Origin of the sequence: Lelliottia sp. CFBP8978 (assembly GCF_034046055.2) — a bacterium.
Classification (GTDB): Bacteria; Pseudomonadota; Gammaproteobacteria; order Enterobacterales; family Enterobacteriaceae; genus Enterobacter.
The window spans coordinates 3,046,135-3,103,687 of the sequence record NZ_CM188253.1 but is presented as its reverse complement, the minus strand read 5'-3'; the positions used below and the strand labels follow the sequence as shown (position 1 = coordinate 3,103,687).

The 57,553-nt window shown below is 54.2% G+C and carries 49 protein-coding genes, 6 tRNA genes and 4 other RNA genes (2 of these 59 running past the window's edge); 32 read left to right on the top strand and 27 right to left on the bottom strand.

Going from position 1 to position 57,553, the window contains the following annotated elements; translation table 11 throughout:
* The 5 genes from bamC to ypfH all read left to right on the top strand — a co-directional run.
* Window positions 1–698, top strand: partial view of an outer membrane protein assembly factor BamC gene (gene bamC, locus SOM82_RS14620; RefSeq protein ID WP_320459668.1) — the 3' portion only. The gene continues 337 nt to the left of window position 1, outside the view; only the last 698 of its 1,035 coding nucleotides appear in the window; its start codon lies beyond the left edge, outside the window; the stop codon is at window positions 696–698.
* 109 nt (window positions 699–807) lie between these two features.
* On the top strand, window positions 808–1,521 hold the full coding sequence (gene purC / locus SOM82_RS14615; RefSeq protein ID WP_154128383.1) for a phosphoribosylaminoimidazolesuccinocarboxamide synthase: 714 nt from the start codon (window positions 808–810) through the stop codon (window positions 1,519–1,521).
* Between the two features lie 177 nt (window positions 1,522–1,698).
* Complete coding sequence (ypfJ, locus tag SOM82_RS14610) at window positions 1,699–2,568, top strand: KPN_02809 family neutral zinc metallopeptidase (protein WP_154128385.1); 870 nt, start codon at window positions 1,699–1,701, stop codon at window positions 2,566–2,568.
* Between the two features lie 26 nt (window positions 2,569–2,594).
* Entirely contained in the window at window positions 2,595–4,595 is a 2,001-nt protein-coding gene (locus SOM82_RS14605; RefSeq protein WP_320459669.1) for a tRNA(Met) cytidine acetyltransferase TmcA, read from the top strand.
* A gap of 73 nt (window positions 4,596–4,668) precedes the next feature.
* Complete coding sequence (ypfH, locus tag SOM82_RS14600) at window positions 4,669–5,364, top strand: esterase (RefSeq protein WP_320459670.1); 696 nt, start codon at window positions 4,669–4,671, stop codon at window positions 5,362–5,364.
* 39 nt (window positions 5,365–5,403) lie between these two features.
* On the opposite strand, the gene SOM82_RS14595 is transcribed toward ypfH, so the two are convergent.
* Genes SOM82_RS14595 through SOM82_RS14585 form a run of 3 tightly spaced genes read right to left on the bottom strand, consistent with a single transcriptional unit; the run spans window position 5,404 to window position 7,112 of the window.
* Window positions 5,404–5,601, bottom strand: coding sequence for a YpfN family protein (locus SOM82_RS14595; protein ID WP_154128391.1), 198 nt, complete (start codon window positions 5,599–5,601; stop codon window positions 5,404–5,406).
* 25 nt (window positions 5,602–5,626) lie between these two features.
* Window positions 5,627–6,754: a succinyl-diaminopimelate desuccinylase gene (gene dapE, locus SOM82_RS14590; protein WP_154128392.1), complete on the bottom strand. Its 1,128-nt coding sequence runs from the start codon at window positions 6,752–6,754 to the stop codon at window positions 5,627–5,629.
* A 10-nt stretch (window positions 6,755–6,764) separates the two neighbouring features.
* Entirely contained in the window at window positions 6,765–7,112 is a 348-nt protein-coding gene (locus SOM82_RS14585) for an ArsC family reductase (RefSeq protein WP_320459671.1), read from the bottom strand.
* A 388-nt stretch (window positions 7,113–7,500) separates the two neighbouring features.
* On the opposite strand from SOM82_RS14585, the gene ypfM reads away from it, so the two are divergent.
* Window positions 7,501–7,560, top strand: coding sequence for a protein YpfM (gene ypfM / locus SOM82_RS14580; RefSeq protein WP_100780840.1), 60 nt, complete (start codon window positions 7,501–7,503; stop codon window positions 7,558–7,560).
* A gap of 104 nt (window positions 7,561–7,664) precedes the next feature.
* Here ypfM and acrD read toward each other — a convergent pair whose 3' ends face one another.
* Together acrD and narQ are read right to left on the bottom strand one after the other, a co-directional pair.
* Entirely contained in the window at window positions 7,665–10,778 is a 3,114-nt protein-coding gene (gene acrD, locus SOM82_RS14575) for a multidrug efflux RND transporter permease AcrD (RefSeq protein ID WP_154128396.1), read from the bottom strand.
* A gap of 201 nt (window positions 10,779–10,979) precedes the next feature.
* Window positions 10,980–12,674 carry a nitrate/nitrite two-component system sensor histidine kinase NarQ gene (gene narQ, locus SOM82_RS14570; protein WP_320459672.1) on the bottom strand — a complete coding sequence of 565 codons (1,695 nt, stop codon included), beginning with the start codon at window positions 12,672–12,674 and terminating at the stop codon, window positions 10,980–10,982.
* 178 nt (window positions 12,675–12,852) lie between these two features.
* Here narQ and aegA point away from each other — a divergent pair, with 178 nt between their 5' ends.
* The 3 genes from aegA to SOM82_RS14555 all read left to right on the top strand — a co-directional run bounded on the left by aegA (window position 12,853) and on the right by SOM82_RS14555 (window position 16,644).
* Window positions 12,853–14,829, top strand: a complete 1,977-nt coding sequence (aegA, locus tag SOM82_RS14565; RefSeq protein ID WP_320459673.1) for a formate-dependent uric acid utilization protein AegA — start codon at window positions 12,853–12,855, stop codon at window positions 14,827–14,829.
* Between the two features lie 66 nt (window positions 14,830–14,895).
* Window positions 14,896–15,471: a GDP-mannose pyrophosphatase NudK gene (gene nudK / locus SOM82_RS14560; protein WP_154128402.1), complete on the top strand. Its 576-nt coding sequence runs from the start codon at window positions 14,896–14,898 to the stop codon at window positions 15,469–15,471.
* Between the two features lie 129 nt (window positions 15,472–15,600).
* On the top strand, window positions 15,601–16,644 hold the full coding sequence (locus SOM82_RS14555; protein WP_154128404.1) for a DUF1176 domain-containing protein: 1,044 nt from the start codon (window positions 15,601–15,603) through the stop codon (window positions 16,642–16,644).
* Here SOM82_RS14555 and tkt read toward each other — a convergent pair.
* Both tkt and tal read right to left on the bottom strand, forming a co-directional pair.
* Window positions 16,641–18,629: a transketolase gene (gene tkt / locus SOM82_RS14550; protein ID WP_320459674.1), complete on the bottom strand. Its 1,989-nt coding sequence runs from the start codon at window positions 18,627–18,629 to the stop codon at window positions 16,641–16,643. The two genes, SOM82_RS14555 and tkt, sit on opposite strands and share 4 nt — an antisense overlap.
* Before the next feature lie 19 nt (window positions 18,630–18,648).
* Window positions 18,649–19,599 carry a transaldolase gene (tal, locus tag SOM82_RS14545; RefSeq protein WP_320459675.1) on the bottom strand — a complete coding sequence of 317 codons (951 nt, stop codon included), beginning with the start codon at window positions 19,597–19,599 and terminating at the stop codon, window positions 18,649–18,651.
* A 291-nt stretch (window positions 19,600–19,890) separates the two neighbouring features.
* Here tal and maeB point away from each other — a divergent pair, with 291 nt between their 5' ends.
* Window positions 19,891–22,170: an NADP-dependent oxaloacetate-decarboxylating malate dehydrogenase gene (gene maeB / locus SOM82_RS14540; protein WP_320459676.1), complete on the top strand. Its 2,280-nt coding sequence runs from the start codon at window positions 19,891–19,893 to the stop codon at window positions 22,168–22,170.
* Window positions 22,171–22,486: 316 nt separating this feature from the next.
* Here maeB and hemF read toward each other — a convergent pair whose 3' ends face one another.
* Complete coding sequence (gene hemF, locus SOM82_RS14535; RefSeq protein WP_320459677.1) at window positions 22,487–23,386, bottom strand: oxygen-dependent coproporphyrinogen oxidase; 900 nt, start codon at window positions 23,384–23,386, stop codon at window positions 22,487–22,489.
* Complete coding sequence (gene amiA / locus SOM82_RS14530; RefSeq protein WP_154128413.1) at window positions 23,383–24,258, bottom strand: N-acetylmuramoyl-L-alanine amidase AmiA; 876 nt, start codon at window positions 24,256–24,258, stop codon at window positions 23,383–23,385. The genes hemF and amiA overlap by 4 nt, the downstream gene beginning before the upstream one ends.
* A gap of 212 nt (window positions 24,259–24,470) precedes the next feature.
* On the opposite strand from amiA, the gene SOM82_RS14525 reads away from it, so the two are divergent.
* From SOM82_RS14525 to pdxK, 13 genes are all read left to right on the top strand, one after another.
* Complete coding sequence (locus tag SOM82_RS14525; protein WP_048974882.1) at window positions 24,471–24,896, top strand: GNAT family acetyltransferase; 426 nt, start codon at window positions 24,471–24,473, stop codon at window positions 24,894–24,896.
* Window positions 24,883–25,332, top strand: a complete 450-nt coding sequence (locus SOM82_RS14520) for a DUF2919 domain-containing protein (protein WP_320459678.1) — start codon at window positions 24,883–24,885, stop codon at window positions 25,330–25,332. Before SOM82_RS14525 ends, SOM82_RS14520 begins: the two co-directional genes overlap by 14 nt.
* A 61-nt stretch (window positions 25,333–25,393) precedes the next feature.
* Window positions 25,394–25,978, top strand: a complete 585-nt coding sequence (locus SOM82_RS14515) for an RpoE-regulated lipoprotein (protein ID WP_154128416.1) — start codon at window positions 25,394–25,396, stop codon at window positions 25,976–25,978.
* A 92-nt stretch (window positions 25,979–26,070) separates the two neighbouring features.
* A complete protein-coding gene (locus tag SOM82_RS14510) occupies window positions 26,071–26,970 on the top strand; it encodes a Dyp-type peroxidase (protein ID WP_320459679.1) in 900 nt (299 codons plus the stop codon).
* Window positions 26,971–27,276: 306 nt separating this feature from the next.
* Window positions 27,277–28,293 carry a sulfate ABC transporter substrate-binding protein gene (locus tag SOM82_RS14505; RefSeq protein ID WP_154128420.1) on the top strand — a complete coding sequence of 339 codons (1,017 nt, stop codon included), beginning with the start codon at window positions 27,277–27,279 and terminating at the stop codon, window positions 28,291–28,293.
* Entirely contained in the window at window positions 28,293–29,126 is an 834-nt protein-coding gene (gene cysT, locus SOM82_RS14500; RefSeq protein ID WP_154128422.1) for a sulfate/thiosulfate ABC transporter permease CysT, read from the top strand. Before SOM82_RS14505 ends, cysT begins: the two co-directional genes overlap by 1 nt.
* Complete coding sequence (cysW, locus tag SOM82_RS14495; protein WP_154128424.1) at window positions 29,126–30,001, top strand: sulfate/thiosulfate ABC transporter permease CysW; 876 nt, start codon at window positions 29,126–29,128, stop codon at window positions 29,999–30,001. Before cysT ends, cysW begins: the two co-directional genes overlap by 1 nt.
* Window positions 29,991–31,094: a sulfate/thiosulfate ABC transporter ATP-binding protein CysA gene (cysA, locus tag SOM82_RS14490; protein ID WP_320459680.1), complete on the top strand. Its 1,104-nt coding sequence runs from the start codon at window positions 29,991–29,993 to the stop codon at window positions 31,092–31,094. Before cysW ends, cysA begins: the two co-directional genes overlap by 11 nt.
* Window positions 31,095–31,334: 240 nt before the next feature.
* Window positions 31,335–32,189 (top strand): helix-turn-helix domain-containing protein, encoded by an 855-nt coding sequence (locus SOM82_RS14485; protein ID WP_320459681.1) that lies wholly within the window; start codon window positions 31,335–31,337, stop codon window positions 32,187–32,189.
* Window positions 32,190–32,345: 156 nt separating this feature from the next.
* Window positions 32,346–33,650 (top strand): MFS transporter, encoded by a 1,305-nt coding sequence (locus SOM82_RS14480; protein WP_320459682.1) that lies wholly within the window; start codon window positions 32,346–32,348, stop codon window positions 33,648–33,650.
* 27 nt (window positions 33,651–33,677) lie between these two features.
* Entirely contained in the window at window positions 33,678–36,359 is a 2,682-nt protein-coding gene (locus tag SOM82_RS14475) for an alpha-L-rhamnosidase (protein WP_320459683.1), read from the top strand.
* Window positions 36,360–36,429: 70 nt separating this feature from the next.
* Window positions 36,430–37,341, top strand: coding sequence for a cysteine synthase CysM (cysM, locus tag SOM82_RS14470; protein ID WP_320459684.1), 912 nt, complete (start codon window positions 36,430–36,432; stop codon window positions 37,339–37,341).
* A gap of 5 nt (window positions 37,342–37,346) precedes the next feature.
* Window positions 37,347–38,183 (top strand): pyridoxine/pyridoxal/pyridoxamine kinase, encoded by an 837-nt coding sequence (pdxK, locus tag SOM82_RS14465; protein WP_320459685.1) that lies wholly within the window; start codon window positions 37,347–37,349, stop codon window positions 38,181–38,183.
* Between the two features lie 44 nt (window positions 38,184–38,227).
* On the opposite strand, the gene crr is transcribed toward pdxK, so the two are convergent.
* The 5 genes from crr to cysZ form a co-directional block, all read right to left on the bottom strand.
* Complete coding sequence (crr, locus tag SOM82_RS14460; protein ID WP_049841435.1) at window positions 38,228–38,737, bottom strand: PTS glucose transporter subunit IIA; 510 nt, start codon at window positions 38,735–38,737, stop codon at window positions 38,228–38,230.
* Between the two features lie 40 nt (window positions 38,738–38,777).
* A complete protein-coding gene (ptsI, locus tag SOM82_RS14455) occupies window positions 38,778–40,505 on the bottom strand; it encodes a phosphoenolpyruvate-protein phosphotransferase PtsI (RefSeq protein ID WP_154128430.1) in 1,728 nt (575 codons plus the stop codon).
* Window positions 40,506–40,548: 43 nt separating this feature from the next.
* Complete coding sequence (ptsH, locus tag SOM82_RS14450) at window positions 40,549–40,806, bottom strand: phosphocarrier protein Hpr (protein WP_000487600.1); 258 nt, start codon at window positions 40,804–40,806, stop codon at window positions 40,549–40,551.
* A 317-nt stretch (window positions 40,807–41,123) separates the two neighbouring features.
* Complete coding sequence (cysK, locus tag SOM82_RS14445; protein ID WP_320459686.1) at window positions 41,124–42,095, bottom strand: cysteine synthase A; 972 nt, start codon at window positions 42,093–42,095, stop codon at window positions 41,124–41,126.
* Between the two features lie 162 nt (window positions 42,096–42,257).
* Complete coding sequence (cysZ, locus tag SOM82_RS14440; RefSeq protein ID WP_320459687.1) at window positions 42,258–43,019, bottom strand: sulfate transporter CysZ; 762 nt, start codon at window positions 43,017–43,019, stop codon at window positions 42,258–42,260.
* A gap of 230 nt (window positions 43,020–43,249) precedes the next feature.
* On the opposite strand from cysZ, the gene zipA reads away from it, so the two are divergent.
* The 3 genes from zipA to SOM82_RS14425 all read left to right on the top strand — a co-directional run bounded on the left by zipA (window position 43,250) and on the right by SOM82_RS14425 (window position 46,552).
* Complete coding sequence (gene zipA / locus SOM82_RS14435) at window positions 43,250–44,251, top strand: cell division protein ZipA (protein WP_320459688.1); 1,002 nt, start codon at window positions 43,250–43,252, stop codon at window positions 44,249–44,251.
* Between the two features lie 68 nt (window positions 44,252–44,319).
* Window positions 44,320–46,335: an NAD-dependent DNA ligase LigA gene (gene ligA / locus SOM82_RS14430; RefSeq protein WP_320459689.1), complete on the top strand. Its 2,016-nt coding sequence runs from the start codon at window positions 44,320–44,322 to the stop codon at window positions 46,333–46,335.
* A 1-nt stretch (window position 46,336) separates the two neighbouring features.
* Window positions 46,337–46,552: a DUF3820 family protein gene (locus SOM82_RS14425; protein ID WP_320459690.1), complete on the top strand. Its 216-nt coding sequence runs from the start codon at window positions 46,337–46,339 to the stop codon at window positions 46,550–46,552.
* Here the strand turns inward: SOM82_RS14425 and SOM82_RS14420 are convergent.
* The gene (locus SOM82_RS14420) at window positions 46,549–47,544 is read right to left on the bottom strand and encodes a bile acid:sodium symporter family protein (protein ID WP_154128439.1); all 996 of its coding nucleotides are present in this window, start codon (window positions 47,542–47,544) and stop codon (window positions 46,549–46,551) included. The two genes, SOM82_RS14425 and SOM82_RS14420, sit on opposite strands and share 4 nt — an antisense overlap.
* An 89-nt stretch (window positions 47,545–47,633) precedes the next feature.
* On the opposite strand from SOM82_RS14420, the gene SOM82_RS14415 reads away from it, so the two are divergent.
* Entirely contained in the window at window positions 47,634–48,569 is a 936-nt protein-coding gene (locus SOM82_RS14415) for a LysR family transcriptional regulator (protein ID WP_154128440.1), read from the top strand.
* Here SOM82_RS14415 and SOM82_RS14410 read toward each other — a convergent pair.
* From SOM82_RS14410 to SOM82_RS14370, 9 genes are all read right to left on the bottom strand, one after another.
* Window positions 48,566–48,910 (bottom strand): FlxA-like family protein, encoded by a 345-nt coding sequence (locus tag SOM82_RS14410; RefSeq protein WP_320459691.1) that lies wholly within the window; start codon window positions 48,908–48,910, stop codon window positions 48,566–48,568. The two genes, SOM82_RS14415 and SOM82_RS14410, sit on opposite strands and share 4 nt — an antisense overlap.
* 207 nt (window positions 48,911–49,117) lie before the next feature.
* Window positions 49,118–49,245, bottom strand: a non-coding RNA gene (locus SOM82_RS14405) — RtT sRNA.
* Window positions 49,246–49,274: 29 nt separating this feature from the next.
* Window positions 49,275–49,407: non-coding RNA, RtT sRNA (locus SOM82_RS14400), on the bottom strand.
* A 24-nt stretch (window positions 49,408–49,431) separates the two neighbouring features.
* A non-coding RNA gene (locus SOM82_RS14395) (RtT sRNA) lies at window positions 49,432–49,559 on the bottom strand.
* A 29-nt stretch (window positions 49,560–49,588) separates the two neighbouring features.
* Window positions 49,589–49,712, bottom strand: a non-coding RNA gene (locus SOM82_RS14390) — RtT sRNA.
* 33 nt (window positions 49,713–49,745) lie between these two features.
* A tRNA-Lys gene (locus SOM82_RS14385) sits at window positions 49,746–49,821 on the bottom strand.
* Between the two features lie 3 nt (window positions 49,822–49,824).
* A tRNA-Val gene (locus SOM82_RS14380) sits at window positions 49,825–49,900 on the bottom strand.
* A gap of 35 nt (window positions 49,901–49,935) precedes the next feature.
* Window positions 49,936–50,011 (bottom strand) — tRNA-Val (locus SOM82_RS14375).
* Window positions 50,012–50,054: 43 nt separating this feature from the next.
* Window positions 50,055–50,130: transfer RNA gene (locus tag SOM82_RS14370), tRNA-Val, on the bottom strand.
* 258 nt (window positions 50,131–50,388) lie between these two features.
* Here SOM82_RS14370 and gltX point away from each other — a divergent pair.
* Window positions 50,389–51,804, top strand: coding sequence for a glutamate--tRNA ligase (gene gltX, locus SOM82_RS14365; protein WP_320459692.1), 1,416 nt, complete (start codon window positions 50,389–50,391; stop codon window positions 51,802–51,804).
* Window positions 51,805–51,851: 47 nt separating this feature from the next.
* On the opposite strand, the gene SOM82_RS14360 is transcribed toward gltX, so the two are convergent.
* Both SOM82_RS14360 and SOM82_RS14355 read right to left on the bottom strand, forming a co-directional pair.
* The gene (locus SOM82_RS14360; RefSeq protein WP_154127502.1) at window positions 51,852–52,247 is read right to left on the bottom strand and encodes a YfeC-like transcriptional regulator; all 396 of its coding nucleotides are present in this window, start codon (window positions 52,245–52,247) and stop codon (window positions 51,852–51,854) included.
* Between the two features lies 1 nt (window position 52,248).
* Complete coding sequence (locus SOM82_RS14355; RefSeq protein ID WP_154127501.1) at window positions 52,249–52,611, bottom strand: YfeC-like transcriptional regulator; 363 nt, start codon at window positions 52,609–52,611, stop codon at window positions 52,249–52,251.
* 216 nt (window positions 52,612–52,827) lie between these two features.
* Here SOM82_RS14355 and SOM82_RS14350 point away from each other — a divergent pair.
* From SOM82_RS14350 to SOM82_RS14340, 3 genes are all read left to right on the top strand, one after another.
* A tRNA-Ala gene (locus SOM82_RS14350) sits at window positions 52,828–52,903 on the top strand.
* A 39-nt stretch (window positions 52,904–52,942) separates the two neighbouring features.
* A tRNA-Ala gene (locus SOM82_RS14345) sits at window positions 52,943–53,018 on the top strand.
* Between the two features lie 209 nt (window positions 53,019–53,227).
* Entirely contained in the window at window positions 53,228–55,423 is a 2,196-nt protein-coding gene (locus SOM82_RS14340) for an EAL domain-containing protein (protein ID WP_320459693.1), read from the top strand.
* Between the two features lie 38 nt (window positions 55,424–55,461).
* Here SOM82_RS14340 and nupC read toward each other — a convergent pair whose 3' ends face one another.
* Window positions 55,462–56,649 (bottom strand): nucleoside permease NupC, encoded by a 1,188-nt coding sequence (nupC, locus tag SOM82_RS14335; protein ID WP_010433166.1) that lies wholly within the window; start codon window positions 56,647–56,649, stop codon window positions 55,462–55,464.
* 351 nt (window positions 56,650–57,000) lie between these two features.
* Between nupC and SOM82_RS14330 the strand changes: the two genes are divergently transcribed.
* Window positions 57,001–57,553, top strand: partial view of an Nramp family divalent metal transporter gene (locus SOM82_RS14330; RefSeq protein WP_320459694.1) — the 5' end (the start) only. Its footprint extends 686 nt past the window's final position; 553 of the gene's 1,239 nt are visible here — the first part of the coding sequence; its start codon is at window positions 57,001–57,003; its stop codon lies off the right edge, out of view.

Genomic DNA, 57,553 nt, shown 5'->3' with positions numbered 1-57,553 from the left:
ACAGCACGCTGTGGCCACAGGTGGTGAGCGTGATTCAGTCGAAGAATTATACGATTGATAAACGTGACGACGCAGGTCAAACCCTGACCACCGACTGGATCGAATGGAACCGTCTGGATGAAGATCAGCAGTATCGTGGTCGTTATCAAGTCTCTGTGAAACCTCAGGGTTATCAGCAGGCCGTTATGGTCAAACTGCTAAACCTGGAGCAGGCAGGCAAGCCTGTAGCAGATGCCGCTTCTCTGCAGCGTTACAGCACTGAAATGCTGAATGCGATCGCTTCGGGTCTCGATAAAAACGCGACCGCCGCAGCGAACGCCGCGCAGAGCAACAATGGCGTCACGTTTGACGTGCAGAGCGCCGCCGATGACACCGGTTTGCCGATGCTGGTTGTGCGCGCACCGTTCCAGCAAACCTGGCAACGTCTGCCGACTGTGTTGGAGAAAGCAGGCATGAAAGTCACCGACAGCACCCGTTCTACGGGCAGCATGGCGGTGACCTACAAGCCGCTTTCTGACAGCGCGTGGCAAGCTCTGGGCGCCAGCGACCCGGGTCTGGCCTCCGGTGATTACAAACTTCAGGTCGGTGACCTCGATAACCGCAGCAGCTTGCAGTTTATCGATCCGAAAGGTCACACGCTGACTCAGTCGCAAAACGATGCGCTGGTCGCTGTCTTCCAGGCAGCATTCAGCAAATAAAAAAGAGGGCTGGTGAATCCAGCCCTCTTTATTTTAGTGCCACGCAAACGTGTGCGTGGCATAATATCCCGAGATTTTTGTACATATCATCACACCAGGAGTAATGAAGATGCAGAAGCAAGCTGAGTTGTATCGTGGCAAAGCGAAGACCGTATACAGCACGGAAAACCCGGATCTGTTGGTGCTCGAGTTCCGCAATGATACGTCAGCAGGGGATGGCGCACGCATTGAGCAGTTTGACCGTAAAGGCATGGTGAACAACAAATTTAACCATTTCATTATGAGCAAGCTGGAAGAAGCGGGTATCCCGACTCAGATGGAAGCGTTGCTGTCCGATACGGAATGTCTGGTGAAAAAACTGGATATGGTTCCGGTTGAATGCGTGGTCCGTAACCGTGCCGCAGGCTCCCTGGTGAAGCGTCTTGGTATTGAAGAAGGCATTGAACTGAACCCACCGTTGTTTGATCTGTTCCTGAAAAATGACGAAATGCACGATCCGATGGTGAACGAATCTTACTGCGAAACCTTCGGATGGGTAAGCAAAGAGAACCTCGCGCGCATGCAGGAGTTAACCTTCAAAGCTAACGATGTCCTGAAAAAACTGTTTGATGATGCCGGCTTAATCCTGGTCGATTTCAAGCTGGAATTTGGTCTGTATAAAGGCGAAGTCGTGCTGGGTGATGAGTTCTCGCCGGACGGTAGCCGTCTGTGGGACAAAGAGACGCTGGATAAAATGGACAAAGACCGTTTCCGTCAGAGCCTCGGTGGCCTGATTGAAGCCTATGAAGCCGTTGCGCATCGCCTGGGCGTTAAGCTCGACTAACGACTGCCCAAAAGCCAGGGGAGAAAAACGTCCCCTGGTGTTTTTATCGACAACATCATCGCGCTCGCCAGCAAAAAAACAGCCTGAATGATGAAGTGTATGCTTGTTTCTTATGGTAATCCTGCCCCTGACCGCCTACGATCTCTCTATTACTGATGGGATTGATTAGAGGTGTTTATGCGCTGGCAAGGGCGTCGCGAAAGTGACAATGTAGAAGACAGGCGCAGCCGTGGCGGTATGGGGCCGTCCATGGGCGGTGGCGGTATGCGGCTTCCCGGCGGTAAAGGCGGCATTGTTCTGCTGATTATCGTGCTGGTTGCTGGGTATTACGGGGTCGATCTTACGGGCTTAATGACCGGTGAACCTGTGCCACAACAGCAACAATCTCAGCGCTCCATTAGCCCTAATGAAGATGAAGCGGCGAAATTCACCTCCGTGATTCTGGCGACCACAGAAGACTCCTGGGGTCAGCAGTTTGAAAAAATGGGACGCACGTATCAGCCACCAAAACTGGTGATGTATCGCGGCGCAACCCGCACCGGATGCGGCACCGGACAATCGGTGATGGGGCCTTTCTACTGTCCGGCGGACAGTACCGTCTATATCGATCTCTCTTTCTATGACGACATGAAACGTAAACTGGGTGCGGACGGTGATTTCGCCCAGGGCTATGTGATTGCTCATGAAGTCGGCCACCACGTGCAGAAACTGCTCGGTATCGAGCCAAAAGTCCGTCAGCTCCAGCAAAATGCCAGCCAGACAGAAGTGAACCGTCTCTCTGTGCGAATGGAACTGCAGGCAGACTGCTTTGCGGGTGTATGGGGTAATAGCATGCAGCAGCAAGGTGTTCTGGAATCTGGCGATCTCGAAGAGGCACTAAACGCGGCGCAGGCTATTGGTGATGACCGCCTGCAACAGCAGAGTCAGGGGCGCGTAATCCCGGACAGCTTTACCCATGGCACCTCCGAAGAGCGCTACAGCTGGTTTAAACGCGGGTTTGCCAGCGGCGACCCGGCGCAGTGCAATACCTTTGGTAAAGCTATGTGATGGTGCGCGTCAGGGACGAAACGGATATGCAGTTTGACTCTCTTATCGCGCAGTTGCAGCGGGAAGGCCATCGTCGATTACTGGTCATAAGCGGTGAAGGCGACTGGTCTCTGGCGCAAGCCTTGTCGCTGCGCGAGTCGCTTTCCGGCGACTGGCTGTGGGTAGGCAATGATGCCCCGACAGAGCCGTTCTGCGCGCCGCAGGCGCTGAAAAATCTTCTCGGGCGTGAGTATCTCCACGCCATCTTCGATGCCCGTAGCGGCTTTGACGTCTCGGCATTTGCGGCGCTCAGCGGCACGTTACGCGCGGGTAGCCTGCTGGTATTACTCACGCCTCCCTTCGCCATCTGGCCTGAAAAAACCGACAGTGATTCGCTTCGCTGGAGCGAAAGCGATACCCCCATCGCGACGCCGCATTTTGTTCACCATTTTTGTCGGGTGGTGAGCAGCGCTCCCGATGCGTTGATCTGGCATGAACACCAGCCCTTACCTGATTTCCCCTTGCCTTCGGCATCCGACTGGCAGCCTGCCAGCGGCAAGCCGCAGCGCGAACAGGCTGACATTCTGGCGGCACTAACCGAGATGGAAACCGGTGTAGCGGTGGTGACGGCACCACGCGGGCGGGGGAAATCCGCGCTCGCAGGGATGCTATTAAGCCGCATTTCGGGGCGGGCTATCGTCACTGCGCCTGCAAAAGGGGCAACAGACGTCATCGCCCGCTTCGCGGAAAATGACTATCACTTTATGGCACCGGATGCGTTGCTTGCCTCAGACCAGCAGGCCGACTGGCTGGTGGTTGATGAAGCCGCCGCCATTCCCGGCCCGCTGCTGGAACAGCTGGTTTCGCGTTTTCCGCGCGTATTACTCACAACGACAGTGCAGGGTTACGAAGGCACCGGACGCGGCTTTTTGCTCAAATTCTGCGCGCGTTTAAGCTGCCTGCACTCTTTCTCACTCTCGGCCCCTATTCGCTGGGCGGCGGGCTGCCCCCTTGAGCGCGTGATAGCGGATGCGTTGTTATTTGATGACGACGTCGTCGACGCGATACCCGGCGGCGCACCAGAGATCATCTCCCTTGAACAAAACGCCTGGGAGAGCCAGCCGCAGCTTGCCGCTGATATCTACCGGCTATTGTGCTCAGCGCACTACCGCACCTCACCCCTGGATTTGCGCCGGATGATGGACGCACCGGGCCAGCATTTTGCCGTGGCTTGCGCCGGGAAAGCGCTGGCAGGGGCGCTGTGGCTGATAGACGAGGGCGGGTTAAGTCCGGCGTTGAGTCAGGCCGTGTGGGCAGGTTACCGACGCCCGCGCGGCAATCTGGTGGCGCAATCTCTTGCCGCACACGGCGGATCACCGCTTGCGGCTACGCTTGTCGGGCGGCGCGTCACCCGCGTAGCGGTGCATCCGGCGCGTCAGCGCGAGGGCATCGGCCAGGCGTTAACGGGCAGCGCAGGTGCGCACCGACAGCAGGATTATCTCTCCGTGAGCTTTGGCTACACCCATGAGCTGTGGCGGTTCTGGCAGCGCTGCGGCTTTGTGCTGGTGCGCATCGGCAGTCATCGTGAGGCCAGCAGTGGCTGCTTCACGGCGATGGCGCTACGGCCCATCAGCGAGGCGGGGCAGGCGCTGTGTGCACAGGAACATCAGCGATTGTGCCGCGATGCGCGCGTGATTGCCCAGTGGAACGGTGAAAAGATCCCCGTCGACGATCGCTGGGAGTCTACCCTTAATGATGATGACTGGCTGGAGCTAAGCGGTTTCGCCTTTGCCCATCGTCCTCTCTCGACGTCTGCAGCAGCGCTTACGCGCTTACTGCTGGCGGTCGCTTTACCGCTGAAGACCCTGCGCGGCAGGCTGGAAGAGGGCAAAGAGGACGCGCAACTGTGCGCTGAACTGGCGCTTCACGGACGCAAGGCGCTGCTGGCCCGACAGCGTACAGAGACTGCGCAAGCCCTTGACTGGCTGGATAATAGCCGCTGTCAGCAGCTCAAAGATGACATTTTGCAATGGCAATTTTTTCAATGACTTCTTCAGTAAAGTGGCATGGTGATTACCCCCGAGAGGCGTAAAATCCTGACCATCAATTAAGGAGACCGCCATGAAACATGACCATTTCGTTGTTCAAAGCCCAGACCAACCCGCGCAACAACTTCTGCTGCTGTTTCACGGTGTGGGTGATAATCCGGTGAATATGGGCGAGATCGGCAGCTGGTTTGCCCCGATGTTCCCGGATGCGCTGATTGTGAGCGTCGGGGGTGTAGAGCCGTGCGGCCCGAACGGACGCCAGTGGTTCTCCGTACAGGGCGTGACGGAAGAGAATCGTCAGGCGCGTGTCGATGCCATCATGCCAACCTTCATTGAAACGGTTCGCTACTGGCAAAAACAGAGCGGTGTTGGGGCCAACGCCACGGCGCTGATTGGTTTTTCTCAGGGGGCGATTATGTCTCTGGAGAGCGTAAAAGCGCAGCCAGGGCTGGCGTCCCGCGTCATCGCCTTCAACGGACGTTTCGCCACGTTACCGCAGAGCGCAACGACCTTAACCACCGTCCATTTGATCCACGGCGGCGAAGACAGGGTAATTGAGCTTGCACACGCGGTGGCCGCTCAGGAAGCGCTGATGCGTGAAGGAGGGGATGTCACGCTCGACATCGTTGAACAGTTGGGACATGCCATTGACGATCGCAGCATTCAGCTTGCTCTGGATCACCTGCGTTTTACCGTACCGAAGCACTACTTCGACGAAGCGCTCAGTGCCGGGAAGCCGAACGATGATGACATCGTGGAATTTATGTAATTGATCTCCCTCTCTCCGGCTGGAGAGAGGGAAAAAAGATTACTTCTTCTGGTCTTTCTTCGGCCAGTCTTCATCATCGTCCCACTTATCGTTGAAGTCACGATGAGGGGGAAGCTCGGGTTTATTGGCGAGGAATTTCTTATGGTCAACCCGCTTAAGATCTTTGATGACGTTAAGCAGGACACCCACCAGAAACACTAACACCAGAATCCACCAATATTTTGCCAGCCAGTCCATTCGCTTTTCCTTTTCAGAGCAGTCGTCAGGCGACGAGTTGCTCCATGATACGTTGATACATACGAGCCAGTAGCTGCAGATCAGCCGCGTTCACGCATTCATTGATTTTATGAATGGTGGCGTTTACCGGCCCCAGTTCGACGACCTGCGCGCCCATCCGGGCAATAAAACGTCCGTCTGAAGTGCCACCCGTCGTCAGGAGTTGTGGTTTGATCTCATTATAGTGCGCGATAGCATTAACCACCGCATCAACCAGTTTGCCGCGTTGGGTGAGGAACGGTTGACCAGAGAGCCACCAGTCTACGGTGTAACGCAATTCGTATTTTTCCAGCAGAGCGATAACCCGCGCTTTGATCATTTCGTCGGTCAGTTCCGTACTAAAGCGGAAGTTAAACTGCACGAAGAAATCGCCCGGAATGACGTTATTGCTGCCTGTCCCTGCCTGCACGTTGGCAATCTGCATGCTGGTCGGCGGGAAAAATTCGTTACCTTTATCCCACTCGATCCCGACCAGTTCGTTGAGCATCGGGGCAGCGCGATGAACAGGGTTATCCGCCAGATGCGGGTAGGCCACGTGTCCCTGAACGCCGTGAAGGGTCAGATTGCAGGTCAGCGAGCCACGACGGCCATTTTTCACCACGTCACCGACGACTTCGGTGCTTGACGGTTCGCCCACCAGGCAATAATCCAGACGCTCGCGGCGCTCCATTAACGCTTCAACGACTTTCACCGTGCCATTTTTAGCGCTGGCTTCTTCGTCAGAAGTGATCAGGAATGCGAGACGATTTTTATGATTAGGATGCTGCGCCACAAAACGTTCAGCGGCGACGACCATGGCCGCCAGCGAGCCTTTCATGTCAGCCGCGCCACGGCCAAACAGCATGCCATCGCGGATCGTGGGTTCAAACGGGGGATTGATCCAGCGGTCGGCATCGCCTGCCGGAACCACATCGGTATGTCCGGCAAAGGCCAGCGTTTCGCCCTGGCCGCGCCATGCCCAGAAGTTCTGAGTATCGCCAAAATCCATACGCTCAACGGTAAAGCCAATTGCGCGCAGGCGTTCAATCATTAATGCCTGACAACCTGCGTCGTCCGGGCTCAGGGAAGGGCGGCGAATAAGCTGCTGAGTCAGCTCAATGACCGGGCATGACATAGACTACACCTCAAATATAAGTCTGATAACTGGATTCACTAAAACCCAGCAGCATAGGCTGACCGGGCGCGCAGAGCAATGGGCGTTTGATAATTGCAGGCATTTCAAGCATTAATTTAGCCGCGCTCCGGGCGTCAGTGATGCTGCTGCGAACGGATTCATCCAGTTTACGCCATGTGGTTCCCCGGGTATTCAACAAGGCTTCCCAGCCCAGTTCGGCGATGGCGGTATGCAGAAAATCGGCATCCAGCCCATCGGCACGGTAGTCATGAAAGCGGTAATCGACGTTGTGGGCCTCCAGGAAGCGGCGGGCTTTTTTGATGGTGTCGCAGTTTTTAATGCCGTACATCACAATCATGATGAATCCTTTTGTCTTTATGAGTGCAAAATACTCAATTTTTTCGATGTTATAATAGAAAAGATAAAATGATCTGTTCAACAAATAACGGTTTCAACGCTGCCGTTAAATTGAAGCTACATCTGTAAGCTGAATATTCTTTCATCTTATACGCATAAATGTCCAGCACCACGCAATTTCGTTTAAGAACAGCCAGTAATAAGAATCTCACCCGCTTGCATGGTTGTATCTAAATATTGCTATTGGTCACATAAAATTTACGGGGACAGAGCCATATTTGTCTGAAGGCCCGCGGAACGGGGAGGTGGCAATCAAAGCGATTGATTAAATTATCTTCACAATGGCGATATATTCTCTTAGAATACGCATAATAATAAGAGAGGTTGTTATGATTGAACGTGAACTGGGGAACTGGAAAGATTTTATCGAAGATATGCTTCGTAAATGACATTCAGGAAGAACTGCAAGAGCACTTAATTTAGTTAATAAAATGATGTGATAAATCACACAATAAAAAGGCGGCCACCGGAGCCGCCTTTTTTATTGTGATGGTTATTCTGCTCTTTCCTTTAGCGGGAAGCGTTGACGTACCAGCACAAAGAACAGTGGAACGAAGTAGATCGCCAGAATTGTGGCTGAAATCATCCCGCCCATCACCCCAGTACCTACCGCATGCTGGCTGCTGGAGCCTGCACCGGAGCTGGTTGCCATTGGCAGGACGCCAAACACAAACGCCAGCGATGTCATCAGGATCGGGCGCAAGCGTTGTCGACAGGCGTGCAGCGTCGACGACAGCAGGTCATTGCCCTTCGAATTCATCTCATTGGCAAATTCGACGATCAAAATTGCGTTTTTCGCCGATAGCCCTATCACCGTCAGCAGCCCGACCTGGAAGTACACATCGTTCTCCAGCCCTCGCATCCACGTCGCCAGCAGTGCGCCGATCACCCCAAGCGGCACGACCAGCATGACGGAGAACGGCACGGACCAGCTTTCATAGAGTGCGGCGAGACACAGGAACACCACCAGCAGCGACAGCGCATAGAGCGCCGGGGCCTGAGCGCCTGATAAACGCTCCTGGTAGGACATTGCGGTCCACTCCAGGCCAAAGCCGGATGGCAACTGTTGAACCAGTTGTTCCATGATATCCATCGCGGTTCCGGTACTCACGCCCGGCGCAGCCTCACCCACGATCTCCAGAGCCGAATAGCCGTTATAGCGTTCAAGGCGCGGAGAACCGCTTTGCCAGTGCGAGGTGGCGAAGGCGGAGAACGGTACCATTCCCCCGGCATTGTTGCGCACATACCAGAGATTGATATCGTTCGGCAGCATGCGGTAAGGCGCGGCCGCCTGCACATAGACCTTTTTCACGCGGCCCCGATCCATAAAGTCGTTAACGTAGCTCGATCCCCATGCCGTTTGCAGCGTGTCGTTAATATCATCAATGGCGACGCCAAGTGCCTGCGCTTTACGCTGGTCGATATCAATTTGCAGCTGTGGGCTATCGTCAAGACCGTTGTGACGCACGCGGGTCAACGACGGGTTTTTCCCCGCCAGATCGAGCAACTGGTCGCGCGCGGCCATCAGCGCGTCATGCCCGACGCCGGCGTGATCCTGCAGTTCCATATCAAAGCCCGCCGAACTGCCCAGCCCGCTAATCGCTGCCGGGCTGCTGGCAAAGACACGCGCTTCTTTGATGCGGCTAAATGCTTTGGTTGCCCGCTCGATGATGGCGAAAGAGGAGCCGGTCTGGCTATCGCGGTCATCCCAGTTTTTCAGGCGGATGAACATACGCGCGACGTTTTGTCCGTTACCCCCGGGGCCGGACCCGACGGTAGAAAACACCGATACGATGTTATCTTTCTCTTTGGTGAAAAAGTAGGATTCCACCTTCTCAACGACCTTCAGCGTCTGCTGCTGGGTCGAGCCGCTCGGCAACTGCACCGAGGTAATAAACATGCCCCGATCTTCGAGCGGCAGAAACGAGGTGGGCAGGCGCAGGAATAAAAAGACCATACCGCCGAGCAACAGGATATAGATCACAATCCAGCGCAGGCTGCGGTGCAAAATTTTACCCACCCCCGCTTCGTAACGCGCCGCATTACGGTTGAACATCCGGTTAAACCAGCCGAAGAACCCTTTCTGACCGTGTTGCTCGCCCTTGTGTAACGGTTTGAGCAGCGTCGAACAGAGGGCAGGGGTCAGGATCATCGCCACCAGTACAGACAGTACCATCGCAGAGACAATGGTGATGGAGAACTGACGGTAAATCGCCCCCGTTGTACCGCCAAAGAAGGCCATCGGCACGAATACGGCAGAGAGCACCATTGCGATACCGACCAGCGCCCCCTGAATTTGGCCCATTGATTTACGCGTTGCTTCCCGCGGCGAAAGGCCTTCTTCGCTCATGATGCGCTCGACGTTCTCCACCACCACGATCGCATCATCCACCAGCAGACCTATCGCCAGCACCATCGCGAACATGGTCAGGGTGTTGATGCTATAACCGAAAGCGTAGAGCACGGCAAAGGTGCCGAGCAACACGACCGGAACGGCGATAGTCGGGATCAGCGTGGCGCGGAAGTTTTGCAGGAACAGATACATCACGAGGAACACCAGCGCGATGGCTTCGAGCAGCGTTTTCACCACATCTTCAATGGAGGCTTTAACGAAGGAGGTGGTTTCGTAGGCGACTTTGTACTCAAGTCCATGCGGGAAATACTGCGACAGCTCGTCCAGCCTGTCGATCACCAGTTTGGCGGTCGCCATTTCGTTCGCACCGGAGGCCAGTTTCACCCCCAGACCTGACGCCGGGTTACCGTTAAACCGGCTCAAGTTATCGTATTTCTCCGCGCCCATTTCTACGGTCGCCACGTCACCGAGACGCACCTCGGAACCGTCCTGATTCACGCGCAGGGTAATATCGCGAAATTGCTGGGGCGTCTGGAGCAGCGACTGCGAGTTAATCGTGGCGTTCAGCGCCTGTTTATCAACGGAAGGCGTGCCCCCAAGCTGACCCACGGCGATTTGCGCGTTCTGAGATTTGATAGCATCAGTCACATCCGTGGCGGTCATCTGCACGCTGTTTAGCTTTGCCGGGTCCAGCCAGATGCGCATTGAATATTGCGAGCCATAGGCGTCGATATCGCCGACGCCGTTGATACGGCTTAGCGGGTCCTGAATATTACTGGCGACGTAGTCCGAAATATCCTGTTTATCCATTGAGCCATCGGTTGAGACAAAGGCAATGGTCAGAATGTTGGAGTCACCCGTTTTTCGCACCGTCACGCCCTGATTTTGCACCGCCTGCGGGAGCTTACGCATCGCGGATTGCAGCTGGTTCTGCACCTGCTGCACGGCTTCATCAGGATCGGAACCGGCGGTAAAGCTCAGGGTGACGGTGGCCTGGCCTGTCGCGCTGCTCTGCGACGACATATACATCAGGTTATCCAGCCCGGTCATGTTCTGTTCAATCACCTGGGTGACGGTATTTTCCAGCGTTTGTGCCGACGCCCCCGGATAGTTCGCGGTAATACGAACATTCGGTGGAGCCAGATCGGGGTACTGCTCAACAGGGAGTGACAGAATGGCGAGAGTGCCTGTCAGACATAAAATAATTGCCAACACCCAGGCAAAAATGGGGCGATCGATGAAGAAATTCGCCATGAAAATAAGACCTCGTTTTGCTGCGCATCATTATTGTACATTGCTCGCCTAACTCTAGCGGCAAGGGGGATGCCAAACGTGGAGAAAAAAAGGAGATAGTGTAAATTATCATGCGGATTTACCGCGCTGACTTCCCTTCCCGCCGTGTCGATTATGACCTGGTTGCCCGGCAGTGGACGGCCAAACGCCGCCCGTTTACCGTTATTTACCGTCAACAGGCTCAGGGGTACGGAAGCGAATACAGACCTGAGTGCCGCCGTTTTGCGGCTGCGAAAAGCCTAATGTCCCGCCCAGGCGCCCGGCGCGCTCACGCATAATATTGAGTCCGTAGTGGCCAGCGGGTTCGCTGGCATCGCCGATGCCGATGCCATTGTCTCGGACATATACCGTATGCTCGCCGTCCGGGGCGGTGACGCAGCTCACCGTTATCTCGGTCGCCTGAGCGTGTTTAATCGCATTCAGCACCGCTTCCCGAACGATTTGCAGCAGGTGGACCTGCTTTTGCGCATCGAGTGCCAGCGACGAGAGCCGACAATCCAGGCTAAGCCGGGCGCTGGTCTGGTTCTGCAATCCGTCCAGCGCCTCCTGTAATGCAGCCGGAAGATTCGAATGATTCAGGGTCAAACGGAAGGTGGTCAACAGCTCGCGCAGCTGACGCCAGGCGTTATTCAGCTCGCGAGAGAAATCAGAAATGATGGTTTGCGCCGGAAGGTTATCTTCCGGTACCGCGCGTTTTAGCAGCGTAAGCTGGATCCGCAGATAAGAAAGTACCTGCGCCAGCGAGTCGTGCAATTCGCGGGCAATGGTGGCGCGCTCCTCCATAAGCAGCAGCTGCTGGTAGTGTTTTTGCGCCTGATTAAAATAGAGCCCGCGCCCGAGCATGGTCGCGACGCTAGTCATTAACGGTCCGGACACGGCGGTGTTTTCAATTTGCCAGCGCAGCTCGCCATAACGCGTCTCCTGCATAATGAGCGGCAGCGTAAACGTTTCGTGCGTTTCTACTTTCTTCCCTTCACAAAGTTGCCAGTTATCACTGGCCTTCAGCTCCAGATAGCTCATTCCGGTATATTCCTGAACAATCTGCAGAATATGGCGAAAACAGTGGGCATCAATTTGGCTGGTATTCAGTGCCTGAGAACACTTGAACAGCATCTCGAGCTGCTGATGGGCTTCGTTCAGGTGGTGAGTTTTTTCCTCAACCGTGATCTCAAGCGAGCGATAGTGTTTATGCAGCTCGGCGGACATATGGTTAAAGGTGCGCGAGAGCAGTCCTAACTCATTTGGCAGGTCGGTGTCCTGAGCATGGATGGCAAAATTCCCTTGCTCCATTTGCAGGCTGGCGCTCACCAGATGGTTGAGCGGGGCGACAACCTGCCGCCGTATCCGGCGCATCGTCAGAAACACCAGCAGTAAAATCCCCATGCCACCCGCCAGCGACATGGCGACCACCAGCTGCATTTTGTGTTCTGCATAGTGCTGCAGCGCGAGAACAAAAGTATCAATACGCTCCACATAGTGCTGGATATGGTCCTGATACCAGACCTTATCTCCGGCTTCCAGATGCGTATCCATCTCCTGCCACGCAATGGCCAACTGCTGATAACCCGTTTTGACTGACTCCGGAACATACCAGCGGTCCAGTTCCTGCAGAACGGGGGAGTTCAGGGTGTTCTGCCAGTGCTGACGATGTTCGGAGAAAGCGGGGTTATTGCGCTCCAGATCGTAACCCAGACGATAGCTCTGCATGCGCAAAGAGCCTGCAATATTAATAGCTTCGGCATCGCGCAGGCTGCTGGCAAGCGTCATCAGCGCAGTGCCGCTACTCAGCACGGAGAGCAAAATAATGGAGATAAAAGCCCGAACCAGGCTTCCTGAAACAGGGCGTTTAACAGTCACAACAAGGATTCCTGAAAGTTGCTGGAACGCAATTTCACCTGCGGCGCAATAAATTGATCTTTCACAGGTTAGTCGTAAATAGTCCCTGGTTTTGGGCATTTGAACATTGCCTGCGACCGTCGGGGTATACAATATTCATATAAAAAGTAAGGTTAATGCTACCAGAACAGGTCTTTTTATGAATCGTTTTATTATGGCTGATAGCCTGCAATGTATTGGGTGTCACGCCTGCGAAGTGGCCTGCGTGATGGCCCACAATGATGAGCAACACGTCCTGAACTCGCGTCAGTTTGTCCCTCGTATTACGGTGCTGAAAGAGGGGGAACGACGCAGCGCAGTCACCTGCCATCACTGTGAAAATGCCCCCTGTGCCCGGAGCTGTCCAAACGGCGCAATCGCCCGTAGCAACGACAGCGTACAGGTGAATCAGCAAAAATGCATCGGTTGCAAAGCCTGCGTCGTCGCATGTCCCTTTGGGACGATGGAGATTATCGTCACGCCGATGGAGGACGGTCACGCGAAAGCCTCAGCGCATAAATGTGATTTGTGCCGCGACAGGCCGCAAGGACCGGCGTGCGTGGAGAACTGCCCGGCAGATGCCCTGACGCTTATCACTCCCGGCGTGCTGGATCGGTTGGCAAAAGCGAGACGTCAGCGGGCGGCGAGCCTGGAAGCGCAGCCGTGGCACAGCGCGGCGATAGTGGGTGAACCGCAACAGACGAAACGCCAGCAATTGCAGACCCAGCCCCCGCGCGGCGAGCCGGATAAGCTCAGCCCGGCGGTCAGAAAGCAGCATTTCGACGAAATTTATCTGCCCTTCAGCGCCGAACAGGCGCAGCGTGAGGCCGCGCGCTGCCTGACGTGCGGTGAGCATTCCATCTGCGAGTGGACCTGCCCGCTGCATAATCACATTCCACAGTGGATTGCGCGCGCGAAAGCCGGAGACATCGAGGCTGCGGTCGCGCTGTCTCATCAGACCAACTGTTTACCGGAAATTACCGGGCGGGTCTGTCCGCAGGATCGTTTGTGCGAAGGGGCCTGTACGCTGCGTGATGAATCCGGCTCGGTGACGATTGGCAACATTGAACGCTACATTACCGATCGGGCGCTGGCTAACGGCTGGCGGCCCGACGTGACCGGCGTCGCTCCGGTTGATAAGCGTATCGCGATTATTGGCGCGGGTCCGGCGGGACTGGCGTGCGCCGATGTGCTCGTCCGGCACGGTGTCAGTGTGACGGTCTATGACCGACATCCGGAGATTGGCGGTTTACTGACCTTTGGTATTCCGGCCTTCAAGCTGGAGAAATCTCTGCTGGCGCGCCGCAGGGAGATCTTCACGGCGATGGGGATTCGCTTTGAGCTGAATTGCGAAATTGGCAAAGATCTGCCGATGGCGTCGTTGCTGCACGACTACGACGCGGTATTTATTGGTGTAGGAACCTATCGATCCATGAAGGCGGGCATCCCTCATGAAGACGCGCCGGGTGTTTACGACGCACTCCCCTTCCTGATGGCAAATACCCGTCACCTGATGGGACTTGCGCCAGCGGAAGCGGAACCCTATCTCGACACTGCGGGCCTGAATGTGGTGGTTCTGGGTGGCGGTGATACCGCGATGGATTGCGTGCGCACCGCCTTGCGCCAGCGGGCAGCAAAAGTCACCTGCGCGTATCGCCGGGATGAAGCCAATATGCCGGGTTCGAAAAAAGAGGTGAAAAACGCCAGAGACGAGGGGGCAGACTTTGAATTCAACGTTCAGCCGGTTGAGCTGGTTCTGGATGATGCCGGACGCGTGAGCGGCATTCGCTTATTGCGCACCCAGCTCGGCGAGGCCGATGCGCAGGGGCGGCGACGTCCGGTTCCGGTTGAGGGCAGCGAATTTGTGATGCCAGCCGATGTTGTCATTATGGCGTTTGGTTTCAATCCGCACGGAATGCCCTGGCTGCAGGCGCAGGGGGTGAACATGGACGATCGTGGGCGCATCGTCGCCAGCGTGGAGAGCCGCTATCGCTACCAGACCAGCCATCCGCAGATTTTTGCTGGTGGCGATGCGGTACGTGGCGCGGATCTGGTGGTGACCGCGATGGCGGAGGGGCGTCATGCCGCGCAGGGTATGATGGACTGGCTGGGAATCGAACGGCCAAAAACGCATTAAATCAGTGGGGCGACAAAGCGGGTTTCACGGCGTACTATGAATAACTCATTACGTTCTGGAGCCCGTATGAGCCTGAAAATTGAGATCATCAAAGATAAAATTCTCTCCGAAAACTATTTTGTTCTGCGCAATTTTACCTACGATTTGACCCGCAACAACGGGGAAGTGATCCGCCACAAACGCGAAGTATACGACCGCGGCAACGGCGCAACCATCCTGTTATACAGCCGTGAGAAGCAGAGCGTGGTTCTGATCCGTCAGTTCCGCGTAGCGACCTGGGTGAATGGCAACCCTGACGGATGCCTGATTGAAACCTGTGCCGGCCTGCTGGATAACGACGAGCCGGAAGTCTGCATTCGCAAAGAGGCGATTGAAGAGACCGGGTTTGAAGTGGGTGAGGTCAAGAAACTGTTTGAGCTGTACATGTCTCCCGGCGGCGTCACGGAGTTAATTCACTTCTTCATCGCTGAATACAGCGATGCCCAGCGCAGCAATGCGGGGGGCGGCGTAGAAGATGAAGCGATCGATGTGCTGGAAATTCCGTTTACGCAGGCGCTGGAGATGGTCAAAACCGGTGAAATCAAGGATGGTAAGACGTTGATACTGCTCCAGTATTTACAGCTGTCTGGTCTAATGGCTTGATTTTTATAGTATCTATAAAATGCATTTCAGATAAATCTATCCGATAAATCCGATTGAGCAACCCCGGTCAGGACACGAAGATACTGCCAGTTTCTGTTTTCGAGTTTCTGCTCCGGGATTGTGCCTTTCATGCGCTACAGCATTCTTCTTATTCTCTTGTTCAGCATGCTGCCTGTGCCACGGGTATGGGCCGCACCTGCACAGCAATCTTTTTCCGACTGGCAGGTCACCTGCAATAACCAGAATTTTTGCGTCGCGCGCAATACCGGAGAGCACCGTGGTCTGGTGATGACCCTGAGCCGCAGCGCGGGGGCCAAAACCGATGCCTCACTGCGTATTGATTTGGGCGGACTGACGTCGCCGCAAACCAAAGAAGCGCCTGTCGCCCCACGCCTGTTGCTGGACGGCGCGCCCCTCACACTGGATGCGCCGCACTGGAAACTCACGCCCTGGCATCTGCTGACCGATGACTCGGCCACGATTACCGCTTTTCTCAAAACCATTCAGGAAGGCGAGGCGTTGACGCTGCGTGGCGGGCAACAGCGCCTCTCCCTGGCCGGGCTGAAGGCCGCGTTGCTGTTTATTGATTCTCAACAGCAGCGCGTGGGCAGCGAAACCGCCTGGATTAAAAAAGGCGACAGCCCGCCGTTAAGCGTTCCACCGGCCCCGGCGCTCAAAGAGGTGGCGGTGGTCAACCCGACCCCGACGCCGCTGACCCATGATGAACTCAATGACCTGCTGGACTACGGCACCTGGCGCATGAATAACAGCCAGTGTTCGCTGGATCCTAACCGGCGGGAAGTGAGAGTCACGGCATTAACGGATGATAAGGCGCTGCTGATGATTAGCTGCGAAGCGGGGGCTTACAATACGGTGGATCTGGCGTGGCAGGTCTCACGCAAAAAGCCCTTTGCCGCGCGGGCGGTGCGTTTGCGTTTACCGTTTGTCTCGTCGAGTGAAAGCAGTGAAATGGAGCTGATGAACGCCCGTTTTGATGAAAAAACGCGCGAGCTGACGACGCTGGCACTCGGTCGCGGAATGGCCGACTGTGGGATTCAGACGCGCTGGCGTTTTGACGGCCAGCGCTTTCGTCTGGTGCGTTATGCTGAAGAGCCGAGCTGCGATAACTGGCATGGGCCAGATGCCTGGCCCACGTTATGGATCACCCGTTAAAGCATGCTAAGGGCTTTCTCGACCACGTTCTCGACGGTAAAGCCAAAGTACGGAAACAGCTTGTCCGCCGGGGCCGATTCTCCGTAGCCGGTCATGCCGACAATGGCGCCTTTTAAACCGACATATTTATACCAGTAGTCGGCAATCCCCGCCTCGACGGCCACCCGGGCGGCGACGTTTGAGGGCAGTACCGACTCACGGTATGCCTCATCCTGCGCATCAAAAATATCCGTTGAGGGCAGGGACACCACGCGGACCGCGTGTCCTTCCGCGGTCAATTTTTCCGCGGCCTGGACGGTGATTTCGATCTCCGAACCGGTCGCAATCAGAATCACATCTGGCTTACCGCCGCTGTCTTTCAACACGTAACCGCCGCGCGCAATATTTTTCACCTGCTCGGGAGTGCGCTCGATCTGCGCCAGATTTTGCCGCGACAGGATCAGTGCGGTCGGGCCGGTATGGCGTTCAACGGCCAGCTTCCAGCCCACGGCGGCTTCGACCTGATCGCATGGACGCCAGGTACTAAAGTTTGGCGTCAGACGCAGGCTGGCGAGCTGTTCCACGGCCTGGTGGGTTGGACCGTCCTCCCCCAGCCCGATGGAATCATGGGTGTAAACCATAATTTGCCGCGCCTTCATCAGCGCCGCCATGCGCGCAGCATTGCGGGCATACTCAACGAACATCAGGAAAGTGGCCGTGTACGGGACAAATCCGCCATGATGGGCGATGCCGTTGGCGATGGCGGTCATCCCGAATTCGCGCACGCCGTAATGAATGTAGTTGCCTGAAATATCCTCTTTCAGCGATTTGGAGCCTGACCAGATCGTCAGGTTGCTTGGCGCCAGATCCGCAGAGCCGCCCAGCAGTTCAGGCAGAATCGGACCAATAGCATTCAGCGTATTTTGCGAAGCCTTACGGGTGGCGATTTTCGCCGGGTTGGACTGCAAATCGTCAATCAATTTCTGGGTCGTCTGTTCCCAGTTTTCCGGCAGGCCGCCGCTCATGCGCCGTGAAAATTCTGCTGCCAGCTCCGGATGCGCTTTTTTGTAGGCCGCAAATTTTCCGTTCCACGCCTGCTGCGCTTTTTCACCCTCTTCGCGCGCATCCCAGGCGTGGTAAATCTCTTTCGGGATCTCAAACGGTGGATACCTCCAGCCGAGTTTCTGGCGCGTCAGCGCCACTTCCTCTTCGCCCAGCGCTGCGCCGTGCGCCTCTTCTTTACCCGCTTTGTTCGGCGAACCAAAACCGATCGTGGTGCGACAGATAATCAGCGACGGTTTATCGGTCACGCCCTGCGCTTCGATAATGGCTTTTTTCACCGCCTCCGGATCATGGCCGTCAATTTCGTGCACGACGTGCCAGTGGTAGGCCTCGAAGCGTTTGGCGGTATCGTCGGTAAACCAGCCGTCGGTTTCGCCGTCAATAGAAATGCCATTGTGATCGTAGAAACCAATCAGTTTGCCCAGACCCAGCGTGCCCGCCAGCGAACAGACCTCATGGGAGATCCCTTCCATCAAACACCCGTCGCCCATAAAGACGTAAGTGAAGTGGTCAACGATGTCATGGCCTGGCTGGTTAAACTGTGCGCCCAGCGTGCGTTCAGCAATCGCCAGTCCGACGGCATTCGCCAGCCCCTGGCCGAGCGGCCCGGTGGTGGTTTCCACGCCCGGCGTATAGCCCAGCTCCGGGTGGCCGGGGGTTTTGGAATGCAGCTGGCGGAAATTTTTTAGCTCGGAGAGCGGCAGGTCATAACCGGAGAGATGCAACAGGCTGTACAGCAGCATAGAGGCGTGGCCGTTCGAGAGAATAAAGCGGTCGCGGTCATACCACGTGGGATCGGTCGGATTGTGCTTCAGGAAGTCATTCCACAGCACTTCGGCGATATCGGCCATCCCCATAGGGGCGCCAGGGTGGCCGGAATTGGCTTTTTGCACCGCATCCATGCTGAGGGCGCGGATGGCATTGGCTAGCTCTTTACGGGACATAGTTCACTCCATGGCAAGATTAAAGTTTGGCGGCAAGCAGGTCTTCAAGTTTGCGCTGGTCAACGGCGAAGAGGCGGATCCCCTCGGCCAGTTTATCCACGGCCATTGCGTCCTGATTATGTTCCCAGCGGAACTCGGCTTCGGTAAGTGGCTTCGGTTTTGGCAGAACGGTAGAGGTGGGAATGAGCTTACGAATCACCGTCTCTTCGTTGTCCTGAAGCTCTTTCAGAAGGTTAGGCGAGATGGTGAGGCGATCGCAGCCTGCCAGCGCCAGGATCTGCTCGGTGCGACGGAAGCTGGCACCCATCACGATGGTTTCGTAGCGGTGCTGTTTGAAGTAGTCGTAGATATTGCGCACGGATTTTACGCCGGGGTCTTCCTCGACCACGTACGGGTCCAGCGGCTGTTTTGCCTGATACCAGTCGTAGATTCGGCCCACAAACGGCGAGACCAAAAATACCCCCGCTTCAGCACAGGCGCGGGCCTGCGCGAAGGAGAACAGCAGCGTCAGATTACAGTTGATCCCCTCTTTCTCAAGCACTTCGGCGGCGCGAATACCCTCCCAGGTGGAGGCGAGCTTAATCAGAATGCGCGATTTATCAATATCTTGCTCCTGATAAAGCGCCACTAACCGGCGTGCTTTAGCAATGCTTTTTTCGCTATCGAATGACAGGCGAGCATCCACTTCCGTTGACACGCGTCCGGGGATGCTTTTCAGAATTTCCGCACCGATATTGACCGCCAGTTTGTCGCTGGCCTCCGCCACCTGTTGCTCCTGGGTTTTGCCACGCTGTTTACCGTAGGCGATGGCGTCGTCTATCAGGTGGCTGAAGTGCGCAAGGCCTGCCGCCTTCAGCAGCAGCGACGGGTTGGTGGTCGCATCCTCCGGCTGATAGTGGCGGATTGACTCGATATCGCCGCTGTCGGCGACAACTGTCGTGAATTTTTTGATGCCGTCTAATTGGTTCATGGAAATGACTCCTTGGAAATAACAGAGTTAGGCGAGTGCGTTGGTTCACACTTCTGCGAAATACATGACGTACTTAACAAAAAAGCATAGCAGACGGGGGAGGCATTGCTTCCGGCAGTGGGTAACATCATTGTTATAAATTGATAACAAATTTTGCCCCGGGATGGTGAGAGTTTGGCAGCCTTCAAAGTTTGCGCTCTCTTCACGGGCGATACTAAGCGCCACTTCAGGGCGAGCCGCAGGAACGTGAAACGCCGCCCTTTTTGATCGATACGTGAAAGGAACAATAAGATGGATGATCAGTTAAAACAGAGTGCCCTCGATTTTCATCAATTCCCTGTACCGGGCAAAATCCAGGTTTCTCCGACCAAACCCCTCGCCACTCAGCGCGATCTGGCGCTGGCCTATTCACCAGGCGTCGCCGCGCCTTGTCTTGAGATTGAAAAAGACCCGCTGGCGGCCTACAAATACACGGCGCGTGGCAATCTGGTGGCGGTGGTCTCTAACGGGACGGCGGTTCTTGGGCTGGGCAACATTGGTGCGCTGGCTGGTAAGCCGGTGATGGAAGGGAAGGGCGTCCTGTTCAAGAAATTTGCCGGTATTGACGTCTTCGACATCGAAGTGGATGAACTGGATCCGGACAAATTCATCAACGTCGTGGCCGCGCTGGAGCCGACATTTGGCGGCATCAACCTTGAAGATATCAAAGCGCCGGAATGTTTCTACATTGAGCAGAAATTGCGTGAACGTATGAACATTCCGGTGTTCCACGACGATCAGCACGGCACGGCAATTATCAGCACGGCGGCCATTCTGAACGGTCTGCGCGTGGTGGAGAAAAACCTCTCCGACGTCCGCATGGTCGTCTCCGGCGCGGGTGCGGCAGCCATCGCCTGTATGAACCTGCTGGTGGCGCTGGGCATGCAGAAGCACAACATTGTGGTGTGCGACTCAAAAGGGGTTATCTACAAAGATCGCGAAGCGAACATGGCAGAAACCAAAGCCGCGTATGCCGTGGAAGATGACGGCAAGCGCACGCTGGACGAGGTAATTGACGGCGCGGATATTTTCCTTGGCTGTTCGGGCCCGAAAGTGCTGACCCCGGAAATGGTCAAGAAAATGGCGCGCGCGCCAATGATTCTGGCGCTGGCAAACCCGGAGCCGGAAATCCTGCCGCCGCTGGCGAAAGCCGTGCGTGAAGATGCGATTATCTGCACTGGTCGTTCTGATTATCCAAACCAGGTCAACAACGTGCTGTGCTTCCCGTTCATCTTCCGCGGTGCGCTGGACGTGGGTGCGACAGCGATCAACGAAGAGATGAAACTCGCCGCGGTACATGCCATCGCCGAGCTGGCGCATGCGGAGCAGAGCGAAGTGGTGGCCTCGGCCTACGGCGATCAGGACCTGAGCTTTGGCCCGGATTACATCATTCCGAAACCGTTCGATCCGCGTCTGATCGTCAAGATCGCTCCGGCGGTCGCCAAAGCCGCGATGGATTCCGGCGTGGCGACGCGTCCGATTGAAGATTTTGATGCCTACGTCGATAAGCTCACCGAGTTTGTCTACAAAACCAATCTGTTCATGAAGCCGATTTTCTCTCAGGCGCGCGCCGACGCTAAACGCGTGGTGCTGGCCGAAGGTGAAGAAGCGCGCGTTCTGCATGCGACGCAGGAGCTGATCACGCTGGGGCTGGCAAAACCGATTCTGATTGGTCGTCCGAGCGTCATCGAAATGCGCATCCAGAAACTCGGTCTGCAAATCAAACCGGGTGTCGATTTCGAGATCGTGAACAACGAATCCGATCCGCGGTTTAAAGAGTACTGGAGCGAGTACTACAGCATCATGAAGCGTCGGGGGATCACTCAGGAGCAGGCCCAGCGCGCGGTGATCGGCAATACTACGGTGATCGGTGCGATCATGGTTCATCGTGGCGAAGCCGATGCGCTTATCTGCGGGACGATTGGTGATTATCACGAGCACTTCAGCGTGGTGCAGGAGATCTTCGGCTATCGCGACGGGGTGCATACGGCGGGGGCGATGAATGCGCTGCTGCTGCCAAGCGGCAACACCTTTATCGCGGATACCTACGTCAACGACGACCCTACGCCGGAACAGCTGGCGGAAATCACGGTGATGGCGGCGGAAACGGTACGTCGCTTCGGTATTGAGCCGAAGGTCGCGCTGCTGTCGCACTCTAACTTTGGTTCATCGAAATCACCCGCCGCCAGCAAAATGCGCCAGACGCTGGAGCTGGTGCGTGAACGTGCGCCAGAGCTGATGATTGACGGCGAGATGCATGGCGATGCCGCACTGGTTGAGAGTATCCGTAACGAGCGGATGCCGGACAGCCCGCTGAAAGGTTCTGCAAACGTGTTGATTATGCCGAACGTCGAAGCCGCGCGTATCAGTTACAACCTGCTGCGCGTGTCCAGTTCGGAAGGGGTGACAGTGGGACCGGTACTGATGGGCGTATCGAAATCGGTGCATGTGTTAACACCGATTGCCTCCGTGCGTCGTATCGTCAATATGGTCGCGCTGGCGGTGGTGGAGGCGCAGACACAGCCGTTGTAGGCCTTCACCTTTACCCTCACCCTAACCCTCTCCCTAAAAGGGAGAGGGGATCGATCGGTGCGGTGGTTGTTTCCGCGCCCTGTGGGGAGGGGCATCGGTGCGGTATTTCTCCCTCGCCCTGTGGGTAGAGGGCCATCGGTGCGGTATTTCTCCCGCGCCCCTGTGGGGAGAGGGGCATCGGTGCGGTTTTTCTCCCTCGCCCCTGTGGGGAGAGGGGCATCGGTGCGGTTTTTCTCCCTCGCCCCTGTGGGGAGAGGGGCATCGGTGTGGTTTTTCTCCCTCGCCCCTATGGGGAGAGGGCCGGGGTGAGGGGAAACTACACCCAGTCCCGAACCTGAATAAACTCACGCAAGGCGGCCTCCGGGCTGCCTTCTTTTGGCTCAAAATTATACTCCCAGCGTACCAGCGGCGGCATCGACATCAGAATCGACTCTGTGCGTCCACCGGTTTGCAGACCAAACAGCGTGCCGCGATCCCACACCAGATTGAACTCCACGTAACGGCCACGGCGATACAGCTGGAACTCACGTTCGCGAACCCCGTAATCGGTATTTTTGCGGCGCTCAACAATGGGCAGATAGGCGTCGGTATAACCCTCGCCGACCGCCTGCATAAAGCGGAATGCCGTGTCAAAATCGGGTGTATTCAGATCGTCAAAGAACAACCCGCCAATACCGCGCTGCTCGTCGCGATGTTTGAGATAGAAATAGTCATCGCACCATTTCTTGTACCTGGGATAAACATCGTCGCCGAAAGGCTGGCAGATATCGCGTGCAGTGCGGTGCCAGTGAATCGCGTCTTCTTCAAATCCGTAAAAAGGCGTTAGATCAAATCCGCCGCCGAACCACCACACCGGATCGGCCCCCGGTTTCTCGGCGATGAAAAAGCGGACGTTGGCGTGGCTGGTAGGCACAAACGGGCTGTGCGGATGAACGACCAGCGACACGCCCATGGCTTCAAAACTGCGTCCGGCCAGCTCCGGGCGATGCGCTGTGGCCGAGGCCGGCATGGCGTCACCGTGAACGTGAGAGAAGTTGACGCCCGCCTGTTCAAAGACGCCGCCGTTACGCAGCACGCGACTGCGTCCGCCGCCACCGGCCTCGCGCTGCCAGCTATCTTCGTGGAATTCGCCACCGTCAACGGCAGCCAGTTTCTGGCAAATCTGATCCTGGAGTTGCAGCAGAAACGCTTTGACCTGCTGAGAATTCGGTTTCATTTACGTCTCGTCGAATGCGCTTTTTGATTATCAAACCAGTTAAAATAACTGATGACTCCGGAGGCGATCGCATTGGCAATTTTCTGCCGAAACGCGGTTGTGCCGAGCAGACGCTCTTCGTCCGGGTTAGTGATGAAAGAAGTTTCCACCAGCACCGACGGAATAGACGGCGATTTCAGCACTACAAACGCGGCCTGCTCGGTGCCTTTACTGTGCAGGCGATGCACGGGCTTAATCTTCTTTAAAATATGAGAGCCGAGCGTCAGGCTGTTTTTGATGGTGTCTGTTTGCACCAGATCGAACAACACCTGTTGCAGCAGATGGTCTTTGTCGGTGGTCTTTTTACCGGCAACTTCATCGGCGCGGTTTTCGCGATCCGAAAGATATTTTGCCATGGCGCTACTCGCTCCCCGGTTGGAGAGGGCGAAGACCGATGCACCGGCGGCGCTGGGGTTGGTAAAACCGTCAGCGTGGATCGACATAAACAGATCCGCCCCGTGCTGGTGGGCGATCTCTACGCGGTCATAGAGGGGAATGAAGGTGTCGCCTGTGCGGGTCAGCCGTGCGTCAATTCCGTGGCTGCGCAGAATCGAGCGCACATTTTTAGCAATCGCCAGCACCACGTGTTTCTCTTTCGAACCATTGCGACCAATCGCGCCGGTATCGATCCCCCCGTGACCGGGATCGAGCATCACGACCCGCTTCGCGCCCGCTTTTTTCGCTTTCGGTTTACTGTGCCCGTTGCTGGTTTTAAGGCTGCTGTCGTCTTTTGCCTGCGCCTGTGCGATGCCTGTTAACGTTAAGGCCGCCAGCCCCGCTTTGAGAACCTGACGACGCGATGTGAGTGTTTTTAATGGTTTGAATGTGCTCATGCGGCCTGAATTGTAAAAATTGGGGTCCGGGTGTTATATCGTATCGCGTTTAGCGTGACGACAGTCCATGTTGAGAATTGTTTTACTTTTCATTTCAATACGTGACAGAGTGACATTATGTCAAATTTTTACGTATTTTTCGCCGCTTATTGGCTAGCGGCGGCGTTCGCGCCATAATCACTGTTTTTGAACCCAAAAAGGCGGTTAATACCATGGAGATACGCGTTTTTCGCCAGGAAGATTTCGAAGAGGTGATTACCCTTTGGGAGCGCTGCGATCTGCTGCGTCCGTGGAATGATCCGGAAATGGATATCGAACGTAAGCTCAATCACGACGTCAGCCTGTTTTTGGTCGCGGAAGTGAATGGGGAAGTGGTGGGAACGGTGATGGGCGGTTACGACGGGCATCGCGGGTCGGCCTATTATCTCGGTGTCCACCCGGAATATCGTGGGCGTGGGATCGCCAATGCGCTGCTTAATCGTCTGGAAAAGAAACTGATCGCCCGCGGCTGTCCAAAAATTCAGATCATGGTGCGCGAAGACAACGATGTGGTATTGGGAATGTATGAGCGCCTGGGGTATGAACATTCTGACGTACTGAGCCTGGGTAAGCGTCTGATCGAAGATGAAGAATACTGAGTTTCATCCCGCCGATTATGACAATCAGGGGCGTGTCAGGTTACCGTTTTTGTTCTGGTGTGTTTTGTTGCTTCAGGCCAGAACCTGGGTCCTGTTCGTTGTGGCAGGGGCTTCTCGCGATCAGGGAAGCACGCTGCTGGCCCTGTTTTATCCGGACCATGATAATTTCTGGCTTGGACTCATCCCCGGCGTACCCGCGGTACTGGCATTTTTATTCAGCGGGCGGCGGCATCTTTTTCCGCGCACGTGGGGCTGCATTCGCTGGCTGCTGATCCTGGCGCAGGCGGTGTTGCTGTGCTGGCAACCGCTGCTGTGGTTCTACGGTGAACCGTTGAGCGGTATTGGCATTGCGCTGGTGGTGGCCGATATCGTGGCCCTGCTGTGGCTGCTGACCCATCCTCGTTTGCGCGCCAGTTTCGCCATTGAAAAAGATTAAAGGCACTTTTTACCGATGCTGCACTCCAACAAGCGTTGAATTAACAAGAAAGGACTTTTCGATGAAATCGCTGCGTTTAGTTTTATGCGCTCTGCCGCTGGTGTTGACGGGGTGTTCGACGTTCTCATCTCTCTCCTCAATTAACTGGTCGGCCGCTTATCCGTGGAACTGGTTTGGATCGTCATTCGAGGTGACCGAGAAGGGCGTGGGTAACATTACCGCTGCAACGGCACTGGATCAGGATGCGATCGAATCCGCGTTAAGCAGCGATTACCGCCTGCGCAGCGGTATGAAAACCGAAAATGGCACCATCGTGCATTATTTTGAAGCGCTGAAAGACGACCAGTTGGCGCTGATTATCAATGGCGATAAAGGCACGGTTAACCGCATTGAGGTGCTGGATAGTGAAGTCGAAACCGATAGCGGGGTAAAAGTCGGGACGCCGTTTAGCGAATTGTATGACAAAGCGTTCGGCAACTGCGAAAGCGCAGTGGCAGACGAAAAAGTCGCCGTCGAGTGTAAAGCCAAAGACAGCCAGCATATCAGCTATCTCTTCACCGGCGAGTGGAGCGGGCCAGAGGGGTTAATGCCTGCGGATGACACGCTGAAAAACTGGAAAGTGAGCAAAATTATCTGGCAGCAGTAATTTGCGCCTGAACAAACCGCCTCGCTGAAATCCAGGTATAATAGCCGCCATCAATGCCACGACGTCGTGGCATCTTTTTTTCAGGAGGAGCGATGTCTCAGGTTCAGAGCGGCATTTTGCCAGAACATTGCCGCGCGGCGATATGGATTGAAGCCAATGTCAAAGGGGATGTGGATGCCCTGCGTGCGGCCAGCAAAGTATTTATTGATAAACTGGCTACCTTCGAGGCCAAATTTCCGGACGCTAATCCTGGCGCGGTTGTGGCCTTTGGTCATAACGTCTGGCGTCAGCTCAGCGGCGGCGAAGGCGCACAGGAGCTGAAGGACTTTATCCCTTACGGTAAAGGGCTGGCACCCGCCACCCAGTACGACGTGCTGATCCATATTCTCTCTCTGCGTCACGATGTGAACTTCTCCATCGCCCAGGCGGCACTTGAAGCCTTCGGCGACAGCATTGACGTCACAGAGGAGATCCACGGATTCCGCTGGGTTGAAGAGCGCGATCTGAGCGGTTTTGTCGATGGCACCGAAAACCCGGCAGGCGTTGAGACCCGTCGCGATGTGGCGGTGATCAAAGACGGCGTGGACGCAGGCGGCAGCTACGTGTTTGTGCAGCGCTGGGAGCATAACCTCAAGCAGCTTAACCGCATGAGCGTGCACGACCAGGAGATGATGATTGGCCGTACCAAAGAGGCTAACGAAGAGATCGACGGCGATGTGCGTCCGGTCACGTCTCACCTGACCCGTGTCGATCTGAAAGAAGACGGTAAAGGGCTGAAGATTGTGCGCCAGAGCCTGCCATACGGTACGGCCAGCGGCACGCACGGTCTCTATTTCTGCGCCTACTGCGCGCGTCTGTACAATATTGAACAGCAGCTGTTAAGCATGTTTGGCGACACCGACGGCAAGCGTGACGCGATGCTGCGTTTCACCAAACCGGTGACCGGTGGTTACTATTTCGCCCCGTCCGTCGAGCGTCTGCTGGCACTGTAACACCCCTCGCCCTAATCCTCTCCCTTAGGGGAGAGGGAATGAAAGCCTTATTCCCTTTTCTGCTGGTAAATCACCAAACGGTATATAAAACCGTTACTCCTTTCGTACCCGTTATAAATATGATGACCATAAGAAAGAGCCATCCCATCGGGCTTTTTTATTTGTCAGTTTGGCCCTGGGCAGTGCTCAGAATCCTCACGTACTACGTGTACGCTCCGGTTCTTCCGCGCTGTCAATGCCCAAACTGACTGCAACAATTACGCCTGATGGGATAGCTCTATGTCATCACATTTATAAGGGTGCGCAATGGCCGTTACTGTACTGAAAAAAGGATATCTGGCGCTGGCAGCTTCGCTGTTGCTGGTCGCGCAGGCGCAGGCGACTGAGCTTCTCAATAGTTCCTATGATGTCTCCCGTGAGCTGTTTGCCGCCCTTAACCCGCCGTTTGAACAGCAGTGGGCGAAAGAAAATAACGGCGACAAGCTGACCATCAAGCAATCTCATGCGGGCTCTTCCAAGCAGGCGCTGGCGATTTTGCAGGGGCTGAAAGCGGATGTGGTGACTTACAACCAGATTACCGATGTGCAGATCCTGCATGACAAAGGCAACCTGATCCCGGCCGACTGGCAGAGCCGTTTGCCAAACAGCAGTTCCCCGTTCTACTCCACCATGGCGTTCCTGGTGCGTAAGGGTAACCCAAAAAATATTCATGACTGGAACGATCTGGTGCGTTCTGACGTGAAGCTGATTTTCCCGAATCCAAAAACCTCCGGTAACGCGCGCTATACCTATCTGGCGGCCTGGGGCGCAGCGGACAAAGCTGACGGTGGCGACAAAGCCAAAACCGAACAGTTCATGACCCAGTTCCTGAAAAACGTCGAAGTGTTTGATACCGGCGGTCGCGGCGCGACCACCACCTTTGTTGAGCGCGGGCTGGGTGACGTGTTGATTAGCTTCGAATCGGAAGTGAACAACATTCGCAAACAGTACGAAGCGCAGGGCTTCGAAGTGGTGGTCCCGAAGGTCAATATCTTTGCTGAATTCCCGGTGGCGTGGGTGGATAAAAACGTGAAAGCCAATGGCACTGAGAAAGCGGCTAAAGCGTACCTGAATTATCTCTACAGCCCGCAGGCGCAGACCATCATTACCGACTATTACTATCGCGTGGCGAACCCGGACGTGATGAACAAGCTGAAAGACAAATTCCCGCAGACCGAATTGTTCCGCGTGGAGGACCAGTTCGGCGCCTGGCCGGAGGTGATGAAAACCCACTTCACGACCGGCGGTGAGCTGGACAAACTGTTGGCGGCGGGGCGTAAGTAATGTTTGCAGTCTCTTCCAGACGCGTGCTGCCGGGCTTTACCTTAAGCCTCGGGACCAGCCTGCTGTTCGTCTGTCTGATTTTGTTGTTGCCGTTAAGCGCGCTGGTGATGCAGCTCGCGCAGATGAGCTGGGCACAATATTGGGAAGTGATCACCAACCCGCAGGTGGTGGCGGCATATAAAGTGACGCTGTTGTCGGCTTTTGTCGCGTCCATCTTCAACGGGGTGTTCGGCCTGCTGATGGCGTGGATTTTAACCCGCTATCGTTTTCCTGGCCGCACCTTGCTGGACGCGCTGATGGATTTACCGTTTGCGCTGCCGACGGCGGTCGCAGGCCTGACGCTGGCGTCGCTGTTTTCAGTTAATGGTTTTTACGGTCAATGGCTGGCGCAGTTTGATATCAAAGTGACCTATACCTGGCTCGGCATTGCCGTGGCGATGGCCTTCACCAGCATCCCGTTTGTGGTGCGTACCGTGCAGCCGGTGCTTGAAGAGCTGGGGCCGGAATACGAAGAAGCCGCGGAAACGCTCGGCGCGACGCGGATTCAGAGCTTCTGCAAAGTGGTGCTGCCCGAGCTTTCTCCGGCGCTGCTGGCCGGGGTGGCGCTGTCGTTTACCCGCAGTCTGGGGGAATTTGGCGCGGTGATTTTCATCGCCGGTAACATCGCGTGGAAGACCGAAGTGACCTCGCTGATGATTTTTGTGCGTTTGCAGGAGTTCGATTATCCGGCGGCGAGCGCCATTGCCTCGGTGATTCTGGCGGCGTCGCTGCTGTTGCTGTTCTCGATTAATACTTTGCAAAGTCGCTTTGGTCGGCGTGTGGTAGGTCACTGATGGCGGAAGTTACTCAATTGAAGCGCTACGATGCGCCCCGCATTAACTGGGGAAAATGGTTTCTGATTGGCACCGGCATTCTGGTGTCAGTCTTTATTCTTGTTGTACCGATGGTGTACATCTTCGTGCAGGCGTTCAGCAAAGGCATTATGCCTGCGCTGCAAAACCTGGCCGACCCGGACATGCTCCACGCCATCTGGCTGACGGTGATGATCGCGCTGATTACGGTACCGGTGAATCTGGTGTTTGGGATTTTGCTGGCGTGGCTGGTGACGCGCTTTAACTTCCCGGGCCGCCAGCTGTTATTGACGCTGTTGGATATCCCGTTTGCTGTTTCTCCGGTGGTGGCTGGTCTGGTTTATCTGCTGTTTTACGGCTCTAACGGTCCGCTTGGCGGCTGGCTCGACGAGCACAATCTGCAAATCATGTTCGCGTGGCCGGGCATGGTGCTGGTGACGATCTTTGTCACCTGTCCGTTTGTGGTGCGTGAGCTGGTACCGGTGATGTTAAGCCAGGGTAGTCATGAAGATGAAGCCGCCATTTTGTTAGGCGCATCAGGCTGGCAGATGTTTAAGCGCGTGACGTTGCCGAATATCCGCTGGGCGCTGCTGTACGGCGTGGTGCTGACCAACGCGCGTGCGATTGGTGAGTTTGGCGCGGTGTCGGTGGTCTCAGGCTCCATTCGCGGTGAAACCCTGTCGCTGCCCCTACAGATTGAATTACTGGAGCAGGACTATAACACCGTCGGCTCGTTTACTGCCGCAGCCCTGCTGACGCTGATGGCTATTTTGACCCTGTTTTTAAAGAGTGTGGTGCAGTGGCGTTTAGAGAATCAGGAAAAACGCCTGCAACAGGAGGGAAATCATGAGCATTGAGATTGCCAATATTAAGAAGTCTTTTGGTCGCACCCAGGTGCTGAACGATATCTCGCTGGATATCCCTTCCGGACAAATGGTGGCGCTGCTTGGGCCGTCCGGTTCCGGTAAAACCACGCTGCTGCGCATTATTGCCGGTCTTGAGCATCAGACCAGCGGCCATATTCGTTTCCACGGAACCGACGTTAGCCGCCTGCATGCCCGCGATCGTAAAGTCGGTTTTGTGTTCCAGCATTACGCCCTGTTTCGCCACATGACGGTGTTCGATAACATCGCCTTTGGCCTGACCGTGCTGCCGCGTCGCGAGCGTCCGAATGCCGCGACCATCAAAGCAAAAGTGACCAAACTGCTGGAGATGGTGCAGCTGGCTCATCTGGCCGACCGCTATCCGGCGCAGCTTTCCGGTGGACAGAAACAGCGCGTGGCGCTGGCTCGTGCGCTGGCGGTTGAGCCGCAAATCCTGTTGCTCGACGAACCTTTCGGCGCGCTGGATGCGCAGGTGCGTAAAGAGCTACGCCGCTGGCTGCGTCAGCTGCATGAAGAGCTGAAATTCACCAGCGTGTTCGTGACCCACGATCAGGAAGAGGCAATGGAAGTGGCCGATCGCGTGGTCGTCATGAGCCAGGGGAATATTGAACAAGTCGATGAGCCGGAGCAGTTGTGGCGCGAACCGGCGACCCGTTTTGTGCTGGAATTTATGGGTGAAGTGAACCGCCTGCAGGGGACTATTCGCGGCGGGCAGTTCCATGTCGGGGCGCATCGCTGGCCTCTGGGTTACACCCCTGTGCATCAGGGACCCGTCGATCTGTTTCTGCGTCCATGGGAAGTGGATGTCAGCCGTCGCACCAGCCTCGATTCTCCGCTGCCGGTACAGGTGCTGGAAGCCAGTCCGAAAGGTCACTACACCCAGCTGGTGGTCCAGCCGCTTGGCTGGTATACCGAGCCGCTGACGGTGGTGATGCGCGATGAAGACGCGCCGTATCGCGGCGAGCGACTGTTTGTTGGTTTGCAGCATGCACGGCTGTACTCCGGCCAAGAGCGCATTGAAAACCGCGAGGAAATTAATCCTCTGATGCTGGCCGAAACAGCCTGACGGTTTCCGTGCGAATGGCTAAAAAGGCTCATGATTAACATGAGCCTTTTTTATTTGCTCGACGGGTGCAATCCGGGTCGCAGTAATGAATAAAAGTGATGGGAATGTCACAGGGAATTACGTGTGACTGCCATTTACGCATAATGACTTGTCAGCACTCTTGCTGTTTAATGTTGATGTGCCGGGAAAAATATCACGCTTACACATTGTAAGGATATTAACGCAGTCAGCGAGGTCACTATGGTGGACATTAAACAGTGCGAAGATTTCTTTCCGTCAGAAGAGCATGCGTTCTGTGTGTTTATGCTAAACAACCAGGCGATGGCTGATTTGCACGGGCATGAATTTGACGAACTGGTCATTGTCCGCAGTGGCAGTGGTTTTCATATCGTGAACGATCAGGCAGAGATGATTCGTCAGGGTGATTTCTTTTTCGTGACGGCGAACGATGTACATTATTATGAGGCTACCAGTGAACTTTCGTTGATTAATATTTTAATTCGCCCCCAGCGCATGTTTAAGTATATTAAAGACGTTGACGATCTTCTGATCCCTATTACCGATAAAACTCGACCTTTTGCTGAAAACTACCAGCCGTTAACCGAACTGGCGCTGAACCGTATTGTTCTACTGGCGGAAGGCATTAGCCATCGACGCGATGATGCCTTTGACTCACTCTATTTTTCCGGAACCGAGTCGGCGTTCCTGCAAATCCTGACCATTCTGTGCGAGGGGCAGGGCGTCAGTAAAGATGCTATTGATGGGTGGGGGAAAGTTTATTTGTTGGATCATATCCGCCAGCACTATGCCCAAGAGATTAACTGGAAAGGGGTCTGTGAAGAGGCCGGGATAGCGATTCGCACGCTTTACCGTTTTTTTCATCAGATGACCGGCAATACGCCAGAGAAATTCCAGCAACTTTATCGTTTGCTGAAAGCGCAGGAATTATTACGTACTACAGATATCCCCGTCAGTCGTATCGCGATACTTTGCGGTTTTCTTAATCCTTCGCGCTTAACCGAAGCGTATCGTCGCTATTTTCAACACACGCCCTCGCAGGAGCGTCAATTAAGTCTGTCAATTAAACAAAGATAGTCGTTAATAGTGAGATACCCTTCTCACGTATTAATAAAATGCCGGCGTCTTTATTGATAGCTGTTGCTCCGGTATTGTCCAGATATACACGTTAAGATCTGACGTTATTTCTCAGGAGTGGATTTACTATTTATATAAAATAATGGAGTGTTTATTATGCTCGATATCAAACAACCCAATCCGTGGTACGTGGGTGTCGTTTCTGGCATGGCATCTTATATTGACTCGGCCGCCATTGTCTCTAATGGTACGGCACTGGTGATTTACCAAAAAGCCCTCGGCACAACCTCGACTGAAATTGGCATTCTTTCGGGTGTTTTGACCTTATGTATTGCCCTTGGCGCATTTTCTGGCGGCCGTTTAGGGGACTGTTACGGCAGACGCACCGTTTTTATTATTACGATGGCCATGGTTCTGCTTGGCTCGTTACTGCTGGCTTTTTCCGGGGCGTTTTATTTCCTGCTGGCAGGCACGGTACTGGTGGGTTTGGCGACGGGGGCCGATCTTCCGGTTTCACTGGCGACCATTTCGGAAGCAGCCAGCGATAAAAATCGCGGCAAAATTATTGGTCTTTCGAACCTGCTGTGGTTTGCCGGGATTTGTACCACGATGGCGATTTCGGCGCTGGTTGGTGGCTGGGGCAGATCCGGTGCCCAGATTTTATATCTGCATGTCGGTATCGTGGCGTTCATTCTGTTGGTACTGCGCTGGTCGCTACCTGAGTCCCCCTTGTGGCTGACGGCGCATAAAGAGCGACAAGCGGGCAGAGCCACTGTCCGCGCGCAAAAAACGGCGGTCAGAGATTTATTACACGGGAAATACCTCTGGCCCTTTATTACGCTGTGTCTGTTTTACATGTTCACCAATCTGGCGGCCAACACCGGCGGGCAGTTCGGGGCCTATGTCGCGGTGAATGTGGTCGGTATCACCGTCGAAAAAAATGCGCTGTGGAATCTGATAGCAATGCCGGTGGGCGTGCTGTCCGGTCTGCTGTTCATGAAAATGGTTGATACCAAAAGACGCATGCTGGTGTTCATCATCGGGGCCTGCTTCTTTGCCGGTGGTTTCTTCATGCCGGTGCTGCTGCACTTTTCTCCTGCCTCCTGGCTGAGTTGCCTGCTGTTTACGGCGATAGGCAGCGGGATGGCATTTGAGGGGATCATGAAAGTTTGGTCCCAGGAGTCGTTTCCCACCATGCTACGCGCCACTGCTCAGGGGGCGATTGTTGGCCTGGCACGCCTGACCTGCGGCATCCTCGCTTTTGTCACTCCGGTTCTGCTCGATGCCGGGCCAGTGATGCTCTACACCCTCCTTTCTGGCCTGGTAGCATCCGGCATGTTCATTGGTTGGCTCTGTTTTCACGGTAAACCACGCAATGAATTCTCCAGCGAGGCCGAGATCATCGCTTCGCAAAGCCATAACACGTTACCCGCTGCGGCTCAGACCACAACGCAGAATTAGTCTCAATTACGCAAGGAGTCTTAGATTATGCTTTCTGTTAGTCATATTACGCTGGACGGCGAAACCACTTTGAGCGGCGTGGCGCGGTTCCCCGCCATCGGCTGGAAAATTCATAGCGACAAACGTGATGTTGTGCAGCGTTCATGGCACCTGCAGTGCAGCACCACTGCCGATTTTTCATCACTGATTTTTGATAGTGGAGAGGTCTTTAGTGCGCAGTCCAGTCACATCGAACTGGGTGACATCGCACTATTGCCTTCTACTCGCTATTACCTGCAGGTGTGCATTACTGACAACCAGGGGGCAGCCAGCGCCTGGAGCCCGGCCGCAACGTTTGTCACCGGGCTGCTCGATACGCCGTGGCAGGCAGCGTTTATCTCTGCGGAATCGCCGAGTGATAAGGCGAATTCAGCAGCCACACTGCTACGCAAAGGCTTTACGCTCTCGTCGCACAAAGCGATTACCGCGGCCTGGGTGCACGCCACGGCGCTCGGCATCTATCAGCTGTTTCTCAACGGTGAGCGCGTCGGCAACGACGAACTGACGCCCGGCTGGACCAGTTATCGCCATCATCTGTGTTACCAAACCTATGATGTCACTGGGCTGCTAAATCAGGGTGACAACGTGATAGGCGCTGAGCTGGGCGCGGGCTGGTTTAAAGGCGATATGGGTTTCAGCCGCCACCGCAACTACTACGGTGAACAAACGGCGCTGCTGTGTCAGATGGTGATTCAGTATGAGGATGGCACGCAGCAGGTGGTCAGGTCAGATAACAGCTGGCGAGGGAGTGATTCTGCCCGCCAGTTTGCTGAGATTTATGACGGGGAGGTATTCGACGCGTGTCGGCTTCAGCCGGGCTGGAGCCGCGCGGGCTTTAATGAGGCTTTATGGCGTGGGGTCTCGGTTGTCCACTGGGATAAAAATACGCTCACCGCACAGGGGGCGGGTACCGTCCAGCAAATCGAAAGGCTGGCAGCGAAGGCATTAATCATCACCCCGCAGGGCGATAAGGTGCTCGATTTCGGTCAGAACATGAGCGGCTGGGTGGAGTTTCGGGTGAACGGCCAGACCGGGGATAAGGTGGTGTTGCGCCATTTCGAAACGCTGGACGCCGGTGGCAACGTGTATCTCGATAACCTGCGTACGGCCAAACAGACGACCGAGTATTGTTTAAACGGCGAGGGCGAAGAGGTCTGGCACCCTCGCTTTAGCTGGCAGGGTTTCCGCTATGTGAAGGTGGAAGCGTATCCTGGAGAGCTTAACCTGGATAACTTCACTGCCATTGTGATTCATTCCGCGATGGCACCGACCGGGCAGTTCGCCTGTTCAAATCCTGACCTTAATCAGCTACACCACAATATTCTGTGGGGGCTGAAAAGCAACTTTGTCGATGTGCCGACCGACTGTCCGCAGCGCGATGAGCGCCTGGGCTGGACCGGTGATGCGCAGATTTTTTGTCGTACCGCTAGCTACCTGATGCAAACCCAGACCTTCTTTTCCAAATGGCTCCTTGACCTGAAATCCGATCAAACCCCGGAAGGCGGTGTTCCGCATGTAATCCCCGATATCCTCACTGGCCACTGTGACCAGGATAAGTTCCTTGCTGAAGGGGGAACGCATTCGGCAACGGGCTGGGCGGATGCGGCGGTGGTCAATCCATGGACAATGTACCTGATGTACGGTGATAAGCGGGTGCTGGAAAATCAGTACGCCAGCATGAAAGGTTGGGTCGATTTCATGCAGGCGCATGCAGACAACGACATCTGGCGCTATAAGCTGCAGTTCGGCGACTGGGTGGCGCTGGATGCACAAGAGGGCAGCTATTTTGGCGCCACCCCGGAAGATCTGATCTGCACCGCCTGGTATGCCCATTCGACGCTACTGCTGGCGAAGGCCGCGAACGTGCTGGGCCACACAGACGACCACCGCTATTACCAGGCTTTGCAGGCGAGGATTGTTGAACGTTTTCAGCAGCGATTCTTTACCGCCGAGGGGGAAATGACGGCGCGCACTCAAACGGCGCATATTCTCGCGCTGTGTTTCAATCTGGTGCCTGACGTCTGGCGCCAGCGTACTGCCGATACGCTGGTGGAATTATTGCATGAACATGACGGGCATCTGGTGACCGGTTTCCTCGGTACACCGTATTTCTGTCACGCACTAAGCCAAAATCAGCATCCTAAGGCAGCCTGGGCGCTGTTGTTGAAAGAGGACTTCCCCTCTTGGCTGTATCAGGTGAAAGCCGGGGCAACCACTATTTGGGAGCACTGGGATGGCATCAAACCCGATGGCTCGATGTGGAGTCCCGATATGAACTCCTTCAACCACTATGCTTATGGTGCGGTGGGTGAATGGCTGTATCGCACCGTAGCGGGCATTGAGGCGGACGAAACTGCACCAGGTTTTAAACATGCGATGATTTCTCCGCTGCCCGGTGGCGGGTTAAGCTGGGTGAATGCTCACTATCAGTCGATCTATGGCGACATCGCTGTGAAATGGCAGGCTGTGAAGGGGCGCGTGGTGCTGACTTTCAGCATTCCGGCCAACACGACAGCGACCATTAAATTGTCTGCGGTTAGACAACTTCTCACGACGGACACGCTTAATTTTGCTCACGTTAAAGGGGAATGGTCGGCGCGCTGCGGATCAGGGGAATATCAGATTGAGTATTTGCCAGATGAATCGGTAGACCTGACTTACACAGACTGATAGCTTAACGTTATCACACTGAGCAAGCGGCCCTCGTGGCCGCTTTTTCTATGAAAGTCTGGACCTGAAAGTGAACACATTAGAACAAACCATCGGTAATACCCCATTAGTCAGACTACAGCGACTCGTGCCTGATAACGGCAGCGAAATCTGGGTCAAGCTGGAAGGCAACAACCCGGCGGGATCGGTGAAAGACCGGGCCGCGCTGTCGATGATTGTGCAGGCGGAAAAGCGCGGGGAGATCAAACCGGGCGATGTGCTGATCGAAGCCACCAGTGGTAACACTGGCATTGCGCTTGCCATGATCGCTGCGTTGAAAGGCTATCAGATGAAGCTGCTGATGCCGGATAACATGAGCCAGGAGCGTCGCGCTGCGATGCGTGCGTACGGCGCAGAACTGATCCTGGTGACCAAAGAGCAGGGGATGGAAGGGGCGCGCGATCTGGCGCTGGAGATGGCCCGGCGCGGCGAAGGCAAACTGCTCGATCAGTTTAATAACCCCGATAACCCCTATGCGCATTATACGACCACAGGCCCGGAAATCTGGCATCAGACCGCGGGTCGCATTAGCCATTTTGTCTCCAGCATGGGGACGACCGGGACGATTACCGGCGTATCGCGTTTTCTGCGCGAGCAGGAAAAAAACGTCACTATTGTGGGTCTGCAGCCGGAAGAGGGCAGCAGTATTCCGGGTATTCGCCGCTGGCCTGCGGAATATATGCCGGGCATTTTTAATGCCCAGCTTGTGGACCAGGTGCTGGATATCCACCAGCGCGAAGCGGAAAATACGATGCGTGAACTGGCGGTGCGTGAAGGCATCTTCTGCGGCGTCAGTTCGGGCGGTGCGGTAGCCGGAGCGCTGCGAATTGCGCAGGCACATCCGGGGGCGGTGGTGGTGGCGATTATTTGCGATCGCGGCGATCGTTATCTGTCTACCGGTGTCTTTGGTGAAGAGAGTTATTCGCAGGGGGCGGGAATTTAAGCGTCATGGAGATGATTTTATTTCGGGATAAAACCCGTGCGCAGCAGACGGATATTGTCGCTGTGCAGTCGCAGGTGGTTTACGGTAGCGTAGGCAACAGTATTGCGGTGCCAAACATCAGACAACACCAGCTCACCGTCACGGCTATCCCGACGGTGCTGTTCAGTAATACCCCGCATTACGACACCTTTTACGGCGGGGTGATCCCCGACGACTGGTTCAGCGGTTACCTGAAAGCGCTGGAAGAGCGCGATGTGCTGCGCGAACTCAAAGCGGTCACGACCGGTTATATGGGCAGTGCCAGTCAGATAGCGATTCTGGCGCAGTGGCTTACCGCCATTAAGAAAAAGCATCCTGATTTACTGGTGCTGGTCGATCCGGTCATTGGTGACATCGACAGCGGGATCTACGTGAAACCCGAAATTCCGCAAGCCTATCGCCAGCATTTGCTGCCGCTGGCGCAGGGCATTACCCCGAACGTCTTCGAGCTTGAAGTGCTGAGCGGTCAGCCGTGTCGTACACCTGAAAGCGCGATTGCGGCCGCAAAAAGTTTGCTGTCCGATACGCTGACGTGGGTGGCGATTACCAGTGCGCCGGTTGCCTCTGAGCCTGAACACATCCACGTGGTGCTGGTGACAAAAGACAGCGTAACCGTGAGTGCGCATCCGCGCGTCTCGACCGATCTGAAAGGCACGGGCGATCTGTTCTGTTCAGAGTTGGTGAGCGGCATTGTGCAGGGCAGAGACATTGCTGACGCGATACGCCGTGCAGGAGATCGGGTGACAGAAGTGATGATGTATACGCAGAAAAAGGGCTTTGATGAGCTCATTTTGCCGGCATAAACAAAAATGGCGCCCGAAGGCGCCATTTTTCTGTGCGGCAAGAATTACTTCTTGATGCGGATGACCGGGGTTTCACCCACGGTTACGCTGCCAGACAGTTTGATCAGTTCTTTGATTTCGTCCATGTTGGAGATAACAACCGGAGTCAGGGTAGACTTGGCTTTCTCTTCCAGCAGCGCCAGATCGAATTCGATGACCGGGTCGCCCACTTTCACACGCTGGCCTTCTTCCGCGATACGCTTGAAGCCTTCGCCTTTCAGCTCAACGGTATCGATACCGAAGTGTACGAACAGTTCGATACCACTATCAGATTCGATAGAGAACGCATGGTTGGTTTCAAAAATTTTACCGATGGTGCCGTCAACTGGCGCAACCATTTTGTTACCCGTTGGTTTGATAGCAATGCCATCACCAACGATTTTTTCGGCAAATACTACATCCGGCACGTCTTCGATATTAACGATTTCGCCAGACAGCGGAGCAATAATCTCAATAGTTCCGGTGTCTTTCTTATCATCAGAAACCAGAGATTTCAGTTTATCGAACAAACCCATGATCTTCTCCTAAGCAGTAATTTGGGCCGCATCTCGTGGATTAGCAGATTGTTTTTTCTTCAATGAACTTGTTAACCAGCGTCATTAACTCGTCCGTTGTCGGTTGAGCAAGAGCCTGCTCTGCTAACACCTTCGCATCTTCGAAGTTCGTGTTACGGATAATCTTCTTAATGCGCGGGATGGAAATGGCGCTCATAGAGAATTCGTCCAGACCCATACCCAGCAACAGAAGTGTAGCACGTTCGTCGCCTGCAAGCTCACCGCACATGCCTGTCCATTTACCTTCAGCATGAGAAGCATCAATAACTTGCTTGATAAGCGTGAGTACGGACGGTGACATCGGCTGGTAGAGATGTGAAATCATATCATTACCACGGTCAACTGCCAGGGTGTACTGCGTTAAATCATTGGTACCGATACTAAAGAAGTCGACTTCTTTGGCTAAATGACGAGCAATAGTTGCCGCAGCAGGTGTTTCCACCATTACGCCAACTTCAATGGTTTCGTCAAAGGCTTTACCTTCGTCGCGCAGTTCCTGTTTGTAGATTTCGATCTCTTTCTTCAGTGCACGCACTTCTTCAACAGAGATGATCATCGGGAACATGATACGCAGTTTACCGAAAGCGGAAGCACGCAGAATGGCACGAACCTGATCGCGGAGGATCTCTTTACGGTCCATGGCAATACGCACTGCACGCCAGCCCAGGAACGGGTTTTCTTCTTTCGGGAAGTTCATGTACGGCAGCTCTTTGTCGCCACCGATGTCCATGGTACGCACGATAACAGCCTGAGAGCCGCATGCTTCGGCAACCGCTTTGTACGCAGCAAACTGTTCTTCTTCAGTTGGCAGCGCGTCACGGTCCATGAACAGGAATTCAGTACGATACAGACCCACACCTTCCGCGCCGTTGCGCTCTGCGCCTTCGACGTCACGGACAGTACCGATATTTGCACAAACTTCTACCTGATGACCGTCCAGCGTAATGGCTGGCAGATCTTTCAGTTTAGCGAGCTCGGCTTTCTCGGAAGCAACCTGCTCCTGCACGGCGCGCAGTTGCTCGATCTCTTCGTTGGTTGGATTGACGTAAACCTGATTGTTTACGGCATCCAGAATCAGATAGTCGTCGTTTTTAACCTGCGCGGTGACGCTACCGGTGCCCACGATGGCTGGCAGTTCCAGAGAACGCGCCATGATAGAGGTATGGGAGGTACGCCCACCTGCGTCGGTGATGAAACCCAGCACCTTGTTGAGGTTCAGCTGTGCGGTTTCAGAAGGCGTCAGATCGGCTGCGACCAGGATAACTTCGTCCTGAATAGCGCTCAAATCAATAATCGCCAGACCCAGGATGTTGCGCAGCAGGCGCTTACCGATATCACGTACGTCAGCCGCACGCTCTTTCAGGTATTCGTCATCCAGTTCTTCAAGGGCAGTCGCCTGGCCTTCGATAATTTCATGTGCAGCCGCGTCGGCCGTCATGCCCTTATCTTTAATCAGGGCTATGATTTCCTGCTCCAGCTCCTCATCTTCGAGCAGCATGATGTGCCCTTCGAAGATGGCTTCTTTTTCTTCACCGAAAGTTTCGCCAGCTTTAGTTTTGATGGCTTCCAGTTGCGCTGATGCCTTGGCACGACCGCTCAGAAAACGCTCAACTTCCTGATCAACCTTGTCGGCAGAAATTTTTTTCCGGTCGATGACGATCTCGTCTTCTTTCAGCAGAAGTGCTTTGCCGAAAGCGATACCCGGGGATGCTAAAATGCCTGAAATCATAACCCTACCTTACTTGTGACTGATATTGAAAAGAACCCGTTACTTACTCGAGCTCAGCCATCAGTTTTACCAGATGCTCAACTGCTTTCTGCTCGTCTTCACCTTCTGCAGAGATGGTGACAACGGTACCCTGAGTCAGGCCCAGAGTTTGCAGCTTGAACAGGCTTTTCGCGCTAGCGCTTTTGCCGTTGGAGGTCACAGTGATCTCAGAAGTGAAGCCTTTAGCTTCTTTAACAAACTGAGCAGCAGGGCGGGTGTGCAGACCGTTCGGAGCGGTAATGGTAACTTCTTGCTGGAACATTGTATTTCCCCAACTTATAGGTTTAGTGTTGTGGAACTAAAGTCTAGCCTGGCGGCTTAACTTTAGCCTGTCTTGTTAGCGCTGACGTTTCGCTCGTCATTAAACATTATGCAGTGAAAGCAAGACTTGAACCAAATCATAAAATCGATTCAGCAACTCTATTTCCTGTTTTGATTAATTTCGCGCTTCAAAATAATTGTCAGGTTAAATACCAGACCCGACGGGGTGAATCAATGCCAGGAGGAGTAAAAGTTTGAAGCAGGCCACAAAAAAGCACCCATCAGGGTGCTTTTTTACGCGTTTTTAACATGCTGGCATTACTGTTGCAGTTCTTTTTCAGTAAACAGATCCGCAAACAGAGCAGTGCTTAAGTAACGCTCACCTGAAGAAGGTAGGATAACCACGATATTCTTATTGGTAAAGGTTTCATCTTCCTGAAGCTTGAGCGCAGCTGCGACCGCAGCGCCAGAAGAGATGCCTGCCAGAATACCTTCTTCATCCATCAGGCGACGTGCGGTCGAAATGGCTTCTTCGTTGGTGATAGCCACGACTTTGTCGATCAGTTTCAGATCGAGGTTGCCAGGGATAAAACCAGCGCCGATGCCCTGGATTTTGTGTGGGCCTGGCTTAAGCTCTTCACCAGCCAGCGCCTGGGCAATGACCGGAGAATCGGTTGGCTCAACCGCAACGGTGATCAGGTCTTTCTTGCCTTTGGTGCCTTTAATATAGCGACTCACGCCGGTCAGCGTACCGCCAGTCCCCACGCCGGAGATAAACACATCAACCTGACCGTCGGTATCTTCCCAGATTTCCGGGCCGGTGGTTTTTTCGTGGATTTCCGGGTTAGCCGGGTTGCTGAACTGCTGCAACAGCAGATAATTCGCCGGATCGCTGGCGACAATTTCTTCTGCTTTTTGAATAGCGCCTTTCATACCTTTCGCGCCTTCGGTCAGAACCAGATTCGCGCCCAGCGCTTTCAGCAGCTTACGGCGCTCAATGCTCATGGTTTCAGGCATGGTCAGCGTCAGCTTATAGCCACGCGCAGCGGCAACGTATGCCAGCGCAATACCGGTATTACCGCTGGTCGGTTCAACCAGTTCAACGCCTGGCTTCAGAACGCCACGCTTTTCGGCATCCCAAATCATGTTTGCACCGATACGGCATTTTACGCTGAAGCTTGGGTTACGTGATTCTACCTTCGCAAGAATGCGTCCATTACCGATACGGTTCAGTCGAACCAGTGGCGTATGACCGATAGTCAGCGAGTTGTCTTCGTAAATCTTACTCATGGCCTGTCCTTAACTGTATGAAATTGGGATACCGTCCCAGCATACCTGTTGGATAAGTATGCGGAAGTAAGGAAATCGCATATCTATATGCTGCAAGGAAATAATGGCTATCAGTATGGAATAAGGAAGGCATAAGCCGTCCGCCATTTACACAGTTTTGCATTACTTCCATAACGCGTGCTTAGGTCGGTAGCAGTCCACCCACATCGCCGTAGCGCCACAAACTGCGACGGGCATGATGAACAGATTCAGGACAGGGATCATGGTGAACAGGCTGGTCAGCGCCCCAAACTGCATATTGGTTACTTTGCGGGTGCGCAGGGCGGTACGCATCTCTTTGAACGGCACTTTATGGTTATCAAACGGGTAGTCGCAATACTGAATAGCCAGCATCCAGGCGCTAAACAGGAACCACAACACCGGGGCAACCGTCTGACCGATGCCGGGAATGAAATAAAGGATTAACAGGACAACTGCACGCGGCAGATACCAGGCGAACTTCTGCCATTCCCGTTTCATGATGCGCGGGACGTCTTTCATGATGCCGAAAATACCCGTATCCGGCGGGGTCGCGCCCGTCAGCCGCGCTTCGAGCTGCTCGGCCAGCAGGCCATTGAACGGGGCCGCTATCCAGTTGGCAATGGTCGAGAAAAAATAACCAAACACCAGCAAAACAGAAAGTACGACGACAGGCCACAGCAGATAGCTGAGCCACTGCAGCCAGTCCGGAACATGACTCATAATAGACGGCACCCAGCTTTCGAGTTGGGTGAAAAGCCACCAGAATGCGCCCCCCATCAGCAGGATGTTGATCAATAGAGGCAGGATCACAAAGCGTCGGATGCCGGGCAGGGAGACCAGTTTCCATCCCTGAGAAAAATACCAGATGCCGCTGCGCGGGGTCGTTGTTGATGTTGAAACCATAACCAGGCTGTACTCCTTTTTTCACAACCAGTGGATTTACCCGCCCATATTATCGAGTTATGGACCAATGACCAGTTCGGAAATGTTCGAAAAAACAGCAAAAAGCACGATTTCGTTCATCTTTATGCTGTGAATCCTCTGCGCACACTTGCACTTGACGTAATCGACAAATACTCTTAGTGAGTAAATGTTTGCCGTGGTGGCAAGGTGTTAGAACAACAGAGAATATAATGATGCAGGATTTGCGTCTGATATTAATCATTGTTGGCGCGATCGCCATACTCGCTTTACTGGTACATGGTTTCTGGACCAGCCGTAAAGAACGCTCCTCTATGTTTCGCGATCGCCCACTGAAGCGCATGAAGTCCAGTCGTCACGACGATGACGGCGATGACGACATCGAAGATAACGACGACGAAGGCGTGGGTGAAGTTCGCGTTCATCGTGTGAATACTGCGTCCGGCGTGGGCAATGGGGAGCATGAAGCGCCTCGTCAGTCTCCGCAGCACCAGTATCAGCCGCCGTACGCTTCTGCACAGCCGCGTCAACCAGCGCCACAACCTGTGGAAGAGCCGTTGCGCCAGCCACAACAGCAACCGCCGGTTCAGCACCCGTCGCCGGTGCAGCCACAACCGATCGCAGTTGAGCCGCAGCCCGTTCAACAACCGGTGCCGCAGCCGCGTCCCGCACAGCCGTCGCAACCAGAAGTGCCGCCTCAGCCCGTGCATACGCAACCTGCTCCGCAGCCCGCGCCTTTAGTTGAACCTGAGCCGATCGTGGAAGAAGCGCCAGTGGTTGAAAAGCCGCAGCGTAAAGAAACGGTCATCATCATGAACGTGGCGGCTCATCATGGCACTCAGCTTAATGGTGATGTGTTGCTTAACAGCATCGAGCAGGCTGGCTTCAAATTCGGTGATATGAATATTTTCCATCGCCATCTCAGCCCGGACGGTAGCGGACCTGCGCTGTTCAGCCTGGCAAATATGGTCAATCCTGGCACGTTCGATCCGGAAATGACCGGGGATTTCATCACGCCGGGTATCACTATCTTTATGCAAGTGCCGTCCTATGGCGACGAATTGCAAAACTTTAAGCTGATGCTGCAATCCGCCCAGCACATTGCCGATGAAGTCGGTGGTGTGGTGCTCGACGATCAGCGTCGTATGATGACGCCGCAGAAACTGCGCGAATATCAGGACCGCATCCGCGAAGTAAAGGAAGCTAACGCCTAATTTCTGCGTTCTCTTCCACTCCTCCTCAACCCCCGCATGTCGGGGGTTTTTCTCATTGATGGTGCGATATGGACTCAATCGAACAACAACTGACACAATTACGAACCGCACTTCGCCATCATGAATACCTGTATCACGTGATGGATGCGCCGGAAGTGCCGGATGCGGAATACGACCGTCTGATGCGCGAACTGCGCGATCTGGAAGCGCAGCACCCCGAACTCATTACACCCGACTCGCCGACCCAGCGCGTTGGTGCAGCGCCGTTGGCGGCCTTCAGTCAGGTGCGTCATGAAGTGCCGATGCTGTCGCTGGATAACGTCTTCGATGAAGCGAGCTTCCTGGCGTTCAATAAACGCGTGCAGGATCGTCTGAAAAGCACGGACACCCTGACCTGGTGCTGCGAGCTAAAGCTTGACGGCCTGGCGGTGAGTATTCTGTATGAAAATGGCGTACTGGTGCGGGCTGCAACGCGCGGTGATGGCACCACGGGCGAGGACATCACCACAAACGTACGTACTATCCGGGCGATCCCGTTAACTCTGCGTGGCAAGAACATTCCTGCGCGTCTTGAGGTGCGGGGTGAAGTCTTCCTGCCGCAGGCGGGCTTTGAGAAAATTAACGATGAAGCACGCCGCACCGGCGGGAAAGTGTTTGCTAACCCACGTAACGCAGCAGCAGGCTCATTACGTCAGCTTGATCCGCGGATCGCAGCGAAGCGACCGCTGACATTTTTCTGTTACGGCGTCGGGATCCTTGAAGGCGGTGAGCTGCCCGATACGCATCTGGGGCGTTTAATGCAGTTTAAAGAGTGGGGCTTACCGGTGAGTAACCGGGTAAAGCTTTGTGACTCTCCTGAAGCCGTACTGGCGTTTTATCATCAGGTTGAAGAAGACCGCCCATCGCTGGGATTTGATATCGACGGCGTGGTGATCAAAGTGAATTCGCTGGCGCTGCAGGAACAACTTGGCTTTGTTGCCCGTGCGCCTCGCTGGGCGGTGGCGTTTAAATTCCCGGCACAGGAACAGATGACGTTCGTGCGCGATGTCGAATTCCAGGTCGGGCGCACCGGCGCAATTACCCCGGTTGCACGTCTGGAACCGGTGCAGGTTGCGGGGGTGCTGGTCAGTAATGCGACGCTGCACAACGCGGACGAAATCGCGCGCCTGGGGCTGAGAATTGGCGATAAAGTGGTCATCCGTCGTGCGGGTGATGTGATCCCGCAGGTGGTCAGCGTCGTTGAGTCAGAACGTCCGGAAGAGACCCGGGCCATTGAATTCCCGGCCCATTGCCCGGTTTGCGGTTCAGATGTCGAACGCGTCGAAGGCGAGGCCGTCACGCGCTGTACGGGCGGCTTGATTTGCGGCGCTCAGCGCAAAGAGGCCTTGAAACATTTTGTGTCACGCCGCGCAATGGACGTTGACGGTATGGGCGATAAAATCATCGATCAGCTGGTCGAGAAAGAGTATGTCCATACCCCTGCCGATCTGTTCCGCCTGACGGCTGGAAAGCTGACCGGTCTCGATCGTATGGGGCCAAAATCGGCGCAGAATGTGGTCAACGCGCTGGAGAAAGCCAAAGAGACCACCTTCGCCCGTTTCCTGTATGCGCTGGGTATCCGTGAGGTTGGCGAGGCGACGGCGGCAGGGCTGGCAGCCCATTTCGGTTCGCTTGAGTTGCTGGAGAAAGCCTCAATTGAAGATCTGCAAAAAGTGCAGGACGTGGGGATTGTTGTCGCCAGCCACGTCTTTAACTTCTTTGCCGAAGAGAGCAACCGTGAGGTCATCGGCCAATTGCTGGCGGAAGGCATTCACTGGCCTGCGCCGGTGGTGATAAATGCCGAAGAGATCGACAGCCCGTTTGCCGGTAAAACGGTGGTGCTAACCGGCAGTTTGAGTCAGTTATCGCGTGACGATGCAAAAGCGCGTCTGGTGGCGTTAGGGGCGAAAGTGGCGGGGAGCGTGTCGAAGAAAACTGATCTGGTCATCGCCGGAGAGGCCGCGGGCTCTAAACTCGTCAAAGCCCAGGAGTTGGGTATTGATGTGATCGACGAAGCTGAAATGCTGCGCCTGTTGGGAGAGTAACGTGGAGAAAGAACAGCTTATCGAAATCGCAAATACCGAAATGCCGTTTGGTAAGTACAAAGGGCGTCGTTTGATTGATGTGCCGGAAGAGTATCTGCTGTGGTTCGCGCGCAAAGATCAATTCCCTGCCGGGCGACTGGGTGAGCTGATGGCTATTACGCTGCTTATCAAAACGGAAGGGCTGAGCCATCTGGTTCAGCCCCTCAAGCGTCTCTAAGCTTTTGCGGCGCGGGTCTCTTCCTGCGCCAGCTTCTCCGTCTGGCGCTTGTAACGGCGCGCCATCACCGCACAGACCATCAGCTGGATCTGGTGGAAAATCATCAGCGGCAGCACCATCATGCCGATGACTGAGGTCGGGAAGAGGATATTTGCCATTGGGATCCCGTTGGCAAGGCTCTTTTTCGAACCGCAGAACACGATAGTAATTTCATCCGCTTTGTTGAATCCAAACCTGCGGGCTGCAAAAATGTTTACCGCAATCACAATGGCCAGCAGCACGATGCTGACCAGTGCGATAAACAGCAATGAACCCACGCCAACCTTGTGCCAAATTCCGTTAACTACGGCTTCACCGAAGGCGGAATAGACCACTAACAGGATGGAGGTCTGGTCCGTTTTGCCAATCCACTTTTTATTTCTGGCGACGAAATCCCCCGTCCACGGGCGAGAAAGGTGACCAAGTACGAAGGGCAGCAGCAGTTGCAGACAAATTTTCCCCACCTGCTCAAGATTCCCCTCTGCACCGTGCATATTCATCAGCAGCCCGACCAGCAGCGGCGACACAAAAATCCCCAGCAGGCTGGAGGCGGACGCTGAACAGACCGCCGCCGCCACATTGCCGCCAGCCAATGACGTGAACGCGATGGCGGACTGCACGGTGGCAGGCAAAATGCACAGATACAGGAAACCGGTATAGAGCGCCGGATCGACATTTACCGGGGCCCACCAGGCAAACAGTACGCCGAGAACCGGGAAAATGACGAAGGTGCTACACATCACCCACAGGTGCAGTCGCCAGTGGCTACCGCCTGCGATGATGGCTTCGCGAGAGAGCTTGGCACCATGCATAAAAAACAGCAGGGCGATCGCCGCTGTCGTCAGGCCGTCAATGAACGGAACAAAACCGCCGCGAGCCGGGAAGAAAGAGGCCAGCAGGACGGTGGCAATCAGCGTGAGGGTGAAGGGGTCGAGAATGCGAAACAGTTTCATAAACTCTCCTGATATCAGATTTCGCTATTGTGCTTTGAACCGTTTGAGAAATAAAATTGATTTATTGCATCTATTCATGAATAAAACAGATGAATTACTCATTACGTCAGCTTCGTGTTTTTGTCATGGTTGCCCAGGCCCGCAGTTTTAGCCGCGCCGGAGAGATAATTGGTTTGAGCCAGTCGGCAGTGAGCCACAGTGTGAAAGAGCTGGAGCGGCAAACGGGTGTGCGTCTGCTTGACCGTACGACCCGCGAAGTGGTGCTTACCGAGGCGGGGCAACAGCTGGCTGCGCGTCTGGGAAGCCTGCTTGATGAACTCAACAGCACGTTGCGAGATGTCGGCAGGGTAGGGCAGCAGCTCTCCGGAACCGTGCGGGTGGCCGCTAGCCAGACGATTTCTGCGCATCTTATTCCGCAGTGCATCGCGCAGAGTAATCAGCGGTATCCCGATATTGATTTTGTGCTTCACGACCGGCCCCAGCAGTGGGTGCTGGAGAGTATTCGCCTGGGTGATGTGGATTTCGGGATTGTTATCGATCCCGGCCCGGCGACCGACCTTGAGTGTGAAGTGGTGCTTTCGGAGCCTTTTTTGCTGCTGTGTCGCGACGACGATCCCCTTGCCGCGATGCCACAGGTGACGTGGCAAGCGTTAGAGGGGGCAAGACTGGTATTGCAGGATTATGCATCGGGCAGCCGACCGTTGATTGACCGGGCGCTGGCGGACCAGCGGGTGAACGCGACAATTGTGCAGGAAATTGGCCATCCGGCAACGCTGTTTCCGATGGTCGAGGCCGGGATTGGGATCAGCGTACTCCCTGCCCTGGCGCTACCGCTGCCGCAGGGGAACCGGCTGGTTGTGAAGCGTTTTACGCCCTGTATTGAGCGTCAGTTGATGCTGGTGCGGCGCAAAAACCGCTCGCTGTCAGGTGCGGCTCATGCGCTTTGGGAAGTGGTACGTATGCAGGCACAGCAGCTGATGGAGGCCCGCATACGCGATCCCTTGTTTAACGCGCCGGCTGATTAGATATAGATATCAATCTGATGTTCTGCCGAAGGGGAGTTCACGCCTTCGATCTTACCTTGTTTTTGGTCTTGTTTTTGTTGCGCTTCTTCGGCCTGCTGGCGCTGTAATTGTGCCAGTTGGGCTTGCAACATTTTGATCTGAGCCTGGATCAACTCCTGCTGCTTTTTCTTATCTTCGACACTACTGCTGCCGTTTGCCACGTCCTTAAGTTGTTGGGTCAGCTTGGTGATCTGCGAAGTGATACGGCTGATTTGCGAGGAGATATCGCTGCCGCCTGAGCTGGTGCTGCTGCCACTACTGCCAGATTGAATGGATGCTGCTGATGTTTGTATCGTCGTCATGTTGGTTCCTCTTGCCATAAAAGAAGAATATCGGCATGAGAAGAAATAGCTTGAGCACATCTGCCAGATCTGGCAGGTCCAGCGAGCGTAGAATTTATGCCAGATGAGCAGGGAGGAGCAGAAAACGGTGTTTGAAGGTATTGAAACGCCGGGCAGGAACCCTGTCGCGGATAGCAAAAAAGCGCCTTTAGGGCGCTTTTTTTACATTGGTGGGTCGTGTAGGATGACGTGACGATGTCTCGCACTTCGGGCCGTCGCCGCCAGCGGCTCCGTTGCCTCACTGCGTTCGGCTCGAACCTGCAGCAGGTTCGAATCTCACATATCGCAGATAGCAAAAAAGCGCCTTTAGGGCGCTTTTTTACATTGGTGGGTCGTGCAGGATGACGTGACGATGTCTCGCCCTTCGGGCCGTCGCCGCCAGCGGCTCCGTTGCCTCACTGCGTTCGGCTCGAACCTGCAGCAGGTTCGAATCTCATATATCGCAGATAGCAAAAAAGCGCCTTTAGGGCGCTTTTTTACATTGGTGGGTCGTGCAGGATGACGTGACGATGTCTCGCCCTTCGGGCCGTCGCTGCCAGCGGCTCCGTTGCCTCACTGCGTTCGGCTCGAACCTGCAGCAGGTTCGAATCTCACATATCGCAGATAGCAAAAAAGCGCCTTTAGGGCGCTTTTTTACATTGGTGGGTCGTGCAGGATGACGTGACGATGTCTCGCCCTTCGGGCCGTCGCCGCCAGCGGCTCCGTTGCCTCACTGCGTTCGGCTCGAACCTGCAGCAGGTTCGAATCTCATGTATCGCAGATAGCAAAAAAGCGCCTTTAGGGCGCTTTTTTACATTGGTGGGTCGTGCAGGATTCGAACCTGCGACCAATTGATTAAAAGTCAACTGCTCTACCAACTGAGCTAACGACCCGAATGGTGGGTGATGACGGGCTCGAACCGCCGACCCCCTCCGTGTAAAGGAGGTGCTCTACCAACTGAGCTAATCACCCATTTCGGTACTACTTAGACAAGATACATTTAAGAATGGTGGGCGATGACGGGCTCGAACCGCCGACCCCCTCCGTGTAAAGGAGATGCTCTACCAACTGAGCTAATCGCCCATACTTAAATTCTTATCTACACTGCGGCATCTATCAAAATAGATGGTGGGTGATGACGGGCTCGAACCGCCGACCCCCTCCGTGTAAAGGAGATGCTCTACCAACTGAGCTAATCACCCCCGCTGTGTGGAGTCGCATTATAGGGAGAGTTGAAAATGAGTCAACGCCTTTTCTAAAGATTTAGTTCGTTCGTCGTAAAATTAAACAAAAGGATCACAAAATGGTCCGCGCCGCATGATTTCTAAACAAATTTAGTAAACCTGCATGTCAAACAGGCAACATCATTGAGGAATCGCCTCACAGTGATAGAATATTGCCCATTGCTTTTTTCCCAGTATTTGCCGGTCGTCGGCATCTTTATAACGTAAGGCCATTTCATGAAAATCAAAACTCGCTTCGCGCCCAGCCCGACAGGCTATCTGCACGTCGGTGGTGCACGTACTGCTCTCTATTCCTGGCTGTTTGCACGTAACCACGGCGGTGAGTTTGTGCTGCGTATTGAAGACACCGATCTGGAGCGCTCTACGCCAGAAGCCATCGAAGCCATTATGGATGGCATGAACTGGTTGAATCTGGAGTGGGATGAAGGCCCATATTTCCAGACTAAACGTTTCGACCGTTATAACGCGGTGATTGATGAGATGCTGGTCGCGGGCACGGCGTACAAATGCTACTGCTCGAAAGAGCGTCTGGAAGCGCTGCGCGAAGAGCAGATGGCGAACGGCGATAAACCTCGTTACGACGGTCGCTGCCGCCACAGCCATGAACATCATGCGGCTGATGAGCCATGCGTGGTGCGTTTTGCTAACCCGCAGGATGGCTCGGTGATCTTTGACGATCAGATCCGTGGCCCGATTGAGTTCAGCAATCAGGAGCTGGACGATCTGATTATTCGTCGTACCGACGGTTCACCAACCTACAACTTCTGCGTGGTGGTTGATGACTGGGACATGGAAATCACCCACGTTATCCGTGGTGAAGATCATATCAACAACACCCCGCGCCAGATCAACATCCTGAAAGCGCTGAATGCGCCTGTGCCGGTTTACGCGCACGTTTCCATGATTAACGGCGACGACGGTAAAAAACTGTCCAAACGTCATGGTGCGGTGAGCGTGATGCAGTACCGTGATGACGGTTACCTGCCGGAAGCACTGCTGAACTACCTGGTGCGTCTGGGCTGGTCCAGCGGCGATCAGGAGATCTTCAGCCGTGAAGAGATGATCAAGCTGTTCTCCCTTAATGCAGTGAGCAAGTCTGCCAGTGCCTTTAATACTGACAAACTGCTGTGGCTGAACCATCACTATATCAACACCATGCCGCCGGAATATGTTGCGACCTATCTGCAATGGCATATTGAGCAGGCCAATATTGATACACGCAATGGCCCGCAACTGGCAGATCTGGTGAAACTGCTGGGCGAACGCTGCAAAACGCTAAAAGAGATCGCGGAAAGCTGCCGTTACTTCTACGAAGAATTTGATGCGTTTGATGCCGATGCGGCGAAAAAACACCTGCGTCCGGTCGCGCGTCAACCGCTGGAAGTGGTACGTGATAAACTGGCCGCACTTACTGACTGGACAGCTGAAAATGTTCATCATGCCATTCAGGCAACGGCCGACGATCTGGAAGTGGGCATGGGTAAAGTAGGCATGCCGCTGCGTGTGGCTGTGACTGGCGCAGGCCAGTCGCCAGGCCTGGATGTGACGGTGCATGCGATCGGTAAAACACGCAGCGTCTCACGCATTAATAAAGCGCTGGACTTTATTGCTGAGCGCGAAAGCCAGCAATAACATCCTGGCAAGAAGACAGAACAACGGCAGGCTCTCCTGCCGTTTTTTTATGCCTGCTCTTCAGCGATCCCGAGACGGGTCAAAAAACCCTGAATCCCTTCGCGCGCCAGCAGCACGGCGAGTCTTTCTTGCTCAAGCGTTGTCATATTTTCCAGGGCGCTGGTCACCTGACGTAATAAGCTTGTGGTGTTGGTGTCGCCATAGAAACCTGGCGTCTCTGCGAGCTGATAAACGGCCTGACGGTTACGAATAGCGGGGAGACGACTAATATGTTCGCGTACGTGGGCATCTATATGAATGAGTCGGGCTCGTCCGCCTTTTACTCCATTCAGGCCCTCGGTTTTCCATCCTTGCTTGCGTACCCAGCGGTTTACCGTTTGTTTGGTGACCCCCAAACTTTCGGCCAGCTCTTCCGTGGTCATTTTGCTCCGTAATCTTTTCATATCAGTTCTGGTCGCGTATCCCTAAACGTTGTAACAATCCGGAAATCCCTTCCCGCAGCATCAAGGTAGTCAGCTGCTTTTGCTCATCCGGGGTCATCTCGTTTGCCAGTGTCAGCAACAGCGAGTGCAGTGAGTTATTTTCCGCGACGATGTCAGGAAGCTGAGGTTCGTCTGCTGTGCGGCATGCACTGCGAATAAATTCCCGTACTTTTTCGTTCACATGCACCAGACGCGCCTTTCCACCCTGAACACCCGGTCTTGGCGATGTTTTCCAACCCTCTTTACGTACCCATTTATTGATGGTCTGACGGCTATAGCCAGTGAGCCGGGATAACTCCTCTGGCGTCATTCGTTCCTTGATCATGCAATTACCTGAATATCAGTGGGGTTATGAGTGGTTCATCTTATAGCACCCTTTTACGCGAAAACGTGACAGGTTTAACTACTGGCTGCGAGCAGCTTCGCAATGTGATCCATTTGCATGATTTTTCGACGATTGGAAGGGTGGAGCTGATTTTGCCGTTGACACTCTGCAATGGAATTCATATTATGCCGCCCGTCAACACGACAGCTTTACGTTGGGGCTATAGCTCAGCTGGGAGAGCGCTTGCATGGCATGCAAGAGGTCAGCGGTTCGATCCCGCTTAGCTCCACCAAATTCTTATCCAGGAGAGTTTGGAACGTAAAGACACTGTGGGGCTATAGCTCAGCTGGGAGAGCGCTTGCATGGCATGCAAGAGGTCAGCGGTTCGATCCCGCTTAGCTCCACCAAAATTTGAACCCTCGCCCGTGGCGGGGGTTTTTTTATGCTTGTAATAGCTTCTTACTCTTTTTGTCGCCAGGCTGGCACGTTTCTCTACCTGATCTCAATCTACATCAAAAAAAGGTTTCATTTCGCCGCTGAAACTTGATTCGGTCATTTAATAAACTTACTATCCGTTTGGTCAATGTTTTGCCAGGAAGAATAGTATTTATTAATAATGAAAAGCCAACTCTACAATAACTTACGATTATTTATATTAGCCCAGTTGCTGTGTCTGATAATGGTTCCCTTTTCTCGTTATATTTCTCCGCGTGCGATGCTTGATAATCATAGCGTCTATCTGGCATGGCTGCCGTTGAGTTTCATGCTGGCTATTATTTTTTTGTTTGGCCGTCGCGCCGTTCTTCCTGTTGTTATCAGTTTTGCGGTCACCAATTTATATAGCTTTGAGCTAAACTTCCTTCAGCAAGCCGTAATACTTTTTTGCCAAACATTCTCAGTGTTTGCCGCATGCGGCATTCTGCGCGGGTTTATCGGCAAGCGCTGGCGCTATGGGCTGCCTAATCAGCATATCGGAATGCGTATCTTCTGGTTAGGTTTTGTCATTCCGGTCGGTATCAAAATATCCATGTACCTTGCCGGTTATTTCTTTAATTTCCCTGTTTCGTTATCTAATTTCTTTGGCGAAGGATCGGCCATTTATAATATTGTCGATATTCAAAGCCTGATTTGTGCTGGCTTGATATTTACGATGATGTTTTATTATCCCTTAAGAATGATAATTAATCCCCGTTATGCCAGAACCTTCTGGCTGCGGAGTATTAAGCCGTATCTTGTTAATCATCATCCACTGTTTATATTTGTGTGGCTGATGCTTTTGGCGCTAATTCTGCTGGTTCTATGCGCACCTTTTGAATCCAGGTTAATCGCTGGCTACCTTGTTCCCGTCATATTTATCTTGTTTACCGTAGGGATTAGCCGGCTGAGCTATGCTCTCGTGTCGCTAAGTTGGGCCATTTCAGCATTCATGCTCTTGACCTATAACACCAATTTTCTGAATGGCGTGGAGACGGGCTACTCCCTGGCGTTCGTCCTGTCCGTATTGATCTCCTTCGCCATTTGCCTGATGTACATGTCGCGGATTTATCATCGTAGCGAATGGTTGAAGCAAGGGTGGCAGGAGAGGGCATTAACCGATCCGCTGACCGGGCTGGCCAATCTGCGGGCGCTGGAGGATTTCTTGCGCCTCCATCCCCACGCCAAAGTCTGTTGTTTGCGGCTGGACAATCTGGAGTTCCTCAGTCGCCATTACGGCATGCTCATGCGGGTGCATTGCAAGCGCACCGTCACCACAATAATCCAGCCGTTGCTGCAAGCGGATGAAAAGTTTTTTCAACTGCCTGGCAGTGAACTGGTACTGGTTCTGCTTGGGCCGGAAACCGGCGAGCGTTTACAGCACATCGTCGATCGGTTGAACAGCCGTAAAATTTACTGGAACAATACCGGCCTGGATATCGAGGTTGGCGCCTCGTGGGGAGAGATCGAAGAGAAAGATGTAGAGAGCCTTCATCACACCCTGGGGCAATTGAGCTGGCTGTCTGAGCAATCATCCGTGACGCACAAAGTGCTGGCTTTGACCAACAGCGTGGCAACGGTGAGCGGGCAAACCACGGAACGCGTCCTGATGCTCAGTCGAGTCAAAAGCGCGCTGGAGGAGGGTGGCGTTCGGCTGTATGCCCAGCCGATTCACGATGCGTCTGGTCAGGGTTATCACGAAATTCTCACGCGTCTGGAAAGCGACGGCGAGATTATAACCCCCGATCGCTTTATCCCTCTGATTGCCCAGTTCAACCTGAGTCACCGTTTTGATTTGTGTGTGGTTGAGAATTTGCTCAAGTGGTTACTTGCCCATCCTGCGCCACATACCCAAACCCGATTTTCGGTAAATCTGATGCCGTTTACGCTGAATCAGAAAGACGTTGCTTCAGAAATTATCGGCTTGTTCGAGCGCTATGCGATATCCCCGCTGACCGTGATCATTGAAGTCACCGAAGAGCAGGCGTTCTCCGATTCAGAATTAAGCATGCAAAACATTCTGCAACTGCGCGATTACGGTTTCAAAATTGCGATTGATGATTTCGGGACGGGGTACGCCAACTATGAGCGGCTCAAGCGCCTGCAGGCCGACATTATCAAAATTGACGGCTGTTTTGTGAAAGACATTTGTACTGACAGCATGGATGCGATGATTGTGCAGTCGATATGTAATCTGGCGAAAACAAAATCGCTCATTGTGGTGGCTGAGTTTGTTGAAACAGCGGAACAACGGCAGCTGCTGCTGGATATCGGTGTGGATTTTCTGCAGGGGTATTTGATCGGTAAACCGCGTCCGCTGGGCGAACTCGGAACATAAAAAAGCCGGAGGTGCAAACCCCCGGCCATTTATTCTGATTACAGTACCAGAGCGGCGATAGACGCAGACAGTACGCTCACCAGCGTTGAACCGTAAACCAGTTTCAGACCGAAGCGAGAAACCACGTTACCTTGTTCTTCATTCAGGCCTTTAATCGCACCAGCGATGATACCGATTGAAGAGAAGTTAGCGAAGGAAACCAGGAATACAGACAGAATACCTTCTGCGCGCGGAGAGAGCGTGCTGGCAATTTTCTGCAGATCCATCATGGCAACGAATTCGTTTGAAACCAGTTTAGTCGCCATGATACTCCCTACCTGCAGTGCTTCGTGAGCCGGAACACCCATTACCCAGGCAATTGGGTAGAAGATGTAGCCCAGAATACCCTGGAAGGAGATACCCAACACAGCGGCGAACAGGGCGTTCAGCGCGGCGATCAGGGCGATAAAACCAATCAGCATAGCGGCAACGATAATCGCTACCTTAAAGCCTGCCAGAATATACTCACCCAGCATTTCGAAGAAGCTCTGGCCTTCGTGCAGGTTAGACATCTGGATATTTTCTTCGCTGGCATCAACGCGGTAAGGGTTGATCAGCGACAGCACGATAAAGGTGCTGAACATGTTCAGAACCAGCGCGGCGACCACGTATTTTGGTTCCAGCATTGTCATGTATGCGCCCACGATTGACATGGAAACAGTCGACATTGCGGTTGCCGCCATGGTGTACATGCGGTTGCGGGACATTTTGCCGAGGATATCTTTATACGCGATAAAGTTCTCAGACTGACCCAGAATCAGGGAGCTGACTGCGTTAAAGGATTCCAGTTTACCCATGCCGTTAACTTTGGATAACAGGAAACCGATCGCGCGAATGACCACCGGCAGGACACGAATGTGCTGCAGAATACCGATCAGGGCGGAGATAAAGACGATTGGGCATAGCACTTTCAGGAAGAAGAATGCCAGACCTTGATCGTTCATGCTGCCAAACACGAAGTTGGTTCCTTCGTTAGCAAATCCGAGCAGTTTTTCGAACATTTCGGAGAAGCCTTTGACAAAGCCAAGGCCTACGTTGGAGTTCAGGAAGAACCACGCAAGTAAAACTTCAATGACGAGCAGCTGTACAACATAGCGAATACGAATATTTTTGCGGTCTGTGCTGACCAGCAATGCAAGTGCAGTAACGACAACAAGTGCCAGGACAAAATGAAGGACGCGGTCCATATTTGCTCCAAATATGAGGCAGGTTTAATTTCCGTGCACATTCTATGTAACAAGCACAAAGAAAACGAGATCAAGACCACACTATAGTTACATCCTGTGACGAGTCTCAAAAATAGTGATCAACCATACACTTCTGTTATGTTATGTAAATGAGTGAAAAGTTGCGTTTGTGTGCTACGCTTCACAAATGACTGTACGATTTCATGTTCGTTGAGATCGTTTCATCGCACCCGCCCCAGCTATCGTTCTTAGCTATCAGAGAAATCAATATAAACCTTTTAAATGATCTTGATAATCATTCTCATTTTGATAGCATAAAACATAGCAAAGGCTATATTTCCAGAGGCAGAAATGACAAACAGTCGCGTAGAGGGTAGCAGTGGCAGAGCAGCGCGCAAGCTGAGGTTTGCATTAATGGGACCTGCGTTCATTGCTGCCATTGGCTATATCGATCCGGGTAATTTTGCGACCAATATTCAGGCCGGGGCTAGCTTCGGCTATAAGCTGCTGTGGGTCGTGGTATGGGCCAACCTGATGGCGATGCTCATCCAGGTTTTGTCTGCGAAGCTGGGGATTGCCACGGGTAAAAACCTGGCCGAACAAATTCGCGATCACTATCCCCGCCCGGTTGTATGGTTTTATTGGGTGCAGGCAGAGATTATCGCCATGGCCACCGATCTGGCGGAGTTTATCGGTGCGGCAATCGGCTTTAAACTCATTCTCGGGGTATCGCTGTTGCAGGGCGCAGTGCTGACCGGGATTGCGACTTTCCTGATCCTTATGTTACAGCGGCGTGGGCAAAAACCGCTGGAGCTGGTGATCGGCGGCCTGCTGCTGTTTGTTGCCGCGGCCTATATCGTCGAGCTGATTTTTTCTCAGCCTAACCTGGTGCAGCTGACCAAAG

What these genes read in the sequence shown, in the direction of transcription:
- SOM82_RS14585 (WP_320459671.1), bottom strand. Translation starts at nt 7,112, where the DNA reads ATGATTGTGATGTACGGCATTAAAAACTGCGACACCATCAAAAAAGCC.
- ypfJ (WP_154128385.1), top strand. Translation starts at nt 1,699, where the DNA reads ATGCGCTGGCAAGGGCGTCGCGAAAGTGACAATGTAGAAGACAGGCGC.
- gltX (WP_320459692.1), top strand. Translation starts at nt 50,389, where the DNA reads ATGAAAATCAAAACTCGCTTCGCGCCCAGCCCGACAGGCTATCTGCAC.
- amiA (WP_154128413.1), bottom strand. Translation starts at nt 24,258, where the DNA reads ATGAGCACATTCAAACCATTAAAAACACTCACATCGCGTCGTCAGGTT.
- nupC (WP_010433166.1), bottom strand. Translation starts at nt 56,649, where the DNA reads ATGGACCGCGTCCTTCATTTTGTCCTGGCACTTGTTGTCGTTACTGCA.
- SOM82_RS14340 (WP_320459693.1), top strand. Translation starts at nt 53,228, where the DNA reads ATGAAAAGCCAACTCTACAATAACTTACGATTATTTATATTAGCCCAG.
- SOM82_RS14480 (WP_320459682.1), top strand. Translation starts at nt 32,346, where the DNA reads ATGCTCGATATCAAACAACCCAATCCGTGGTACGTGGGTGTCGTTTCT.
- tal (WP_320459675.1), bottom strand. Translation starts at nt 19,599, where the DNA reads ATGAACCAATTAGACGGCATCAAAAAATTCACGACAGTTGTCGCCGAC.
- ypfH (WP_320459670.1), top strand. Translation starts at nt 4,669, where the DNA reads ATGAAACATGACCATTTCGTTGTTCAAAGCCCAGACCAACCCGCGCAA.
- pdxK (WP_320459685.1), top strand. Translation starts at nt 37,347, where the DNA reads ATGGAGATGATTTTATTTCGGGATAAAACCCGTGCGCAGCAGACGGAT.
- SOM82_RS14415 (WP_154128440.1), top strand. Translation starts at nt 47,634, where the DNA reads ATGAATTACTCATTACGTCAGCTTCGTGTTTTTGTCATGGTTGCCCAG.
- SOM82_RS14555 (WP_154128404.1), top strand. Translation starts at nt 15,601, where the DNA reads ATGCGCTACAGCATTCTTCTTATTCTCTTGTTCAGCATGCTGCCTGTG.
- aegA (WP_320459673.1), top strand. Translation starts at nt 12,853, where the DNA reads ATGAATCGTTTTATTATGGCTGATAGCCTGCAATGTATTGGGTGTCAC.
- cysK (WP_320459686.1), bottom strand. Translation starts at nt 42,095, where the DNA reads ATGAGTAAGATTTACGAAGACAACTCGCTGACTATCGGTCATACGCCA.
- cysT (WP_154128422.1), top strand. Translation starts at nt 28,293, where the DNA reads ATGTTTGCAGTCTCTTCCAGACGCGTGCTGCCGGGCTTTACCTTAAGC.
- SOM82_RS14520 (WP_320459678.1), top strand. Translation starts at nt 24,883, where the DNA reads ATGAAGAATACTGAGTTTCATCCCGCCGATTATGACAATCAGGGGCGT.
- dapE (WP_154128392.1), bottom strand. Translation starts at nt 6,754, where the DNA reads ATGTCATGCCCGGTCATTGAGCTGACTCAGCAGCTTATTCGCCGCCCT.
- SOM82_RS14510 (WP_320459679.1), top strand. Translation starts at nt 26,071, where the DNA reads ATGTCTCAGGTTCAGAGCGGCATTTTGCCAGAACATTGCCGCGCGGCG.
- SOM82_RS14360 (WP_154127502.1), bottom strand. Translation starts at nt 52,247, where the DNA reads ATGAAAAGATTACGGAGCAAAATGACCACGGAAGAGCTGGCCGAAAGT.
- maeB (WP_320459676.1), top strand. Translation starts at nt 19,891, where the DNA reads ATGGATGATCAGTTAAAACAGAGTGCCCTCGATTTTCATCAATTCCCT.
- SOM82_RS14505 (WP_154128420.1), top strand. Translation starts at nt 27,277, where the DNA reads ATGGCCGTTACTGTACTGAAAAAAGGATATCTGGCGCTGGCAGCTTCG.
- cysZ (WP_320459687.1), bottom strand. Translation starts at nt 43,019, where the DNA reads ATGGTTTCAACATCAACAACGACCCCGCGCAGCGGCATCTGGTATTTT.
- ligA (WP_320459689.1), top strand. Translation starts at nt 44,320, where the DNA reads ATGGACTCAATCGAACAACAACTGACACAATTACGAACCGCACTTCGC.
- SOM82_RS14355 (WP_154127501.1), bottom strand. Translation starts at nt 52,611, where the DNA reads ATGATCAAGGAACGAATGACGCCAGAGGAGTTATCCCGGCTCACTGGC.
- crr (WP_049841435.1), bottom strand. Translation starts at nt 38,737, where the DNA reads ATGGGTTTGTTCGATAAACTGAAATCTCTGGTTTCTGATGATAAGAAA.
- ptsH (WP_000487600.1), bottom strand. Translation starts at nt 40,806, where the DNA reads ATGTTCCAGCAAGAAGTTACCATTACCGCTCCGAACGGTCTGCACACC.
- cysA (WP_320459680.1), top strand. Translation starts at nt 29,991, where the DNA reads ATGAGCATTGAGATTGCCAATATTAAGAAGTCTTTTGGTCGCACCCAG.
- tkt (WP_320459674.1), bottom strand. Translation starts at nt 18,629, where the DNA reads ATGTCCCGTAAAGAGCTAGCCAATGCCATCCGCGCCCTCAGCATGGAT.
- SOM82_RS14410 (WP_320459691.1), bottom strand. Translation starts at nt 48,910, where the DNA reads ATGACGACGATACAAACATCAGCAGCATCCATTCAATCTGGCAGTAGT.
- SOM82_RS14420 (WP_154128439.1), bottom strand. Translation starts at nt 47,544, where the DNA reads ATGAAACTGTTTCGCATTCTCGACCCCTTCACCCTCACGCTGATTGCC.
- zipA (WP_320459688.1), top strand. Translation starts at nt 43,250, where the DNA reads ATGATGCAGGATTTGCGTCTGATATTAATCATTGTTGGCGCGATCGCC.
- SOM82_RS14485 (WP_320459681.1), top strand. Translation starts at nt 31,335, where the DNA reads ATGGTGGACATTAAACAGTGCGAAGATTTCTTTCCGTCAGAAGAGCAT.
- nudK (WP_154128402.1), top strand. Translation starts at nt 14,896, where the DNA reads ATGAGCCTGAAAATTGAGATCATCAAAGATAAAATTCTCTCCGAAAAC.
- SOM82_RS14515 (WP_154128416.1), top strand. Translation starts at nt 25,394, where the DNA reads ATGAAATCGCTGCGTTTAGTTTTATGCGCTCTGCCGCTGGTGTTGACG.
- hemF (WP_320459677.1), bottom strand. Translation starts at nt 23,386, where the DNA reads ATGAAACCGAATTCTCAGCAGGTCAAAGCGTTTCTGCTGCAACTCCAG.
- SOM82_RS14605 (WP_320459669.1), top strand. Translation starts at nt 2,595, where the DNA reads ATGCAGTTTGACTCTCTTATCGCGCAGTTGCAGCGGGAAGGCCATCGT.
- SOM82_RS14475 (WP_320459683.1), top strand. Translation starts at nt 33,678, where the DNA reads ATGCTTTCTGTTAGTCATATTACGCTGGACGGCGAAACCACTTTGAGC.
- SOM82_RS14525 (WP_048974882.1), top strand. Translation starts at nt 24,471, where the DNA reads ATGGAGATACGCGTTTTTCGCCAGGAAGATTTCGAAGAGGTGATTACC.
- purC (WP_154128383.1), top strand. Translation starts at nt 808, where the DNA reads ATGCAGAAGCAAGCTGAGTTGTATCGTGGCAAAGCGAAGACCGTATAC.
- cysW (WP_154128424.1), top strand. Translation starts at nt 29,126, where the DNA reads ATGGCGGAAGTTACTCAATTGAAGCGCTACGATGCGCCCCGCATTAAC.
- SOM82_RS14595 (WP_154128391.1), bottom strand. Translation starts at nt 5,601, where the DNA reads ATGGACTGGCTGGCAAAATATTGGTGGATTCTGGTGTTAGTGTTTCTG.
- acrD (WP_154128396.1), bottom strand. Translation starts at nt 10,778, where the DNA reads ATGGCGAATTTCTTCATCGATCGCCCCATTTTTGCCTGGGTGTTGGCA.
- ptsI (WP_154128430.1), bottom strand. Translation starts at nt 40,505, where the DNA reads ATGATTTCAGGCATTTTAGCATCCCCGGGTATCGCTTTCGGCAAAGCA.